Raw genomic sequence first — 57,671 nt, 5'->3', positions numbered from 1 at the left:
CTCCGGTTTTAGTCACAGCACAGAAGGTGGTTGCTGTTCCAAAGTCAATTATAATAAGTGCTCTCCTATACATTTCATGAGCAGCAACAGCGTTAACTATCCTGTCTGCACCTACTTCCTTAGGATTGTCATATTTGATATTAATACCAGTTTTTATTCCTGGTCCAACAATTATTGGCATTTTATTAAAATACTTTCTTATCATATGTTCTATAGTATACATTATATTTGGCACTACCGAAGATACTATTACTCCTTCTACCTCTTCTAAGCTTAATTTCTTAAGCATAAATAGCTGTGTGACCTGAATTCCATATTCGTCTGCAGTTCTATTATTATCTGTAGCCAATCTCCAGTCTGCTATTAAATTTTTGCCCTTATAGGCACCCAGGACTATATTGGTATTCCCAACATCCAGAACTAATATCACTATAAACACCACTCTCTTTTAAATTACGTTTTTATTCTATACTTTCAATTTAAATTGTCAAGTGAAACTTTTAGCAAATTCTCTAGATTATTATGTTTATATTATTAAACACCTTTATTGCAAGTATTTACTATTAATAGCTTGTCAAAAGTCAGTTGACTTCTTTACTTGATCATAGAAGAAAAGAGGCTCTTAATGCCTCTTTAATCATATTCTCACCAAGGTTAGAAAGTTATGTTTATATTTACTTTTATCATCCACTATGCCTTCCCTATTCTCTATTACTTCCCATTTAGTTTTATCATATTCAGGAAAGAAAGTGTCTCCCTCAAAATTCTCATGAATTTCAGTTATATACATTTTATTTGTATATGGGAAAAGTAGTTTAAAGATTTGTCCTCCCCCAATTACAAAATATTCTTCCTTAGCTTCAATATAGGGTTTAAGCTCATGGAGGTTAGTTACCACTTTTACATTTTCATCCATAACCTTATAATCCTTGTTATTGGTTAGTATTATATGTTTTCTTTCAGGAAGTACCTTAGGCAAGGATTCGAAGGTTTTTCTTCCCATAATCATAGTTTTACTTCCTGTCATAGTTATGTCCTTAAATTTTTTTAAATCATTAGGTAAATACCAAGCAAGACTTTTTTCTTTACCAATAACATTGTTATCTGCTATGGCAACAACAATACTGAGCATTATACAGCCACCTCCATTTTTATTGCAGGATGATATTTATAATCTATAAGCTTTACATCTTCAATTTTGAAATCGTAGAAGTTCTTTATATCAGGATTAATCCAAAGCTTAGGCGCCTCATAGGCCTCCTTTTCCCGGGATAGCTGAAGCTTCATACCTTCTACTTGATTTTCATAAATATGGGCGTTATTTATAACATGTGTAAATAGTCCAGGTTTTAAACCTGTTACCTGAGCTATAAGATGTACTAAAACTGCATATTGGCACATGTTAAATGGTGCACCAAGAGGCAAATCAGCAGACCTTTGAATTAGCATACAATTTAACCTGCCATCAGTTACATCCCACATTGTTAAGAAGGCACAAGGATGAAGTGCTCCCCCATCTAAATGAGGTATCTGCCAAAGACTCATTATATGTCTTCTGCCCTGAGGATCTTTCTTGAGTCCTTCTATAAGTTTATCTATTTGATTATACTCTTTAACAACCCATCCGTAGGCAGTACCTATAGTTCCATCTGACCTCATCCACTCATCCCAGATGTGAACATTTTCTTCCTGAAGCTTTTTTACATCATTTGATTGATCTCTATATATCCAAAAAAGCTCCTTTACGGCAGTTTTGAAGGCTACAAATTTAGTTGTAAGTATAGGAAACTCCCTTTGCAAATCAAATTGAAATATTTTATGAGGAAGTTTATAAGTTGGTATTCCGGTTCTATTTTCTGTTTCATAGAATCCATTATCTAAAATTTCTCTAACTAATTGCAAATATTGTTTATCAGCTAAACTCATAAATACTCTCCTTTTGTATCTTAATAAAAATATTATATCAAAATTAGGCTGAAGGGTTAATAATTTTAAGAAAATTATTAGGTGTAACTTTTGCTAGCAGATACATTATATTGTATAATAATAAATATAAATTCTATAACAAATAAGAGGTAATTAAAGTATGGAGAATCAAGCAATTAGTATTTCTGACTGGATTTTAATGATAGTCTTTTTTATTCTATTTATTGTATCTATTTATTTAATTATACGTGTTCTTTTAAATTCTAAAAAAGCTGGAAAATTCAAGCTAGGTATAAAAGACTTAAAGTACAAAAATCAAGTATTTATCCTTATAGGCATACTGCTTATTATTGTAATTAACTGTGTTCTATTTTTTAAAAAACCTGAAATGTCAACTCTGCTTGCTACGACTATGTTATTTATGATGTTTTCATCAAATTTGGTACTACAATACTTTGGTATAGGGATTTTTGAGAATGGTATAATGGTCGGAGGTACGCTGCATACTTGGGATAAGGTTAAAAACTTTAATTTTAAAGGCAATTTACTAATATTGAATATTGAATCTAAAAAAAATCCAAAGGTATTACATGAGTACAGTTTTTATGTTAATAATGATTCTAGAGCAGAGGAACAAAAATTTTTAAACTTGAAAATAAAAAGATAAGTCATTTTATACATTAATATTGTATTAGAGCATATTATTAATATATAACCTTATAATTCTTGTACAAGCATATCTTAATTATATATTATTTTCTATTAAAATAAGGATTATATCGAATTAATAAAAAATATAAAAGAGGGATTAGAATGAAAAAAGCAGTATGCTCTATTTTACTTATTTTCTCTATATCAATACTTATTGGTTGTGACAGTGTGAAAAACCTTATAAATGCAAATGATAATCCAAAGTCTAATACCACTAATGAAGTTCCTTCGGGCACTGATGGTACAAACGTTGCTAATACAAGCACCTATAAAATTAATGATTTTTATCCTTTTAAGGAAAATGAAAAGTATGAATATGTGGGCAAGGGAAATGAGTATGCAGCTTTTAGACTTTCCGTAGATTTCATAAAAAGCAATCGTATTCAGCTAAGAAAGAATAATGGTGGAACGGAAGTAGTAAATGTCTTAGAATATAAAGATGGAGAATTAAAATTGATTTTCTCAAAAGAAGAGTGCTACTACAGAGAGGATTTTACATCAAAGCCAAGCAATAAAGATGAAATACTTTTAAAAGAGCCATTAGTTAAAGGAACCTCTTGGACATTATCCGATGGAAGAAGACGGTATATCTCAAATGTAGATGTTCCTATAACTACTCTACTAGGAAGTTATAAGGCTTTGGAGATAACTACAGAAAAGGGAGCTGACAAAACCTTAGATTACTATGCATTAAATACAGGATTAGTACAAACTATTTACAATTCTAATGGTTCTGAAGTTAAATCTAGTTTAAATAGTATTACTCCAAATTCAGCCTTAGAGCAAGAGGTTAGCTTTTACTATCCTAATGTAAATAGTGAAAAGTTATATTTTGTAAAAAAGAAGCTTAATTTTAAAACCAATGATATGACTAAAATTACCTTTGAAAAGCTGTTTAAAGAAGCACCTTCAAAAGATTTAAATAAGCTTTTAGGTCCTGATGTTAAAATAAAAAGCCTATATCTAAATGGAAATACTGTCTATGTAGACTTTACAAAGGATTTTGTAAAGGAAATGAATGCTGGTGCAGGAGTAGAGTCACTTATTTTGCAGTGCATAACTAATACCTTAGGTGGATATTATAATGCATCAAAAGTTTATATTACCATTGAAAATGCTCCTTATAGTTCAGGACATATAGTAATGAAAAAGGGTGAAACCTTTACCGTCAGCACTAAAAATTCTATAGAAGTAAATAAATAGTATAAGGGGCTGTAAACAGCCCCTTTTATTTATTAAAGTTTCCAACTGGTATTACATTTTGAAATTTCTCTTTAGTTCCAGGACTTGCAAATTCTAAAAACTCATAGCTTTTAAGTTCCATTTTTCTACCGTTATATTTCCAAATTGTTTTTCCATAACCTAAAGTGTCTAAATTACTTATACCATATATAGTTTGTATGCACTTTAACTCGTATATTCCATTATTGTCTTCATCTATGGGGACTAAAGAGTTTATGCTTTTATATGAACCTTTATTTTTTTTAAGTAATCTGCCATCATCTAAATAGATGCCTAGATTTATATAGGTATTTTTTTTATTATTAACATCTAATAAATAAAAATCATTTAAATTTTTATTAGTTACTTTAACTTTAAAATTATTGATAAAGTCGATATTATAGGTCATACCTTTGAAAAATACACTTTCATCCATTAAATACTTGCATTTATTATTTTTAAACGAAAATAAGCTATAATAGGAACAATTTCCATTTCCTACAGCAACTAAAATATCATTAATCCTATCTCCATTAAAGTCACCTAAAAAAACTTTACCATTATGTCCTGAATTCAGTTTTCCAATAGAAATTGCATAATATTTTTTAGAGTAGGAATCTTGAATGATTACTTTTATGTCTCTAAATGCTGAGGGATTAATTTTGTCAGTTCTGTATCCAATAAGTATTATATTATCTTTTAAATTGTCTCCATTAATATCCTCATATTTATAATCTAAAATAATTGCATCCTTACCTATTTTTAGATACTTACACTTAAATTCACTATTATTTTTATATTCTTCATTACTTTGCTCAGCTTTCATATAATAATATGGTAACAATAAAAATAATGCTAAAGCTATGACTGGGATCAAAATCTTTTTCATATCTATCCCTCCCTATACAATAGCTTTAGCATTTTTCAAGGTATTTATGTTAAATTTATTAAATTAGCCGATGATAAAAATTTATGCTTATAATTAGAATAGTCCTACAATAGTACCATCTTCCAAAATGTCCATCTTTTCTGCTGCTGGAAGCTTTGGTAACCCTGGCATAACCATGATATCTCCTGTTAGAGCGACTATGAAACCAGCCCCATTAGATACTCTTACCTCTTTTACAGTTATACTAAATCCTCTTGGTCTGCCAAGTAAATTTTGATTGTCTGACAAGGAATATTGCGTTTTTGCTACACAAATAGGAAGCTTGTCTAAGCCTATTGCTTCAAGTTCCTTAACCTGTTTTTCGGCATCTTTCGTGAAATTTACTCCGTCAGCACCGTATATTTCCTGAGCAATAGCTCCTAATTTCTCCTTAATACTTAATTTTTCGTCATATAATACTTTAAAGTCAGCTTCATCTTTTTCTAAAACCTTTAGTACTTTTTCTGCTAAAGCTTCTCCTCCTTCTCCTCCTTTTGCCCAAACTTCAGTTAAAGCAACTTGTACACCAAGTTTATTGCAGTAATCTTCAATAAACTTAAGTTCTTCTTCACTGTCAGTAATGAATCTATTTATGGCTACTACAGGTTTTACACCAAATTTCATTACATTTTCAAGCTGCTTTTCAAGGTTTTCAATTCCCTTAGAAAGAGCATCCACATTTGGTATACTTAAAGAATCCTTCTTAACTCCACCGTGTAGTTTAAGAGCTCTTACTGTAGCTACTATTACTACGCAGCCAGGCTTTAGTCCTCCGTATCTGCATTTTATATCAAAGAATTTTTCTGCTCCTAAATCGGCTCCAAAGCCTGCCTCTGTTACTACATAATCTCCAAGCTTAAGTGCTGTTTTTGTAGCAAGTAATGAATTACATCCATGAGCAATATTTGCAAATGGTCCCCCATGAATAATTGCAGGAGTGTTTTCTAAGGTCTGTACTAAATTTGGCTTTATAGCATCCTTCATAAGAAGAGCCATAGCACCTTGAACCTTTAAGTCCTTACAAAATACTGGCTGACCATCTAAGTTATAGGCTATTAAAATCTTACCTATTCTTTCTTTAAGATCCATTAAGTCTTTTGAAAGGCATAGTATAGCCATAATTTCAGAAGCAACGGTAATCATAAACCCATCTTCTCTTAAGAAACCATTTGCTTTTCCACCCATACCAATCACTATACTTCTAAGGGATCTATCATTCATGTCCATAACTCTTTTAAAAATTATTCTTCTTGAATCAATTCTAAGTAAATTACCTTGATGTATATGATTGTCTATTGCAGCTGATAATAAGTTATTAGCTGCAGTTATAGCATGCATATCCCCTGTGAAGTGTAAGTTTATATCTTCCATTGGAACAACTTGAGCATAGCCGCCGCCAGCTGCTCCTCCTTTAACCCCAAATACTGGTCCAAGAGAAGGTTCTCTTAAGGCAATAACTGCATTTTTCCCTATTCTGCAAAGTGCTTGTCCGAGTCCTACTGTAACTGTAGATTTGCCTTCACCTGCAGCTGTAGGATTTATAGCAGTAACTAATATAAGCTTACCGTCTTTTTTGTTTTCCAATCTTTTAAGTACATCTAAGGAGATTTTGCACTTATACTTACCATATAAGTCCACATCCTCTTCTCCAAGACCTAATTTCCCTGCAATTTTTGTTATTGGCTGCATTTTAGCACTTTGTGCTATTTCGATATCGCTTTTCATTTCATTTCCTCCTTGTTTTTTGATTAGTAAATGACAAATAACAATTTATATATAACAATTAACAATCATAAATTAGAATTACTTGCTTAGTCTTTTCATGAAGTCCTCTGAATTAACTATATATCTTACATGAGTTCCTTCTCCGATTTTACCATTTTCGTCATAAGCTTCCACCTTAAAGTACAATCTCTTACCTTCAATTTTTTCAAGTAAAGCTTCAATTCTTACTTTTATTCCAATTCCCGTTGCCTTAATATGTTTTATACTAACTTCAATGCCTACTGTTGTATATCCATCTGGCAGTACTTTTTCTACACTTTCCTTTGCTGCACCTTCCATTAATGCTATCATAGCAGGTGTAGCGAATACCTCTAGGTTGCCAGAACCATAAAATCTAGCAGTATCATTAATATCTACAACTGCCTGTATTTCATGTTTCTGTCCAGCTTCAAATTTTAATTCCATTTATGTACCTCCATTATGTTGTATTTTGCGTATGATTCTATATTATTATAAAAAACTGAAAATTACAATTATTTATTGACACTATTATTCATAAAATACATTAAATATTTATTTAACAATTTTTTATAACAAAAAAGCACTGCCTAGGCAATGCTTTTTGTTAAATTATGCGTTTGCAAAAACTTCTTCAAATTCCTTTGCATCAATTTTTTCCTTATCAAGAAGAACTTGAGCTACAGCATGTAGTTTGTTAAGATTTCCAGATAAAAGCTTCTCTGCAGATCTATAAGCTTCATCAATGAGTCTTCTTATTTCACTATCTATTCTTGCAGCTACTTCTTCACTAAAGTTTCTGCTCTTTCCAAAATCTCTACCCATAAATACTTCATCATGGCCACTGCCAAAGGATATAGGACCTAATTCTTCACTCATACCGAATTCCATAACCATTTTACGAGCTATATTAGTAGTTCTATCTATATCATTTTTAGCACCTGTGCTTATGTCCCCAATGATTAGCTTTTCAGCAACTCTGCCTCCAAGAAGCATAACCATTTCATTTTCCAGCCAGGATTTTTGCATATGGGTTCTGTCTTCCTCAGGAAGATGCATTGTATAGCCACCAGCCATACCTCTTGGAATAATACTTACTTCATGAATAGGATCTGTGTTAGGTAGAAGTTTGCCTAATACAGCGTGACCAGCTTCATGATAAGCTGTAATTCTTCTATCCTTCTCGATAATAATCTTGCTCTTTTTTTCTGGTCCCATTATTACTCTATTCACTGCTTCCTTAAGCTCATCCATTCCAATAACTTTTTTATCATGTCTTACTGCTAAGAGGGCTGATTCATTCATAAGATTTTCAAGGTCAGCTCCAGTAAATCCTGGAGTGCTCTTAGCTAGTACATCTAATTTTACTTCTGTATCTAAAGGTTTGTTTCTTGAATGTACCTTTAGGATTTCTTCTCTTCCCTTTACATCTGGAGCCCCTACCACTATCTGCCTGTCAAATCTTCCTGGTCTTAGAAGTGCAGGATCTAGTATATCCGGTCTGTTAGTTGCAGCTATCATTATGATTCCTTCATTAACTCCAAAACCATCCATTTCAACAAGCAGTTGATTTAGAGTCTGCTCTCTTTCATCATGACCGCCGCCTAGACCAGCGCCTCTTTGCCTGCCTACAGCATCAATTTCATCTATAAATACTATGCAAGGTGAATTTTTCTTGGCGTTTTCAAAAAGGTCCCTAACTCTAGAGGCACCTACACCAACAAACATTTCCACGAAGTCTGAACCTGAAATACTGAAAAATGGTACTCCAGCTTCTCCAGCTATTGCCTTTGCAAGAAGTGTTTTACCTGTTCCAGGAGGACCTACTAAAAGGACTCCCTTAGGTATTCTAGCACCTAACTCTATATATCTCTTTGGTTGTTTTAAGAAGTCTACTATTTCCGCTAGTTCAGCCTTTTCTTCCTCTGCTCCAGCTACATCATTAAAGGTAACCTTCTTTTTATCGGGAGTAGCCATTTTTGCTCTACTCTTACCGAAATTCATAACTCCTCTGTTACCACCACCACCTTGAGATTGCTGCATGAACATAAACCAAAATGCTACCATAAGCAAAACAATTAAAATAGTTGGCATATAAGTAAGCCATAATGGAACAGTTGCAGGCTTTGCATAAACTTCCGTTACATCGCCTGTTTTAGGATATTGACTAATGAACTGAAATAATCTTTCAGATGGTACAACCGTTTCATAAGCTGTGCCGTCCTTGTAATTACCAGTTACCGTCATCTTATCATCATCAACTTTAAAGCTTGCTATATTATTATCTATCCATTTTTTCTGAAAATCATTAAAATTAATAGGTGTAGCGCTTTTACCGGTTTGAACTAAGGTTAAAGCTGCAAATATTACTAAAATCAGAACTATAAACCAGGCCGTGATACTTGAATACTTCTTCATACTGGCCCCCCTCTCTTTCTGTTTGTCTTTATATTGTAAAATTGTATCATAAGGTTATTTTCTTTACAACTAATCATTATTATTTATTTATAGATTTCCTCCTTTAAAACACCTATAAAAGGAAGATTTCTATATTTTTCTGCATAATCTAAGCCAAATCCAATTAAGAATTTATCAGGGACATTGAATCCTATGTATTTAACATCCATCTCTACTTTTCTTCTTTCAGGTTTATTTAGTAGGCATGCGATTTCTAGAGAGTTTGCTTTTCTTGCCCTTAGGTATTCCATTAAGTATTTAAGAGTTATGCCGCTGTCTATTATATCCTCTATAACAAGAACATCTTTACCTTCAATTTCAAAATCTAAGTCCTTTAAAATTCTTACTATGCCAGAACTGCTTGTTGAATTTCCATAGCTAGAAACGGCCATAAAATCCATAGAACAAGGTATAGTAATTTCTTTCATTAAATCAGACATAAACATAACAGAACCTTTTAAAACACCTACAAGCACTAGGTCTTTTCCTGCATAATCACTGCTTATAAGACTGCCTAATTCCTTAATCTTCTTATCCAAAGCTTCTTCATCTAATAGTATTTCCTTAATATCTTCTCTCATTGGTTATTCCCCCGTTTTTTAATTTTTATTTCAAGAATATTTTTGGTTTCTTTATGAATTTTAAAACTTTCGCTTATTCTGTAGTGAGCTATCCAGGCAATAGTCTCACCAAAGCAAATAAGTGGAATTTTATCTCTTTCTTCCTGAGGTATCTTTAAATCAATAAAAAAATCCTTTAACTTTTTACTGCCTTTCATCCCAAAAGGTGTAAATTTATCTCCGTCTTTTCTAGCTCTAATAATAATATTCCCTTTTATCTTATCATAATCAAAATATTTTATATATGAATTTTCTTTAAAGTTTATTTTTTCATCATTATCAATAAGCCTAGTTGAAACTTCAATACCAAAGGCAGGTAAATCCACGGTTTCGTTTATCTTGATAAGATAATTATTATTAACTATATCAGCATTATCTTTTATTTTGCCGAAATAAAGTTCTATATTGTCATAATTATTAAATCCTATAATTCCATTAGGAAGATTTAATTTTTTACCTGTTCCACTCTTTTGCAAATTGATTATATCATAAATGTGTTTCTTTTCAACGTTATATAAATTACCCTTAACTCGGTTTATGGCCAGCCTCAAAACCCTCGTAATAATTGCTTCCTTTTCTAGAAAGGCCTCACTATTTATTATAACCTTGAGAGCTTTTTCATCACAATAGCCTTTATACTTTTCAAGTGCAATTTCTTCTAAATACTCATTATCCTTGCTAATTGTATCAGCTAATCTATTAATTGCAGAAATAACATCACTATTAAAGTTATCCATAATATACGGAATTAATTCAAGTCTCACCTTATTTCTTGCATAAATATTTTCTAAATTTGTTTTATCTATTCTTGGCTCTAAAAAATTTTCTTTGCAGTAGTTCTCAATACTTTCTCTTCTAATATTTATTAGTGGTCTTACAAATATATTCCCTCTAATTGGTCTTATTCCAATTAATCCTTCCATTCCTGAGCCTCTTAATATTCTCATCAAAACAGTTTCTGCCTGATCATTTGCATTATGGGCTAGTGCTATTTTATCAGCTCCTAATTTATCAAAAAGCTCATTAAAAAAGTCATACCTTGCCTCTCTTCCAGCACTCTCAGAAGACAAGCCTTTTTCCCTAGCAAGCTTATTTACATCTACCCTTTTAGAAAAGCATGCTATACCTATCTTTTTACAAAAAGCTTTAACATATTCCTCATCCTTATCTGCTTCCTCTCCTCTAAGACAGTGATTTACATGAGCAGCATATAGGGTTAAGTTATATTTGACTTTAATCCTATTTAATATGTGCAGAAGACAAATAGAATCCGGCCCCCCAGATACAGCAACAATAACTTTATCGTTAGGGACTAACATATTATTTTCTTTTATTGTAGTTATAACTTTATCTATCAAAATTAAACCACCCTCGCAGATTTATTAGTTTTCTCCTATTATACCACAATTAAAAGAGTACAATCAGGGGACATAAAAAAACTGTTAACAAAGTATAAATGTCAACAGTTTAGGCTAATGTACCAGGAGAAACTCCCCATGGCACATTAGTAAAGTTCATAAACCTTAGAAACTACAACTGTAATATCATCCTTTACCTTGTTGCCGCTTAGCTCCAAAGTTTTTTCAATTATTTTATCTACCAGCTCTTTTGGATTATTACAGCTTGTGTTTTCCAAGAACTCAACAAGCCAATCTACCTTTCCAGCAGATTCCTTATTATAATCTAGAGCACCATCAGTTAGCATTACAACAATATCACCATTTTTAACCTTTTTCTTTATGATGTCAATATCCACCTTATCTAAGACTCCCATTGGAAGGGTCTTTGATTTTATTACTTCAACTTTGCTTCCAGACTTTATAAAACTAGCTACAGCTCCAACTTTCATAAATTCTGCTTCTCCAGTATATAAATCAATGCTGCTTAAATCCACTGTAGAAAATTTCTCATCAGCAGAAAATTTTAAGGTCATAATTGAGTTTACGGTATTAATAGCAGTTATTTTGTTAAAACCAGTATGAGCAAATTTTTCGATTAGCTCCACTGCTGCGTTGCTTTCTTGCTCCGCCTGAGGTCCAGATCCCATGCCGTCACTTAAAATAGTCATATAAGTTCCATCACAAAGCTTACTGAAGGAAAAGCTATCACCGCTGTATTTTTCCTCATCCTTGCAAAGTCTTCTTGCATAAGAGCCGATATGGTACTTAGGTGCTTCTTCATAGGTAACTGCGCAGCTATTATCTTTAATATCAATATTACAGCCTTCATCAGCGATACACATATTTTTATGTAGAGCTTCATTAATATACGGCAGCAGGTTTTTTACGCAGTTTTGTCTACCTCCGCAGGCAGGCATTTTAAGTTTAACAAGAGCTCTCCCATTTTTATTAATCAGGCAGAATACATCATTGTATTCTATATTTCTTTTATCTAAAATCCTTCTAATATTATTTTCAGCATCAATATCCACTTTTATATTGGCATTAAAGTCTTCAATTATTTCTGAAACTGAAATTGACATGTTATTAAATTGATTAGCTAAAAGCTCTCTGCCCTCACTTAATCTTTTTCTATACATTTCATTAATCATAAAATTCCTTACTAATTCCTCTGTACTCTTAAAAAGAGCTGTTCTTTTTACACATTTTCTTTCTATTTCGTATGGAATCTTGTTATTATTCTCTTGAAAATTTTGAATAAGTTCTCCAAAGGCATTATAGGTAATAAAATTCTCTCTTCTCCAGCACATTGCATTCATATTGCAGTTACTGCAGACTCTATCAGCTAAGTTTTCTATAAGTGCAGAACTTTTATTTTTCATAACAAGTTTGTCATTTTCTGCTAAATTTTCAAGTATGGTGGACATATTAACAAGTACATCAGAAAAACTATCTAATCTATTAACTAATATATCCTTCATCTTAGCCACATAATTCTCACTTATATTTCCATGTTTCTTTTCAAAATCCAATTCTAATTCCAGCCTTGTATAAAGCTTTTGAGGAATTATTAAGAAAATAGCTGCAGCTATTAAAACTTCAAGAAACTTAAATTGTCCGTTTATGTTTGAATATATAATTAATAATGAATATGTAATGATATAAGATAGGCCTACAGCGATTTTTCCTGTATCTTTAAATACACCAGCTGTAAGGCCGCAAAATCCATATACGCTAATAGATACAGGTAAGTTATTAGTAGAAATGCCAACTACCACTCCCATTGCCACTCCAGTTGATGCACCTACTGTACTTCCCTTAATGAAGCTTATACAAAGCACAAAGCATAATGCCAGGACATTTCTTAATGCAATGCCCATAATACTTATGCCCCAAGTGCCTGAAATTGCAAGTGCTGCAGTAAGGGCCATACTTATTATCTCTTCATTAGAAAATAAATGCTTGGTCTTTAGATCTTTTATACAAACAATTGAATAATTTAAAATAAAATACAAGGAAAATATACAAGCAGTTTCTAGAATTGAATTCATAGCGGCAACACTTAGATTTAATTTTACAATTAGCAATTTATAAGCAGCAAATTCTATAAAAATCATCGAAAATAATACTATTAATTTCTTATTTCTTTTTAGAGGAGAAATTATATATTGAGAAAGAACAATAAGTCCTACAAGCATTATATAAGAAGGTGTTTCATTTAGACTATTTATTAAAGTTACATAGCCAAATAAAGCCCCGCAACCTGCGGTCAGAGTGGTCTTCTCTTCTCCAAATATTGCAACGGCTATTAAGAATCCAATTCCAAAAGGCGCCATATAATTTATTAACAGGACTCTGCTTATAAGAAGAGTACTAATAAAATAAAACAGTAATTTCAAAATCAGCCTGCCATCTAGGGCCTTTTTTTCTTCTTTCTTTTTAGTTTTGAGTGTTCTTTCATAAGTGGATAGGTCAACTCCAAACTGCATATAATCATCTCCCATACTAAATCTAGCTAAATTATAGCAAAGCCTAGTGGAAATAATTGTCATTTATTGATATTCTAATTTTATTTTCGTAGGACATTTATGTGTAATATTTTCAAATATCTACCATATAATTATAAGTTATACGCTTTACTTAAAATAAAATTCAAATTACTTAAAAGCTTATGGTTACAAGCTGTTTATATTATAAACTACAAACATTTAAAATTATTATTTTATGCTGCATAACCCAAAAATATGTCGTTAAAAAATGGAATAATAGAGTTTGTAAAATCATATATTTCTTTGTATGGAGGGGATGCAGATGTTAAAGAATAAATATACAAAAGGAAATATATGTGCTTCATTTGCTTTGTCACTGTTTTTAATTTTATCTATGCCTATTGACTCAAAGGCTACAACTGGTGAAGAGAATATTCAAAGCAGCAATCCACTTTATATAAACATATTAAATTTCACTATGCCATTAGTAAAATCTCTTGTAAGCAGCACTGACGAAAATGCTCAGCTTAACTATTCTCTAAAGGAAATGCTTCTTGAAAAAGCAGGCCTGGATATTAATAGTCCCTTATCAGTAGTCGCAAGAGAGTTTTCTTTAATAAAGGTTGTAGATAATACAGTTGCAGTTCAAGAAAGCAATAATTCCATAATTATTAATCCCTTTAAATTAAATGAAAACAATATTATCAAAATAAGCCAAAACGATAGTAAAGATAGCTCAGAAAATAATTTAAATCCTGGAGCTACAGCTGTTTCAGAGATTTATAACCCTAACTTAAAAACACCACTAGATTCATCTAAACCAGAAGTATTCATATATCATACTCACACCACTGAAAGTTTTAAGCCCAGCAGTCAAGATAATTTGGACCCAACTAAAAGTGTAGTGGCAGTAGGCGATATAATTCAAAATGAGCTTCAAAATAATTACGGTATTGCAACCATTCATGACAAAACCATACATAATGTGGCTGTTTATAATGAAGCCTATGCTAGATCAGGCGAAACAGTAAATAAGTATTTAAGCAAGTATAAGGATTTTAAATTAATAATAGATCTACATAGAGATGCTTCTATAGTAAGTAATCCAAAACCTGTATCAGTTACACTAAATAATAAAAGCTTGGCCAAGATAGAATTTGTAGTTGGCACTGCTAATAAAAATTATCAGCAAAATCTTTCTATGACTAGAAAACTTATAAATATATCACAAGGTCTGTTTCCAGGACTTGTTCGAATGGGGAGCCCAAATGACAATGGTGTCTACTACATTCATGCCTATTTCAATCAAAATAAAAGTGCCAATGCAACCTTACTTGAAGTTGGTAATGAAATTAATACATTAGATGAAGCCAAAACCACAGGTTATTATATCGCAAGAATTATTGCCGAATATATAAATGGAAAACATTAAAATAATAACAACAAATCCCTGCAAGATAACTTGCAGGGATTCTTTTGGTAGCGGAAATAGGACTTGAACCTACGACACTTCGGGTATGAACCGAATGCTCTAGCCAACTGAGCTATTCCGCCATATTATTATATTTTTGGTTGCGGAGGCAGGACTTGAACCTGCGACCTTCGGGTTATGAGCCCGACGAGCTGCCAACTGCTCCACCCCGCGTTATTTGGTGCTGAAGACCGGAATCGAACCGGTACGGTGTTTAACCACCGCAGGATTTTAAGTCCTGTGCGTCTGCCAGTTCCGCCACTCCAGCATAAATATGGTAGCGGAAATAGGACTTGAACCTACGACACTTCGGGTATGAACCGAATGCTCTAGCCAGCTGAGCTATTCCGCCTTATTATTAAATTATTGGTTGCGGAGGCAGGACTTGAACCTGCGACCTTCGGGTTATGAGCCCGACGAGCTGCCAACTGCTCCACCCCGCGTTATTTGGTGCTGAAGACCGGAATCGAACCGGTACGGTGTTTAACCACCGCAGGATTTTAAGTCCTGTGCGTCTGCCAGTTCCGCCACTCCAGCAACTTTATCTTGGCGACATAGACTATTCTACACGATATAGTTTAATCCGTCAATACCTAATTTTATTTTTTCCTATTTTCTTATTATTGATTTATAAAAAGCTAATGTTGTTATCACTGCTTCAGCATATTCAAGTAAGAACCTTTTATTGCTTACCAATATAAAAGAGACTGAAAATACAGTCCCTAACTATTTTAATAATTTGAACTTCTTTTATAACCACGATTTCTAGAATCTTGATGCTTTTTAAGTTCTTGTACCTTTTCTTCACTTTCCTTTAAAAACTTTGAAAGTCTATCTTCGAAGGATGCAGTATTTACCTTTCCCTTTTCCTGATTCCAATCAATGTCTGCAGGCCTTACTGATTTTTTTGGAGGGGTTGCCTGTTTTATTGATAAGCTGATCTTACCATTGTCATCTACTGAAATTACCTTTACCTTTACTTTATCCTTTTCTTTTAAATAATCTCTAATATTTTTTACAAAGGTATCTGACACTTCAGATATATGCACTAATCCTGTTTTCCCATCCACTTCTACAAATGCTCCAAAATTGGTAATGTTAACCACTGTACCTTCTAGAATACTTCCTGTTTGTAAGGTCATATTAATAAGACTCCTCCTTAAAAATAAAAAATATATATGTTAAATATTATTGTAACCACTTTATTTTTTTTCAGTTACAGGAGCCTCGCCTTGCTTAACTAGCCCTAGTCTTTCTCTAGCCAGCTTCTCATAATATGCATCGGTTTTTGTCATATTAACCTCATCCTGTAATTTCTGATTTTTTTCTTTAACTGTTTCAAGCTCCTGCTGTTTAACATTTATTTCTGCCTTAATTTTATTCATTGATATTTGAGTACTTATCACAATGTATCCAACATATATTATAGCTATAAATATTACTACTTTCTTAAAGCTAAATTTATTTTTCTTCCTCATGTGTTTTTCCCCTTTTAAACAGCATTTGAGGCAATACTCTTATCCTCTCAAATCTATTTTAAAGTGTAATGTGATTTTGTTCAAGATTTTTTATAAGTATTTTTTATTTATTTTTTCTTTTAAGTTTATAAATGAGTAAATTAAAGGGGTATAGCAATAAAATAAAACTTATCCTAATGATTTTTGTAATTCTATTAACAACTCTATATAGAAGCTTAATGAAATATTTACTTATAAAGCTCATATAAATAATTATTCCAACTGCGATAGAGATATAAACATAGCCCCTCATATATGCGTAGCTCATATAGAGTAAAAATATAAAAATAATAATGCTTACAAATATCCAAAAAAGAGTATCTTCAATAAACGTAATAATCTTATTTGGATCATTTATTCCCCTCATGACCCTATAAAGATCAAATAAAATTCCAGTTATTACACCTGCAAGCAAACTAAAAATTAATAAATTAAATTGAGATGAAACAGAAAATAGCATATATACCTCTATTTAAAAAGCTTTCTTATTATACTTTCATTATCTTTTTTGATTTCATTACCTAAATACATACAGGAATGAATAGTACCAATTATAATAGCATCTCCATTTTGAACATCAAGCTTATTCATCTTAAGTCCTTCTCCCTTAATTGTCATTGCCCCTAAACAAGTGTTCAACATAATTACATTCTCGTTAAAACTTATTACTTCTATGATTCCTGTAAGTGAGAGCCTTTTTCTATTTTCCAAAATTAAATTGCTCTTTTTCTCTTCTATTTTTATTTCCTTTTTAGCCTCCATCTTATCCCTCCAGGCATAAAATATTCCTTTCCTTTCGTATATATTGTATGCCCTGTGGGTAAGATATATTACTCTTCTTCCTCTTTATCTTCTTCACCTGCTAATATTTCATACATTGCTTTAGCATCTTCTTTTCTAACGTGTTCAGAAATGCTAGTAATTTTAGCCTTTAAGGACTTTGTTGCATATTGTATTTCAATAATATCATTTTCCTTAACTTCTGTGCTTGGTTTAGCTGTCTTATTATTTATAAAAACTCTCCCATTTTCACAAGCCTCTTTAGCAACTGTTCGTCTCTTAATTATCCTTGAAACCTTTAGGTATTTATCCAATCTCATAAAGATTTTCCTCCTTTTACTCGGAACACTGAGTATTTGTTTTATTTAAAGCAAAGAGCCTGAATAAAATTCAGGCTCTTTTGAAAAGTTATTTTCTTTCTACTTTTTCTTTGAATTCTTTTCCAGCCTTAAATACTGGAACTACTGATGCTGGTATAGTTATTTCTTCTTTAGTTCTTGGATTTCTTCCAACTCTAGCAGCTCTTTCTCTTGATTCAAATGTTCCAAATCCAACTAATTGAACCTTTTCTCCCTTTGCTAGTGTTTCTTGAACACTTTCTATAAATGACTTTAATGCTGCTTCTGCATCTTTTTTTGTTAAGCTGCTTTTTTCAGCCATGCTTGCGATTAATTCTGCTTTGTTCACTTTTGTTCCCCGGTTTCTAAATCTATTGATTTTATCTTACAGGGCCTATAAGACAGGTTATTAAATAACCATAAACCAGGTTTTTCACCTCCTAGTAAAATTAATTTATTTTTTGCCCATTTTCATTTTAGTATATATAAATATAACTAAATCGAATTAAGAAAGCTTTTGTATTATATGAGACTTACTAAATCCACAAATACGCTTTTATACTATATTCTTCATAAATATTAAAATTCCTTCTTTTTAGACAAACTTTTCTTAGCTTCATTCCAAAGCTCATCCATTTCTTCAAGCTTCATATCCGTAAGATTTTTGCCTTTAGAAATTGCCGAAGCTTCAATGTATTGAAAGCGTTTGATAAATTTGTCTATAGTATAATTTAATGCATTTTCAGGGTTAATGTCAAGGAATCTGCATACATTTACGGAAGAAAATATTAAATCACCCATTTCTTCTAGTATTCTTGCCTTGTTTTCACCTTTATATACATGTTTTACCTCTTCAAACTCTTCTAAAACCTTATTTAATGCGTCTTCTACTTTGTCCCAGTCAAAGCCCACTTTTTTTGCCTTTGCCTGAACTTTTTCAGCTCTCATTAAGGCAGGTAAATTTTTAGGAATATGCTTTAATTCCTCCGTATATGTTTTAAAGCCCTTTTCTTCTCTTTTTATTTCATCCCAATTAGTCAGAACTTCAAGGGCAGTATCAGCCTTCATATTTCCAAATATATGCGGATGTCTATTAATCATTTTATCACATATACCTTTTATAACATCACTAATATTAAAATAGCCATCTTCCTTCCCTAGCTGTGCATGAAATACAACCTGCAGAAGCACATCCCCTAATTCCTCAACAATCATTGTATCATCTTTCTCATCAATGGCCTCTAAAACCTCATAACATTCTTCTAATAAATATTTTTTTAAGGATTCATGAGTCTGCTCCTTATCCCAAGGACAACCATTTTCACCCCTTAAAGTGTCCATAATATTGAGTAAATCATTGAAATCAACAGCACTATCTAAAGCCTTTGGAATATAAATAGAAGTTAAATGATCAATATCCTCTTGTCTATCAAGCTCATAAATTGGTATTTTTCTTATACTCTCAAGCTCCTCTACACCAGCTGCCCTGATAAAATAAATATCAGTCTCATCATGGTAATATTCTAGCAAAGAAAGCTTGACTTCCGAGGCAATAAACTTATTATAGACCTGTGTAATTACTGTGCCTACCCTTTTATCAAACACTTGATTCTTAATGTCAAAGGCATCTATGACTTTAATTCCTCCAACTGGGTCTATTAAAAGTCTTTCCATAATTACATCTATGAAGCTTACAGCAGGATAAATTTTATATTCTACATTTACTTCTTTACAAAGCTTAATCAAATTACCTACAGATTTTTCTGCCACTAAAGGATGACCAGGCACTGCATAGACAATGTTCTTAAACTTATTATGCTTAAGCATAAGGTCTTCAGCAATGCTTTTGTATACGTCATCAAAGGTATCTAAAGTGTCATATTTCTCATCATAGGTTTCAAACTGTACCCCTAATTTTATTAAGTCTTCAACATTTGGATGCTTATGGGTTCTTAAAAAAACTTTATCTCCACCTTTAAGCACCTCTAATGTACCTAGGGTTATGGCATCCCTTGCGCCAGGACCAAGTCCAACAATTTTTATCATATGTGAAATTCTCCTTACAAACTTTTTAGATTATGTACTAATACACCTATATTCTTAGCTTTTTTAATACATATAATTAGTTTTAAGATTTTTTATTTAAACAGTCTTTTCTTAATGTAGCTATATTTAAATACTCCAAAAATCAATATTAAAAATATATAAATTATCGCTCCTGCCGCCACAGCTATAACTGTGGTAATGCTGTTTCTTACTGTATAATTATAGACATTCATATAAATAAATACAACAAAAATTATCATTATAATAGATGCCGCAGCAGGTTTTATCAGAATATCATAATAATTTATTTTAATATTTAGCACCTTTTTAAGTAAATTAAAATTTAGTATAGCAGCTGTTGCATAGCCTGCTATACTGCCTATGGCAGCTCCATATATATTTATTTCTGGTTTTGATACCAACATATAGGATATTATAACCTTTACCAAGCAGCCTAAACCTAGATTTATTACTGGCTGAATATATTTACCTATCCCTTGCAGCACAGAGGTACAGGATTGAGATAAAACTATAAATGGTATAGTGACAGACAGAAGCTTAAGAATCTTATATCCATCAGAATGTCCAGGAAAAATTAGTCCTAGTATTGGTCCAGACATAAAATATAGGCCTAAAAGACTAGGTATAGCAATTACTGCAGAAATTCTTAGAGCCATGTCCATTTTTTGAAGTACCTCATGAGTCCTACCTAAAAGATGAGCCTCTGCAATAACTGGTACTAATGAAGTACATAGTGCCATAGATAATGTAAGGGGGACGCTTACAAGTACCATAGCCTTACCAGTAAGCTGTCCATATAATGCAGCTGCAGCAGCATAGTCAAAACCAGCTTGTAAAAGCTTTTGAGGTACTAAAAAAGAATCAATAAGACCCATTATTGAACTAGCCGCTGCACCAAGAGAAATTGGTACTGCAATATATAAAAGCATACCTAAAATTTCTTTGTTTCTTTTTATCTTCTTCAGCCCAAATTCTTTTCTCACTTTTGTAAATTTAATAAACAAATAAAATAAAGCTAATATACCTCCTGCAGCTGCGCCAAAGGCAGCCCCACCTGCAGATATATGAATACCCTTTGGAAGTAGTATATAGGCAAGTCCAATTCCCACACATACTCTTCCTAGACTCTCTAAAACCTGGGAAATAGCTGTAGGATACATGTTTTGCATTCCTTGAAAAAAGCCTCTAAAGCAACTCATAATAGAAATGATAAAAGGTGCAAAGGCAATTCCAAGCAAGGAATAATAAGCTTTGTAATCCCACTTAAAAAAAATGATTAAATTTTTTGAAAAAATAAGCAGAAAGGCAGTAAAGCCTCCACCTAGTATAAACATTAAATATAGTGCATTTCGAAGTACCTGAAAAGAGCCTATTTTATCTGAAGCAGCATTTCTTTCTGCAACTAGTTTAGATATTGCTATTGGTATTCCGGAAGCCATAGCAATAAAGAAGGTGTATAGTGGATATGACATTTGATAGTAGCCTATTCCTTCATCCCCAATAAGCATAATGAGAGGCCATCTAAAAAACACTCCCATAAATTTTGCTAAGATGCCAGCTATGGCCAAAATTATAGTTCCCCTTAAAAGAGATTGTTTCCTCATAAAATAACTCTCCTTAGATACTTGTTCTATTATTAATATTTATAATTTAAATATTTTATTACTTTTAGGGGAAACATTGTATATTTCTAAAGTGACCTGTCAATAATTTGAGTTGAAGCAAAAAAACAAATGGCAGACATGCTGCCATTAGTATGATGTCATTATTGTTCCATTTGCTTTCCTAAAAAGGCTGATGCGGTTTCGGCTAGTTTTATTTCTAGATCTCCAAGCTTTTCTCCTGGCTGCTTTGCTAGAATTACAACTGCCCCAATTGCATCACCTTCTGCTATTATAGGAGAAATTATCTCAGAGGTATATTTTCCTTCTGCTTCTTCATCATTGTAAAGTGGTATAACCTTTCCTGCTCCATCTCCTAGAAGAATGGTTTTTCTATCTTCCATAGCTTTTTCTAATTCATTGCTTATTTTCTTTTCAGCGAAATCCTTTTTGGGAGCGCCGCTGGAGGATATAATAGCATCTTTATCTGCTATAAGCACTATATTTCCGATGGATTGCTGCAGAGATTCAGCATACTCCTTAGCGAAATCACTAAGTTCTCCAATTGGAGAGTATTTTTTAAGTATAACTCCTCCTTCTCTATCAGTAAATATTTCAAGTGGGTCTCCTTCTCTTATCCTTAATGTTCTTCTTATTTCCTTTGGGATAACAACTCTTCCTAGGTCGTCGATTCTTCTTACTATACCAGTGGCCTTCATATATGTACCTCCTTATGTTAAATAATAGATTTATAAAATCTTTCTGTGCTATTATTATCTTTCCAATTGTCCAAATTTATACATATATAATTTCTATTAATATTTATTATTGGAAAATTTACTATTTAATTTATTGAATTAAAAAAGACGGCATCTAAGCCGTCTTTTACTATTATAGATTATTATCGTAATACGTTATTTTTGCATCAGTTTTCCATTGAGTTATTGTATCAGAATATTTTTTGCTTTGAGCATCTGCTAAAAGCTGCTTTTTAATGTCGTCCTTAACTGCATCAAGTTTCTTAACAGGATAAGTTTCATTTTTTATACATTTTATTATATGATAACCAAACTGTGTTTTTACAGGTCCTGATATAGCTCCATCTTTAAGAGCTGTAGCAGCTGTCATAAAATCAGTGTCTAAGCCTGAATTAAGATAAGGTACTGTTCCTAAATCTCCGCCATTATCTTTTGAACCTGTGTCAGTTGAAACCTCCTTTGCCACTTTAGCAAAGTCCTCTCCCTTGTCTAGTCTGTCTTTCACTTTCTTAGCTGCGTCTTCTGTTGCTACAAGTATATGTGCCACATGTATTTGGTCAGGCTTTTCAGTAAATTGTAATGGATTTGCAGCATAGTAGTCGCTTACGGCTTTATCATCTACAGTAACATCCTTTGTTATTGCAGCATAAACTTTATCCATTATAGCTATGTCCCCTGCATAGGATATTAATTTCGGATCAGTATATCCAGTAAAGCCTGATTGTTTAATTTGATCTTCGGTATAGTTCTTTTTAAGTTCCGCCATCTTATTATCTGTAAGAGTTTTCTTTTCTGCATCGTCCTTAGGAGCCACTTTAAGATCATTAGCCTTCTGCAAAAGAATCTTTTCAATTATCATGTTGTCTAGCATTGTTTTCTCCTGCTGAACATATTGATCCTTATAAGTAGAATTTGATAAAAAGTTGTCTCCGTACTGTGATTTAAATTGAGCAAGGACGGAAACCATTCTTTCATCTAAATCTCCCTTTGTAATTGTCACATTATTGAACTTTGCAACCGGACTCTTTTTTATTCCAGATTCTGTTTTAGTAACCATATTACAGCCTACTGATGCTACTGCTATAACACCAATAAGAGCTGCTGCTACTGCTTTTCTAATGTTTTTCACTCTAATTCCCCCGCTCTTTTTATTAATAGATTCTGATACACATAGATTAATTTTAACACAATATTACTTTATTGCAACACTAGCTTTAATATTTTCCATAATTTGTATCAATTTTTGTATTACTTCTTCCTTCTTTACCTCCTTTAATTTATAAACTAAAATTGGCTTCTTATCTTTTTTAAAGGAAACATTCTTTTTATGATTATCCATAATTACTTTAATAAGATTATCTGTTATATAATCCTCACTATCAAATTGAAATAAAAATTCTTCATTTCTTTCTTTAATCTCTTCTATTCCAAGCTGTTTACCTATACTTCTTATATAAGCTATATTAATTAGGTTTATTACTGAGTCTGGAATATCAGAAAATCTGTCTATAAGCTCCTCTTCAATTTCTAGCCTATCATCTTGAGAATTTATTGCTGCTATCTTTTTATATACCTCAATCTTTTGCATCTCGTCACTTATATAAGTACTTGGTATATAGGCGTCAACCTTAAGTTCCACTGTTGTTTCAATAGGTTCCTTTTCAATTTCTCCCTTAATAAGCTTAACCATATCCTCAAGCATTCTACAATAAAGATCATAACCTATTGCAGCCATGTGTCCATGCTGAGCAGAACCCATCATGTTTCCAGCTCCTCTAATTTCTAGGTCTTTCATGGCTATTTTAAAGCCAGAACCAAGCTCTGTAAATTCCTTAATTGCCTTAAGCCTCTTTTCAGCTACCTCAGTTAGTATTTTATCCTTTTTATATGTTAAATAAGCATAAGCTATTCTATTGGAACGCCCAACTCTTCCCCTTAACTGATATAACTGAGACAGCCCCATTTTATCAGCATCATTAATAATAATAGTATTTACATTAGGAATGTCCATTCCTGTTTCAATTATTGTAGTTGAAACTAAAATATCATACTCATTTTTTACAAAACCTATTATTACATTCTCAAGCTCTCTTTCACTCATCTGGCCATGACCAACTGCAACCCTGGCTTCAGGTACAAGCTTTTGAATATAAGAAGCCATATCTCTAATAGTTTCTACCCTATTATAAACAAAATATACCTGCCCACCTCTGTTAATTTCCCTCATTATAGCATCTCTTATTAATTGGTCATTAAATTCTACAACGTAGGTCTGTATAGGGTATCTTTCCTCTGGAGGTGTTTCAATAACACTTATATCTCGTACTCCAACCAAGGACATGTGAAGGGTTCTTGGAATTGGAGTTGCTGATAAGGTTAAAACATCTATATTCTTTTTAAATTCTTTAAGTTTTTCTTTATGAGTAACTCCAAATCTTTGTTCCTCATCTACTATTAAAAGCCCTAAATCTTTAAATTGTATATCCTTTTGCAATAGCTTATGAGTACCTATCAGTATGTCTATGCCGCCATCTTTAACTGCCTTAAGCGTAAGCTTTTGCTTTGCAGGTGTTCTAAATCTGCTTATCATATCTACTTTAACAGGAAAATCAGAAAGTCTTTGTACTAAATTATTATAGTGTTGCTCTGCAAGTATGGTTGTAGGTACTAAAAATGCTACTTGTTTCCCATCCATAACTGCCTTGAAGGCTGCACGAACAGCTACTTCTGTTTTTCCATAACCTACGTCTCCGCAAAGAAGCCTATCCATAGGCTTATCATCTTCCATGTCCTTTTTTATGTCTTCAATGGTGGTTAATTGATCCGGTGTCTCATCGTAGGGAAACTCATCTTCAAATTGTTTTTGCCAGACAGTATCCTTCGAGAAACTGTGACCTTTTAAAGTTGCACGCATTGCATAGAGCTTAACTAAATCTTCTGCAATCTCTTCAATTGATCTTTTAACCTTAGTTTTAGCTTTTGCCCATTCACTTCCGCCCAATTTATTTATTTTAGGAGCCTTACCTTCTTGGCCTATGTATTTTTGTACAAGGTCTAACTGATCTACAGGTACATAAAGCATGTCTCCTGATTCATAGCTAAGCTGCAGATAATCCTTCTTGTGTCCATCCAGTTCCAGCTGTTTTATTCCCCTGTATACTCCAATACCATGGTTTGTGTGAACAACATAATCTCCTATTTTTAGTTCTGTGAAGCTCTTAATTTTGCCTACACCTTTTTTTAATTTTGATGTTTGCTTCCTTTTAGCCTCTCCAAATACTTCCTTATCTGAGATGACGCAAATCTTCAAATCCGGATATTCAAATCCTCTAAGTTGATTTCCGAAGGTTATTGCCACTTGTCCATAACTAATTTCATTTAATACATCACTATAGCTACTTTCTATTCCTCTATCTCTTAAAGTTGCTACAAGTCTTTCTCCCCTTGGTCTTGTACCTGATAATATTAAGGTTTTAAAACCTCTTGCCTTTTTATCCTTTATATCCTCAATTAATAGATCTAACTGTCCATGGTAATTATGCAGCGTAATTTGTGTAAAGCTTACAATAGCTCTAGGAGCAAGCATAGTAGTAGACTTTGGAATAGAACTTAAGGTAATTACATTACTGACCTTAAGTTTTTCTAAAAGCTCACCTTTTTCTATTAGTAAATTAGCTTGACCAGGAAGAATACTGCCAAGGGATAAAAAATTTTTATAGTTTTCTTCAAACTCGAAATACACACTATCCAATTTTCCTTTACATCTTTGTGTATCATCAATAAAGATAAATCCATCCTTAATAAAATCCAAAAGTGTAGAGTTGCTGCTATAAAAATAAGGTAAAAAGCTGTCTATAGTTTCAAAATTCCACTTCTCCTTTAAAGCTTCAAGATTATTTTTAATGGTAGAGCTTAATTTTTCTACAGCTTCCTTATTCTTTTTTTGCTTTAGGGAGCTTAACATAGTATTTAAGTCATGTTCTATAGAGCTAACTGCAGCTTTAATGTTATCCCTTTCCAATATAAGTTCTTTTGCAGGAAAAATCTCTATTTCCTTTACTTTTTCAATGCTTCTTTGTGACTCAGTGTTAAAACTTCTTATAGAATCTATTTCATCCCCAAATAATTCTATTCTAAAGGGAATACTAGAGAGTGGAGAGAAGATATCCATTATACCTCCTCTTAGTGAAAACTGTCCCTTGGCTTCCACTACATCCATTCTTTCATAGCCGCATTGTATAAGTTTTTCATTTAGCTCTTCTAAATTAATGGTATCTCCTACTTTAAACTTAAAAGTATATTCTTTATATAAATTATAGGGTATATATTTTTGTGCCAAGGATTCTATGGAGGCAACAATAATTTTCTTACCCTTTTTACTCATTTCTCTTAAAACTTTTAGCCTTTCCCATCTTAAGTCACCAGAAATAGCATCAATATTATAAAACACTACCTCCTTAGTTGGAAAATAAAAGACATTAGGAAGATAAAGGTTTAAATCTTCATATATATTCTTAGCTTCCACATCATTATGAGTTAATATAAGCAGTGGTTTATCTAATTCTTCATATACTCCATTTATTAAATAACTTCGTGCAGACTCAGAAAGCCCAAATACACCAATTGGGTACCTGTGCTTTTCTATTGCATTTATTATTTCTTTAAATTCCCTACTGTCCTTTAAAGGCTGCATTAAGCCCTTTAAACGCATTGTAACACCTCGATATGAATTATGAATTCCTATGGGAAAACCACATTATATGGAATTAGTAATGTCAATTCCATTGTATTTGTTCATTGCCTCAGTTATCCCGTCACTTATAATTGATACTGCAGCTAGAGCCGCATTTTGAAAGACCTTACTTAAAATTTCTCTTTCTTCCTTGGAGAAATTGCCCAAAACATGTCTAACCAAATCTCCCTTAGGCTGCCCTACTCCAACTTTTACTCGAGGAAATACCTCAGAAGATAAATGCTGGATAATATTCTTTATTCCATTATGTCCACCTGCACTGCCCTCTGGTCTTACTCGAAGCCTTCCTACCTCAAGACTTATATCATCATATAAAACTACTATATTTTCCTTTGGAATTTTATAAAAATTAGAAGCTTCTATGACACTTTCACCACTTAAGTTCATAAAAGTGGAGGGCTTTAAGAGGATTACTTTTTCTCCTGCAATGCATCCTTCACCAATGCTTCCTTTAAATTTTATCCTATTAATCTTTATATTATACTTCTCAGCTAATAAATCTATAACATCAAAGCCCACGTTATGCCTTGTATGACTATATTCTATACCAGGATTTCCTAGACCAACTATTAAGTACATCTAAATACACCTCATTTATTTTGTGACATAGTATTATTTTACTCGAAAGCATAAAAATAATAAAGAGGCTATTACAGCCCCTTATTTATTCTCTGAAAGTGTAACTTTAAATTGAAGAGTTTTCCCATTTCTCCAAACACTACAGTTAATTATATCTCCTGGTTTATGATTCTTTAAAACCTTCATATAATCATCTCCTGTAGTTATTTTGACCTTATCTATTTCTGTTATAATATCTGAAGGTCTAATACCTGCCTTTCCAGCCCCTAAATCAGGATCAATATCTTCAACATAAGCACCTTTAATACCATTTTTTTGCTCAGGAACTGCATTACTTACCGAAATACCCATTTTCACGGGAGTCTTACTCGTATCGCTTGTATTAACTTTAGGCTCATTATTAGAGGTAACTTTATATTCAGCTTTCATAATCTTGTCGACTACAGTTTTAACCTCATTAATTGTTATAGCAAAACCCATTCCTTCTACATTGGAACTTGCACCAAGTTTTAAGCTGTTTATGCCTATTATTTCACCAGCTTCATTACATAAGGCTCCACCGCTGTTTCCTGGATTTATAGCTGCATCTGTCTGAAATACTGTATAGTTGGTGGTTCTGCCAGTACTTTGATCCTGGACCTGAATTTTTCTGTTTACTGCACTTATTATCCCAGCCGTTACACTACCTGCAAATTCATCTCCCAGGGGATTTCCAATAGCTACTGAAACATCACCCACCTTTACCTTTGAGGAATCTCCAAACTTTGCTACAGGGAGTCCTTTAGCGTCTATTTTTATAACTGCTATATCTCTATTTATATCTCCGCCAATATATTTTGCATCAAAGGTCTTGTTTGAGCTTACTAGCTTAACCGTAACCTTTTCCGCACCTTCTATAACATGATAATTAGTAACTATATAACCATTAGGATCAAATATTATTCCAGAACCGCTTCCACTAGTCCTCTCTCCAAAAAAGGTTTCGTTTTTATTACTTATACCAACTACAGTTGGTCCAACTGATTCTGCGACCTTGGTTATTGAATTCTTTGGAATGTCTGCTGTAGCAGTATTAGTTTGCTCCATCAGGGAAGGATTGTTGATTCCATAGCTCATGGGATAAGTTGAATACTTATAATTAATTAAATAAGCCGCTGTTACACCACCAGAAACTGATGCAACAAGTATAAAAGCTACACCTTTTAAAAAGCATTTTACCCTGCCGGTTTTGTTACTTCTAAACTTTATTTCAGCTCTTTCATAATGATGCCCTTCATGACTAACCTGCTCCCAAGATGCGGTCTTATAGTCCTTAGGCTCGTTGTTTTCCATCTAAGTCCCTCCGAATTCACTTTCTCAATTATTATCCCTTATTTAATTATATAAGTATATCTTTACAAAGCTATGAACAATTTGTAATTAATTATTTAATCCTTTTTAGTGTAAAGGTAAAAGTTACGCCTTCTCCTTCTTTATTCTCAACCCAAATATCTTCTCCATGCTGGGTTAATATATTTCTCACAATTGGGAGTCCAAGGCCTGTGCTTACCTTTGAAGTTCTTGATTTGTCCGCCTTATAGAATCTATCCCATATATGAGATACATCTTCCTTTGGTATTGTTGGTCCATCATTAAATACTGAAATAAGTACTTTTTCACCTTTAATCTTTGTATATATGGATATATTGCCGCCATCATTTACATACTTTATTGCATTGTCTAGAAGGTTAGTCATAACTTGAATTAACCTGTCTCTGTCTCCAGCTACATATTGATGTTCCTGATTAAAACATACATCAACCTTTAATTTCTTTTCTTTTATCCTAGTTTCAAATTTTATAACAGTAAGCCTTATTATTTCATTTATATCAAGTTCATCAACCCTCAGTTTAAATTGTCCAGCTTCTATGGCTGATAGGTCCAGTAAATCATTTACAAGCCTAGTAAGCCTTTGAATTTCCTCATAGGCAATGGATAAATAGTAATTTTCCTTATCTCTTGGTATTACTCCATCTAAAATCCCGCTAATAAAACCTTTAATAGAAGTTATTGGTGATCTAATTTCATGAGATACATTTGAAATAAAATCCCGCCTTGCTTTTTCTACCTTCTCAAGGTTGTCTGCCATGTAATTAAAGGATTCAGAAAGTTCACCAATTTCATCATTGGAATTTATTTTTACTCTCTTTTCCACATCGCCTTTAGATATTTTTTTTGCCACAGAATTTATTTCTGCTAAAGGCTTAATTATTATTCTTTCAGAAAAGTAGTAAATAATAAAAGATGAAATTATTATGGCAAAAACTGCAGTAACCCAAATAATTATATAAACATCCTTTAATGGTCCATTTATCTCACTAAGGGGCGTTATCATAACAATGGCCCCGCAAAAGGCGTTATTCTCGTCCAGAACAGGTATGGCATAAATATGAGATTGATTTGATATTATATTTTCAAAGGTACCTTGTCTTTCATAGACCTTTCCCGCTCTTAATTCATCAAGACCGCTGGAAAGAACCTGTGTCCCTATTAAACTATCAAATTTATCATCAGATACAGAATAAACAGATCCAATACCATCAACAAGCCATATATCGGCACTAGAATAACTGCTTAAAAATTTTAAAGCTTGCTTTCTTTCATCTACCGAATATATATTTGTATATTTCATATGGTCAATTGCAATATCTTTTATTAATAAGGATTCCTTTTGAAGCTGATGTCTTCTTTGAGAAAAATAATAATTTTGAAACCATACTGATAAAAAGGTAGCTATTATAATGAAGCTAATTGCTACAATCAAAAAATATGTAGCTATCATTTTAGAAAATAAACCTTTTCTTAACTTAAGCCTCATCTATTTCACCTCAAATTTATATCCTACTCCCCAGACAGTTTCTATCTGCCAATTAGTTCCTCCAGGTATTTTTTCTCTTAATCTTTTAACATGTACATCTACAGTTCTTGAATCACCAGGATAATCATAGCCCCAAACCTCGCATAGAAGCTGTTCCCTAGTAAATACTCTATTTTTATTATTGGAAAGATAATATAAAAGTTCAAATTCCTTTGGAGGCATTTTGATTTCCTGCCCATTATATATTACCGTATAGGAATTTATATCGATAACTAAATCATCAAAACTTATGACCTCTTTGTTCACACTTTCCACATTATATCTTCTAAGTACTGCCTTCACTCTAGCAAGGAGTTCCTTTGGTTCAAAGGGCTTTACTATATAATCATCAGCACCAAGTTCAAGTCCTAATACCTTGTCAAAGGTTTCTCCTTTAGCTGTAAGCATTACTACTGGCGTTTCATTTTCTTTTCTAATCCACTTTAAAACATCTATTCCATCAATATGTGGAAGCATAATATCTAAAAGCACTAAATCTGGTCTATATTCTGAAAACGCCTCTAAAGCATCCTTTCCATCATGACAAAGTCTTGTAGAATATCCTGCACTTTCTAAGTACATCTTAATTACTTCACATATGTTTTCATCATCATCAACTATTAAAACTTTACCAATTGTTCCTTCCATAATACCCTCCTGTTATTCCTCTGGGGTACGTAATGATTATTAATCATTACGCCTCCTGTTATTCTCTGTAGTACGTAATGATTTTAACCATTACGTCTCCTATACTCTTTTAATGTGCCTCTTATTTTCTTAAATATATATTATTATGTCTCACTAGTTTCTCATTAATCATACATATAATTTATCACAAATCAGATAACAATTTATAGTATATTTTAAAAAGTTACAAATAATTTACTAATAAGAAATAAATAAGAAGTAAAAAAATAAAGAATGATAAATTATTGATGCCTTTCACAGAGAGATCAGCATTTATGAAATTACTTCTACTATCAGAATAATTCCATTATAATTCATCATTCTTCATTTATTAATCATTATAAATAATTTGTAATTAAATAAGTTAAACTATTCAAGCTGCAGCTTATTCTTCGAAAAGCTTGCTTACTGGCATATCTTCATAAATTCTTTTTATTGCTTCAGCAAAGACTGGACCAACTGAAAGTATATTAAACTTTGATAACATTCTGTGTTGAGGTAAATCATTAGTATTAAGCATTGTAAGTTCTTTTATTGCAGAAGCTTCTATTCTCTCTATTGCAGGACCTGACAGAACTGAATGTGTACAGCAGGCATAAACTTCCTTAGCTCCCATATCCTTTAGTGCATTTGCAGCATTACAAATTGTTCCAGCAGTATCAATAACATCGTCTATAAGGATAACATTTTTATCCTGTATATCTCCAATTACATTCATAATTTCGGAAACATTAGCCTTCGGCCTTCTCTTGTCAATTATAGCTATTGGAGCATGAAGTTTATCTGCAAAATTTCTAGCTCTTGTTACACTGCCTAAATCTGGAGATACAACAACAACATCGTCTCTATCAGCAAAGCCTTTACTAATAAAATATTTTGCAAGTATTGGTGCTCCTAAAAGATGGTCTACCGGGATATTAAAATAGCCTTGAATTTGAGGCGCATGTAAATCCATAGTCAGTATTCTATTTGCACCTGCTGCGGTTAATAAATCAGCTACTAGCTTTGCAGTAATTGGATCTCTTGCCTTAGCTTTTCTATCCTGTCTAGCATAACCATAGTATGGAATAACAGCGGTAATTCTTCCTGCAGATGCTCTTTTAAATGCATCTATCATAATTAATAATTCCATTAAATTATCATTTACTGGAGCGTTTGTTGATTGAATAACAAAAATATCAGCACCTCTTACAGTTTCGTTAATATCAACAGAAATTTCTCCATCACTAAAAGTACCAACCTTTGATGCTCCTACAGGTGCACCCAATAAATCAGCTATTTCTTTTGCTAGCTTTGGATGAGAATTACCTGTAAAAATTTTTATACCTTTTCCATGGGTTATCATAAGTATCCTCCTCGTATTCCTTATTCTGCACACAAAGTTTTCTTGTACATACTCATCTATTTTTTTAGGCCCTTCTTTTCTACCCAGCCTTCTTTATTAACCTGCTTAGCTCTAGCTATAGCTAGTGCTCCTTCAGGAACCTCTGATGTAATTGTTGAACCGGCGGCAGTGTAGGCGTTATCCTTTACTACCACAGGCGAAACTAAGTTTGTATTGCAACCAATAAAAACATTATCTCCAATTATAGTCTTATATTTTTTCTTGCCATCATAGTTTACTACAACGGTTCCGCAGCCAAAATTACAGCCGCTTCCAACCTCTGCATCTCCAATATATGTAAGGTGTGATACCTTTGTATTATCGCCTATTGAAGACTTCTTAATTTCCACAAAATCACCAATTCTTGCATGCTTTCCTATAACGCTTTCAGGTCTAATGTATGCAAAAGGCCCAACTGTTGTTCCTTCCCCAATTTGACTTTCTATTATTACAGAGCTTTGAATAGTTACCCCTGCTTCAATTATACTATCAGAAATTCTTGAATTAGGATAAAGTATGCATTCTTCTTTAATAACTGTATTTCCTTCAAGTACGTTTCCTGGATATATAATAGTATCTCTTCCTATTTCAACTTCGCTGCCTATATAGGTAGTATTAGGATCTATTATAGTAACTCCATTTTCCATATGTTTTTTATTAATTCTATTTCTTAAAATAACTTCTGCTTCTGCTAGCTCTATCCTGGAATTGATTCCTATGGTTTCTTCATAATCAATTACCATAGCTCCAACCTTGAGGCCTTCTGATTGTAAAATTTGAACTATATCTGTCAAATAGTATTCCCCTTGTGCAGTATTATTAGTAAGTTTATCTAAACTATTTAAAAGTGCCTCTATATCAAAGCAGTACATTCCTGCATTTATCTCTTTAACTTTGTATTCCTCTTCACTGCAGTCCTTTGCCTCAACTATTTTAAGTACATCCCCTTTAGAATCCCTTATTACTCTTCCATAATGAGCTGGGTTTTCAATAATAGAGGTTAATATAGCTCCTTTATAATTTCCCTCTTCATAAAATTTAAGTAAATTTCTAACTGTTTCTTCAGTTATAAGTGGAGCATCGCCAGTAAAAATTGCAACAACCCCAGTTTTGTTAGCTAAAAAATCCTTAGCACACATAACAGCGTGACCAGTACCAAGTTGCTCAGCTTGTAGTGAATAACTTACATTTCTATCTTCGGTACCTTTCTTAACCTTATCTGCACCTTTTCCAACGATTACATTTACTGATTCAATTTCAGATTTTCTCATGATGTCAATAACATGATTAACCATTTCCTTGCCGCACACCTTGTGCAACACCTTAGGTATATCTGATTTCATTCTCTTTCCTTCACCAGCAGCTAATATGGCAGCACATTTAAACATAATACCCTCCTGCAGTTCTCTGTGGCACACAAGGATTATTAACCCTTGTGCCTCCGACCTTTTTTTAAAAAACGCCCCTTATATTATATTTTATACGTTATTAATTTGCAACCTTGCAAATTAATTAGTCGAAAATAAAAAAGAGCCCTAAAAGCTCCTTTTTAATTTATTGCTCTTCAGCAACTGTGATTTCATCATTTTTAACCTTTTCATACTCTGCAAGAATTGACTCTTGAATCTTTTCTCTAGTCTGAGTATTAATTGGGTGTGCTATATCCTTAAATTCTCCATCTGGAGTTTTTCTACTAGGCATAGCAATAAAAAGACCATTTTGTCCTTCAATAACCTTAATATCATGAACAACAAATTCATTATCAAAGGTTACAGAGACAATTGCCTTCATTTTACCCTCAGTTGCTACTTTTCTCACTCTTACATCTGTAATTTGCATATAAAACCACCTCCACGATGCTTATACATTTATATTCAACACATTTTCGTTTTTTCCTTCTAATTTTTCAAAATATTTAATATTTTTTTAAATATTTACCTATTGAAAATACTTTGATGGGAAAACTACAGCGGTATCTTCATCATTTATTCCAGCAAATTCCACTATTGAAATATAGTCTTCAACAAGCTTCTCTGAGATTTCAATATCTTCAATAAGTACTCCGATACCAATTACTTTACTATCGAACTCTTTGAGTAAATTAATGATGCCCCGTGCTGTTCCTCCAGCTTTCATAAAATCATCAATAAAGATACACTGGCTGCCATTTCTAAGAGCTTTTCTAGATAATGACATAGTCTGAATCCTTTTACTAGAACCAGTAACATAATTTATACTTACAGTAGTTCCTTCAGTAACCTTATTATCTCTTCTAACAATTACAAGCTGAACTCCTAAAAGCTTTGCTACTTCATATGCAAGTGGTATACCCTTGGTTTCAACTGTAACTACATAATCCACTTCTTTATCAATAAAGGCAGAAGCAAGCAAAATCCCAGCTCTTTTAATTATTTCAGGATTATACATAATATCGGTCATATAAATATAATTACCTGGAATTATCCTGTGTTCTTCGCTTAAAACCTGGCAAAGGAAATTTACAAACTCTTCTCTTTCCCTCTGAGACATGCCGCAGATATATCTTACTCCTCCTGCTGCACCAAGGGTTGTTTCAACCCTACCCATACCAAGCTTAATAAAGGTATCCTTAATTACTAAAATATCTTCACTTATAGTTGATTTTGCAGCATTAAATTTTTCAGTAAAAGTATTTAAATTTATAACTTTGTTTGGATTTTCTATAAGCTGCTTCATGATGCCAGTAATTCTTTGATTTCTGCTGTATTTTTCCATATCATCACCCATTAATTAGATTTCCGAACTATTCTTTTAAAAATTTTCTTTTTATTCATATTTTATTCTTTTTATTAATTAATATCAAGAAGAATCAAATCTTAATGATAGAAGGGTGTTTCTTTTTAATTTTTTTGTATATAATTATATATGATTGTTATTAAAACGAGGAGATGGTACTTTGTCTTTCGATTTTTTAAGAGATAAACATAAAAAAATACATTTTATAGGTATTGGCGGAATTAGTATGAGCGGTCTAGCAGAAATTTTACTAGAAAATAATTATAAGGTATCCGGCTCAGATATGAAAGCTTCTTCTATTACAGATAAGCTTGTAAAACAAGGTGCAGAATTTTACCTTGGTCATAATGGCAAAAATATTAATGATGCTGATTTAGTAGTTTACACTGCTGCAGTTTCAGAAAGTAATCCAGAGCTTCAAAAGGCAAGGGCTTTAAAGCTGCCTGTAATGGATAGAGCAGAATTTCTAGGGGAAATTATGAAAGGTCATAGGTATAATATAGCAATATCAGGTACTCATGGTAAAACTACAACTACCTCCATGGTTTCACATATATTTTTGCATGCAAATTTAGATCCAACAATTTTAGTTGGCGGGGAATTAGATATTATTGATGGGAATGTTAAGGCAGGAAAAAGTGAGTATTTTATAACTGAAGCCTGTGAATATAAAGCCTCCTTTTTAAAATTCTTCCCCTATGTTGGAGTTATATTAAATGTTGATGCGGATCATTTGGATTTTTACAGAGATATAAATCATATACAAGAAACTTTTATGGAATTTTCTAAACTTATTCCTAAGAATGGCTATTTAGTAGCATATGCAGAAGATGAAAAACTGAAACCAATTATTGAAGCCTCTACAAGTAACGTTCTTACTTATGGAATAAACTCAGGCGACATTACTGCAAAAAATATTATCTATAATGATAGAGGCTGTGCCTCCTTTGATGTTTTTAAAGATGGCGAAAAACTATTTTCTGCATGTTTAAATGTTCCGGGAAAACACAATGTTTTAAACAGCTTGGCTAGTATATGTACAGCACTAAGTCTTAATGTACCTTATGAACATATAATAGAAGGCCTAGCAGGTTATTTTGGAACTCATAGACGATTTGAGCTAAAGGGAATTAGAGATGGGGTTACTGTAATAGATGATTATGCACATCACCCTACGGAAATAAAAGCAGTTTTAGAAGCCTCAAAAAACTATCCCCATAAAAGGATACTATGTGTTTTTCAGCCCCATACCTATTCAAGGACACTTACACTATTTGACGACTTTGTAAACTGTTTTTCTAATGCTGATGAAGTTATTTTGGCGGATATTTATGCAGCAAGGGAACAGTTTACAAATACAGTAAGTTCCGATATGCTTGGAGACAAAATTCGTGAACTCGGACAAAGCTGTAGGAATTTACACAGCTTTGAAGAAATAGTTAGCTATCTATTCTCCGCAGCCAAAGAAGGAGATTTAATCCTTACTGTAGGAGCTGGAGATGTTTATAGAATCGGAGAAATGTACTTAAATTATCTTCCATAACTTTTCTATGAATAAATAGAATATACCTTACATTGAAAGGCGATGAACTCTATGATTAATACTATACTATTTGACTTAGACGGCACACTGCTGCCAATGGATGTAAAAAGCTTTGAAAAAATATATTTCGAATCAATGGCAGGCTATTTAGGAGAATTAATAAGTCCTAAAGAACTAATCACCAATGTCTGGGCATCAACAAATGAGATGATAAATAATCTTGATTATAAAACTAATGAAACAGTTTTTATGGAGGACTTTAAAAATAGAATTAATGGGGACCTAGATGTATATAAAGATCGTTTTGATAAATTTTATGATTCTGAATTTTTAAAAGCAAAAACCGCAGTACATGAAAATGAGTTTATTAAGAAAAGTGTTAAATTATTAAAGGAAAAGGGTTATAAAACCGTTATTGCTACTAACCCTCTTTTCCCACTAAAGGCTATACATCACAGGATTCGTTGGGCTGGCTTCGAGCCTTCCGACTTTGAGTATATATCTCATTATGAAAAAAATCATTATTGCAAGCCTCAAACCAAGTATTATGAAGAAATCCTTAAGGATTTAGATAAAGAGCCCGAGGAGTGCATGATGGTTGGTAATGACGTAGAGGAGGATTTGATTTCCGGAAAACTTGGATTAAAGACCTATTTAATAAAGGATCATATCCTTCATAGAAGCGAGGAAGAAATTATAACTGATTATGAAGGCTATTACGAGGACTTTTATGCCTTTGTTAAAGACCTTCCTAGGGTTATTTAATTGAAAATCAGTAAGAAGGGGCTATCTCAAAGTGTAAATTAAAATTTACTTTGAGATAGCCCCTTCTTTATAATTATTTATCAAGTACGAAAGGCACTGTAACAACAGCTATATGTCTGTCCTTTAATAACTGATGCCTTAAAATTGTACCAGTCTGATTATGAAAAATATTTTCCCACCAATGTCTCACTATGAATTTTGATATTACAATGGTTATTATATCTCCAGGTTTACTTTCATGCTCTTGTGATTCCACATATTTAATAAGAGTGTTTACTATGTCACGATAGGGTGAATATTTTATAACTAATTTTATTGAAATTCCACAGGCTTTCCATTTCTCCTGTAATTTTCTTGCTTCTTCCATATCAGTAGTAACATGAAGTGCAACAATTCTTTTTTCGTCACATAAATGCTTTGCATAATTTAAAGATTTCAAAGAGGCTCTATTTAAGGATTCTATTGGAACTATTACAAAATCTTTAACCTCAAAGACTTTATTCTCAATTTCAATTCGTTCTTTGTTTAATGTAAGCTCGTGGGCTATGTTTTTGTAATGCTTCCTTACTAATTTCATAAGTATTACGAAGGAAGGTATTAAAATTATGATAATCCAAGCTCCGTGTATGAATTTCGTTGCGCCTATGCTAATAACAGTAACGAATGTAACTATGGCACCTATTCCATTTATAGCAGCCTTATGTTTCCAGCCGCTGTGTTTTAGTCTTATCCATCTTACAAACATACCAGTCTGAGATAATGTGAAGGAAATAAAAACTCCAACTGCATAAAGTGGCAATAATGAATGAGTGTCACCCTTAAAGATTATTATTAATAATATTGCTAATGTCCCAAGCAGCACTATACCATTTGTAAAGGATAGTCTTGAACCTCTCTTAGTAAATTGCCTTGGAAGATATTTATCCCTTGATATTATGGATAATAACAGCGGTAAATCACTAAAAGCTGTATTGGCAGCCATTACCAATATTAACATTGTAGTTACTTGAACCGCATAATACATAAAGGTCTTTCCAAAAACCTGCTCTGCTATTTGTGCTATAACAGTAACATCTTTGGTTGGCACTGCATGATAAGCTGTAGCAAGTAAAGACGTACCTCCAAATATAAATAATACTATTGTTGCAAGTAAAATTAATGTCATCTTTGCATTTTTCTGAGCAGGCTCTCTAAAATTTGGAATACCATTGCTTACTGCTTCAACACCAGTTAGTGCAGTACAACCACTGGAAAATGCTCTTAATAATAAGAGTAAGGTTATACTTTCAGTACCCGCAGGTATTTGAACAGATGTAGTGGGCGTTATTTTTAGAATATAAACCTTAAAAAAGCCATATATAATCATACTTATCATTGAAATAATAAATAAATAGGTTGGAAATCCAAATATTCTTGAAGACTCTTTCAGTCCTCTTAAGTTTCCTATGGTCATAAAAATAACAATTGCTACACTTATTAATACACTATAAGGAATTAAGCTAGGAATTGCTGAGGTTATTGCAGCAGTTCCTGCTGTAATACTAACAGCAACAGTTAGTATATAGTCAATTAATAGTGAGGCTCCTGCTGTTAATCCGAAATTATCTCCTAAATTATCCTTGGCAACTATATATGAACCCCCACCATTTGGGTAGGAATCAATAGTTTGCCTATAGGAAAAAACTAAAATAACCAGTAATCCAACTATACATAATGCTATATAGAACATTTGCTTAAAAGCTAATAAACCAATTGCTGGAACTAAAACCCAAAGTATTTCTTCTCCTGCATAAGCAACTGATGAAATTGCGTCACTTGATAATATGGGAAGTCCCCAAAGTACATTGAACTTTTCACCAGTAAGCTCCTCATTCTTAAGCGGCTTTCCTATTAAAAGTTTTTTTAACTTTCCAAACAAAATATTTACCCCCTTGAAACTGCGTAATCTTCTTTAAAAATATTTAAATCATAAATTATCTTGTGTTTTAAATGTTTAAAATGTAATATTATTTTAACCACTAAGCAATTATACTATGATTTATAATTAAAGCTAAGTCTTCCAAAATTCAGTAATAAAATTTATCCTATTTACTATAGGCAATTATAAGAAACTATCTTTAAATAGCTTATCCACATTTATTATTTTAAGGTTTTACTATAAGAATTAAATTAATAAAACCATTTTATTAAAGAGGAATATTATGATTAAGACATTAAAATCTAAATTTACAATAATCTATATAATTTTAGTAATAATTATTGGTGCAATTGGTTGTTTTTCTACGTTTAACAACTATATTTTAGGCAAACAAATAAATGGTCTAATGGTTAGAAATTATAAAAGCATAAAAGCCATTAATAATATGTATCAAACTCTTGAAGAACAAAATAATGCTGTTCTTACTTATATGGATGGTAATCATGAGGAAGGTATTAAAGCTTTTCATTTAAATGAAATAAAATTTTATGAATATTACAATGTTGAAGCTAATAATATAACTGAACCGGGTGAAAAAGAACTGGTTAATGAGCTTTCTCTTAACTATGAAAAGTACTTAACATATTTTTCAAAGCTGCAGGAAATTGATACTCAAAAGGGCTTAAATTCAGCAGTTATTTACAACAAATTAAACATTAATCCAACCTTTGAGACAATAAAAGAGATACTATCTAAGATTTCAATGCTTAATGAAGAAGATATGTTTAGCAGCAAAGATAAAGTTACAAGCTATTCTATAAAGTCCATGTATATATTCCTAATAATATCAACTATTTCTGTAATTATTGGTTTTTTACTTTCAATGATATCAATAAAAAAAATTTTGAAACCTCTATATTCCTTAAGGGATACTATGAAAGCAGTTAGAGCTGGAGATTTATACAAACAGGCTCCTATTATTTCTAGCGACGAAGTAGGGGAATTAACTATAGAATTTAACAATATGACAAAAAGACTTCTTTTATTTGAGCAGAGTACCTTAGGCCAGCTTTTATCTGAAAAAAACAAGTCTATAACTATAGTAAAAAGTATAGCTGATCCATTAATTGTTCTTGATACGGATTATAGAATTATTCTTTTAAATAACGCCTGTGAAAGTGTTTTTAACATTAAGGAAACAGAGGTTATAAACGAATACTTTTTTGAAGTTATAAATAACGTGGATTTATATGAATGTATTAAAAGCATCCATGATTCCATGGATAAAGATATAGAAAAAAAGATAATATATTTTAATATTGACAGTAAAGATTACTACTATAACATAATTGTAAGTAAACTAATAGATCCCTCAGGTAAAACTACTGGTCTAGTAGTTTTGCTTCAGAATGTTACCCAACTAAAGGAAATTGAAAAAATAAAATCTGACTTTATAGCAACTATTTCTCATGAATTTAAAACGCCACTTACTTCAATAACCATTGGTACAAATTTATTAACTAATGAACTAATTGGAGAGTTAAATACAAAGCAAAAGGAAATTATATCTACAATTACTGAAGATAGCGAGAGATTACTTTCTCTAGTAAACAATTTGCTAAATTTATCTAAAATAGAATCAAGTAGAGCCATCTATGATATTAAGTCCTATTCAGTACTAGAAGTTATAGAAAATAGCGTTAAGTTGTTTGTAGATCAGGCAAAAAATCAGGAAGTTTTTCTTCACTATGACATAGAATCTAAACTGCCAAAAGTAAATGTAGACTTAGAAAAGGCAACTTGGGTATTGAATAATTTAATATCAAATGCATTAAGATACACTTCTTTAGGTGACGAAATCGAAATATATGCTTTTGTAAGTCAAGATAAAATGTGTATTTCAGTTTCAGATACAGGACCTGGAATTCCTAAGGATTATCAAGAAAAAATATTTGATAAATTTGTACAGGTGCCGGGTCAGGATTCTGAAACTAAGGGATCAGGTCTTGGACTTTCAATATCTAAAGAAATTGTTGAGTCTTTAGGTGGTGAAATTTGGTGTGAAAGCACCCTTGGACTTGGAAGTATCTTTACTTTTACTATTCCAATTGCTGATTTCAATGATAAGAAGGTTAAAGTACTAAATGGTCTTTAACGGGTAGTTTGCCATAAGGAGGTAAAAGCCCTAAATGGGCTTTTACGGGTAATTTATGAGTGAAACGAACACGGTTTAATTACCCCGTGTTTCCGACTGAAAGGAGGAAAAAATAAATGAAAAAAATACTCATAGTTGATGATACAAAAAATATACGGATACTACTAACTACCTGTTTGGAGTTATATGGTTATGCTCCGGTAGTTGCCAAAAATGGCTCTGAGGCACTTGAAATTTTTAGGACCGAAAATATAGACATGGCCTTTATTGATATAAAAATGCCAGAGATTAGCGGTACAGAGGTCTTGAGACAAATTAGATCATTGAATATAAATATTCCTATAGTAATCATGACTGCTTTTGCTACCGTTAAAAATGCAGTAGAATGTACAAAGCTCGGTGCAGTAGCCTATCTTCAAAAGCCCTTTACAGCAGATAAAGTAAAGACTCTGCTTGATGAAATAGAATTAACCACATTCCCAATGCAAGATAATATTTCACAGCTTATTAAACTAGCTGAAAAATCAATAAGCAATTCTCAATTAGATGAGGCACTAACACTCCTAAAGAAAGCCTTAGCTATAGATATTGAATGCAGTGATATATACAGCCTCATTGCAAGAGTTTATGAATTAAAAGGGGATATTAAGGAGGCGGAATTATTTTATAATATGGCTAAGCAATTCATGTAATTATACCTTATAAAATAACATTTTCTACAAATTTCCATGTTCAAGCTTTACAAAAGTATGTTATAGTTTTATAGTATAGATGTAAAACAAAAAATAATGTTTTTTTGCACGTAATGTGCATCATACAAAATCATATCCATCTAATGGATTGTTATAACATAATTTAAATACATAGCTGGAGGAATAGTATGAATAAACTTATGAAGTATGTTTCGCTTTTTACGACTGTAACTGTAATCTCAATTAGTACTACTGTACTAGCTGATCCTTTATCAACTCAATTACAGAATCAGAAAAGTCAACTACAGCAAGATCAGCAAGCACTAAAAAATGCACAATCTAATTCACAGGATTTAGAAACCAAAATTGAAAAATTAGATAATCAAATTGAAGGTGTTATGTCACAAATAAGTGATAATAAAAAGCAGATTACCATTACACAGCAAAATATTGAATTAGCACAAAAGGACCTTCAAAAGGCTGAAGATGATACAAAGGCTGAAAAAGATTTATTTGGCCAAAGAATGAGAGCCATGTATATTAATGGTTCTGATGGATATCTTGATATTATCTTATCCTCTAAGGGCTTTAGTGACCTATTATCTAATGTAGAAGCAATAACCAAAATCGTTGAATATGATAACAAAATAATTGCCGATTTAAAAGCAAAACAAGAAGAAATAAATAAGAAGAAAGATGCTTTAGATGCTCAAAACACCAAACTTTTGGCTTTAAAAGCAGATAACGAAAAAAAACTTGCTCAGTTTAATTCTGATAAAGCTGACCAAAGCAAATTAATTGTACAAGCCAAAGCTCAGGAAAAGCTGTATTCTTCTAAAGTATCAGCTTCTCAATCTGCATTAAATGAAACCATGAAGCAAATTGAAGCTATAAGAAGTTCGGTACCTAAATATACTCCTTCAAGAGGTGCTGTTCCAATTTCAAGCAATGCTGTTATTGCATATGCCTCTAATTTTTTAGGCACACCTTATTTGTGGGGCGGAACAACTCCATCAGGTTTTGATTGTTCTGGTTTTACTCAATATGTGTACAGGCATTTTGGAGTAACAATTGGTAGGACAACCTATGATCAAATAAACAATGGCTATGCTGTATCAAGAGATGCTCTTGAACCAGGAGACCTAATATTCTTCGGCAGCAGTGGCAATCCAACTCATGTTGGTATATATGTTGGAAATGGTGTTTACATTAATGCACCACATACTGGGGATGTTGTTAAAATAGCTTCTATAAATAGATCCGATTACTTAACTGCAAGAAGAGTAATGTAAGTTTATAAAAAAGTTAAAATTACACTAAAATATAAAAAGATATGCTTTGTAAGTATATCTTTTTATATTTTCTCTTAATAACCCTTAATATTAAATTATTAAATTTTAATAAAAATAATCATTTATGAACAAAATTTTGTTTTCGGAATAAAATAATAAATGAAAGAAAGCCTTTGGAGTCCACAAGTGTTATATAAATTTGTAATTCTATTATTAGTCATAATATCCCTTGTAACTAGAAATAAAAACCTAGGAGCAGCATCTTTAATTATTTTTGTTATATCTCTTACAAATAGCCAAAAGGCAATTGATTTCATCGAAAAATATTTTATGGACTTAGGAATGATTTTTTTAATGATGTGGATGCTGATACCACTTATTAAAAAGTCTTATTTAGGTTTGTCCACTTTTAAAAGCCTTTTAACTATTAACGGAGCTGTATCATTTATTATGGGTGCTTTAGTAGTGGTTTTAGCTTTTAGAGGAGTAAGTTTTACACAAGGTAATGCAGATGTGTTAACAGGAGTTGTTCTTGGTTCTATTGTTGGGGTGTCCTTCTTAGGTGGAGTTCCAGTAGGACCTTTAATTGCCTCTGGAATTGCCTATGAAGTAGTAAGAATTATTAACCATATCCTAGGTAACAAATAAATCTAATTATTTTATATGAGATATATCCCCTTCCACAATAATTTTGGCTATCCCATTTTCTATTTCTACTATTGTCAAGCTAGTATCATAAATAAAGGGAGGATCCCAAAGTCTATCCAAAGTTAGGTCCTTAAAATAAGCATGAATTGTTTTTAATACAACTCCATGAGTTACAATCATAACATTTCCCTCTGGATTCTCTCTTATAATTCTTTGTAAAGCATTTATGACTCTATCTTTAACATCATAAAAGCCTTCTCCTGAAATCGGTACATATTCTTGAGGATTCTTCCAAAAATGGCTTTGAAATTCAGGATAAATATTTTTTATTTCTTCTTGATTTAGCCCTTCAAGCTCCCCTAAATTAATTTCCTTTAAGTTATCATCATAAACAACTTCTATATTGCGTCCTTTAAAAATTAATTCTGTAGTTTCCTTCGTCCTATCAAGCGGACTGCAGTATACCTTTTTAAACTCTATATCTTTAAGGGACTGCCCTAAAGCTATGGCATTCATCCTTCCTCTTTCAGTTAAGTTAGAATTTTTCCATCCCTGCATACGTCCTTCAATATTCCATTCTGTTTCCCCATGTCTAGTTATATACAATCTTAACATAATTTGATTCCTTTCAGTTTTCTCATATTCTACTATTATAAAAATCAGCTAACTCTTTGTACTGTCCTAGAGCGTTTTTACCAGAATCATTTATTTCATAAATCCCTTTTTTCACTTTTTTAAACCAGCCATAATGATTTTCTAATAGTATTGAGTTAGTTTTTTTATTATCTGTACCAAAATTTTTTAGTTCCTTAGGTGATAAGGCTCCATATTTATTTAGTAAGCATGCTATGAAGATGGCACTTTCCATATAGGCAGTTACAAGTTTTCTTCTTGTGCTTCCACCTACATTTAAATCACAGTATCTTCCATTTATCTCTTTAATGATATTTTCTCTTTTTTTTCTATTAATTGCCTTGCTTTTCTCCCTATTAAAATAAACAGGCTCTATAGGAACTTCAACGAAGGACTCCATACCTTTAAAGGAAACTAATATGAGTCCAAGCTCTAGTCTTCTTAATAAATGACATATTCCCTTCCATTTAGAATTTCCTATCATTCTTTTTGGTTTTGGAACTGCTATATATACTAAATCAGCAGCTTTTTGTCTTTTAACTGCCTGGACTAGCAGGTCTACACTTAAATTTCGTTTTAGTTCAACTACTATAAGTTCATTATCCTTTAGGGCGGTGATATCACAATATTTTACTTCACTTCGAACCGTATATCCATTATTAGTTAAAAATCTTGATACAGGTCCGCATAAATCTTCTTCTAGAATCTTTTGCTTCTCATCTATGTTCATAGCATCACTCCCAGCTAAATTCTACCTTAAGCTTTGAAAAACAAGCATTTCATAAGAAGCCTTTAACTAAAGCTTTACCATAAAATTATACCACAAAAATCTTATGAAATATGAATTTCTTTTTATGTATAAATTATAGGAAACTGTTTAAAACATATAGTGAGATTTATAAATAAGGAGATGGATTTTTATGGGCAACAAAGGAAAACTTGCAGCAGCTTCATTTATAGCAGGTGCTGCAGCTGCTCTATATGCTACAAAACAAATGAAAAATAACACTTCACCACCTTCAGCAGCTGAAAACCATAAGGCTCAGGCACAAGGTTCTAACCCTACAAATGCTGAATCAAATAATTTTTTTATCAAAGCTCCAAGCATAGGTGCTGATAATAATATTGGCACAGCATCAAAGACTCAGGCTTATAATAATTTATATTTTGAAAACATCCCAAATTCAGAGTCTATTTACAATACTTTTACAAGTAAAAGTGAGAATAGTACTGCTACCTTGAATACTACATTAAAAATTGATTCATGGTAGACTTCAAAAATAAAGTCCCTTTAGCATATTCATGCAAAGGGACTTTCGTTTTATCTAAAATTTTTATTTAATCTAAAATTATATTAATTATATAAATTGTATGAATAAGCATAAGCTGTTATAATGTGAAATGGACATGGAATTAAGCCCAATATGCTCCAGTATATGAATAGTCACAAAGGCTTAAAATATTTATATCAAACAATAGAGTGTTACTAATGACAAACTCAGAGTTTAAACGAAGGAAAGCAAGGAAGGTGACATAATGAAAGAATTTCAAGTTCTTATTAAGGAGACTTTAGAAATACAGGATTTAGAAGAATTAGAGTCTGCAGCAGATCTATTCCAATTTGGTATTGAAAAAGGTCATTATAATAAAAGACAGGCTGACGAGTTTAATAATGCATATTGGAGAGTAAAAAATAAAGTTCTTTCAAATGAGATATTTGATGAAACAAAAGCTAATTTGCTTGATATTATGAGTATAGTTTCAAGCGCTCCAGCAGATATAAAAGATGACAAAAGAGAACTTGTTAATTATGTAAACGGAAGATTAAAGGCCCTTAAAGGAAAGGTAAAAGGAATAAAATCTTTTGATTAAAGCACTAAGGCGGTTTACAATTTTTCACAAGTTGTTTACCGTCAAATTTTTATAGGAAAAGCTTTATTTAAATTATATAAATGTTATAAGGGGGGCATAAAATGAATATGTTTGATAGTCATGTACATACTTCATTTTCAACAGATTCAAGAATGAAAATTGAAGATGCTATAAAAAAATCAGAAGAATTAAACTTAGGTTTAGTTATAACTGAACATATGGACATAAATTATCCTATTGAAAGTAAATTTAAATTTAATCAAGATGATTATTTTAAGCAATATGAAAGATACAAAGGTTCAAATCTACTTCTTGGTATTGAACTAGGTATGAGAGATGATTGTATAGATGAAAATAGGAGTTTAATAGGAAAATACCCCTTTGACTATGTTATTGGTTCTATTCACCTTGTGGATAATGTGGATCTATATACAAAAACTTTTTATGAAAATAAAAGTAAAACCGAAGCTTATGCAGAATATTTTAAGTGTATGCTTAATTGTATTAATACCCATAACTTTATAAATGCTCTTGGACATATAGACTACATATCCAGATATGCAGCATATTCGGATTCAGAAATATATTATGAAGACTTTTCTGATTATATTGATGAGATTCTAAAGGCAGCTGTTCTTAATAATACAGTTTTAGAAATAAATACAAGAAGATTAGATGGGCTGCAGGTAATAGATAACTTTAAAAAAATTTTTAAAAGATATTATGAGCTTGGAGGCAGACTGGTAACTATAGGTTCAGATTCTCATAGAGTTCAAGACTTAGGCAATCATTTTCATCATGCAGAAAATATAGCAGATTATTGTAATTTAAAACCTGTTTACTTTAAGGAAAGAAAACCTGAATATATTAAATAAGAATAATGGTGCTGTAACAAAATATAAATTATTTTGTTACAGCACCCTAATATTATTGAAGAAAAACTTTATTTTAATTATTTATCAGGAATTCCTAACTTTATTAATAATTTCAACCACAGTCAGCTTGAATTGTTCTCCCTTTACCATATCTTTAAGTGTTAGAACTCCGCTATTTATTTCATCTTCGCCTATTATAATTACATATGGAATTCCAAGCTTATTAGCATAATTAAGTTTCTTTGCAAACTTCCCGCCTTCAAAATAGACCTCTGAAATTATATCAGCCTTTTTAAGTTCATTTGAAACTCCAATGGAATAACTCATATTTTCATCCATAGGTACAATGAGTATCTTAGTTAAGGTTGAAGAGGTACTTTCTTTAAAAAACCCTGCTTCTTTAAGCTGGAAGAATAATCTACTTAAGCCTATGGAAATACCAACTCCAGGAAGTTTCTGCGTAGTATAATACTCAGCTAAGTTATCATATCTTCCTCCAGAACATACTGAGCCTATACCTGGATAATCATTTAGTATAGTTTCATAAACTGTTCCGGTATAATAATCTAGTCCCCTAGCTATTTTTAAATCAATAGCAAAATTTTTATCTGGAACTCCAAACTGCCTTATATAATAAACTACCTGGGAAAGCTCCTCTAATCCTAATACAAATTCTTCATTTTCTATGTTTAATGCTTTTAGTCCTTCTATAATCTCATCGTTGCTTCCAATGATATTAATAAATTCCTCTATTTTAGTGCTTGCCTCATCACTTAAGCCAATTTCCTTAAGCTCGCCTTTTACAGCTTCCATACCAATCTTGTCTAACTTATCCACGATTCTAAGAGTTTCCATTTTATTATTTATCCCCAGGGAATCAAAAAAGCCGTTTAAAACTTTTCTATTATTAATATGAATTGTAAAAGAATCAAAGCCTAAATCAGTAAAGGTAGAATAAATTATACTTGGAATTTCAGCATCATTTATTATATTTAATTTCCCATTTCCAATAATGTCTATATCACATTGATAAAATTCTCTAAATCTACCCTTTTGATTTCTTTCTCCTCTATAAACCTTTCCTATTTGGTATCTTCTAAATGGAAAGCTTAACTCACCTAAATGCTGAGATACGAATCTTGCTAGTGGTACGGTTAAATCAAATCTTAAAGATAGATCAGTATCGCCCTTAGTAAATCTATAAATTTGTTTTTCTGTATCTCCGCCTCCTTTAGCTAAAAGTACCTCAGATTTCTCAATCACAGGAGTATCCACTGGAATAAATCCATATCTTTCATAATTTTTTCTTATAGTATCCATCATTTTATTAAACGCAATTTGATCTGCAGGAAGCCACTCTAAAAAGCCTGGTAATGTGGAAGGTTTAACAATTTGTCTGTCCATATAATTCATCTCCTAACTTGTAGAACATCAGCTTTAGTATGAAAACCGATGGCCTTCTATTATTTATCTTATAAATACCACATATAATTTAACACTTTATCATAATAAAATAAAGAGTATTTCTATGATTATTCTTCATATTACAATATTATAGACTAACTTATAACTTATTTTCACTATTTTTATAAAATTTTATTAAATTCTTCTTCTTTTGTAAAGTATAAATGATTGGTTTCGGCCAAGCTTTATTAAATATTTTTCTTAGCCTTAGTTTTACACATAAAAAATCCAGGCAAAATTTGGCCTAGATTATCATTTAAATTTGAAATTTTAAACAACTATACTTTCATTAGGAAACCTTAAATCCCCATCTAATTACTTTGTTTTTTCCTGTAGACTTAGCTATTATAATAGATTTTTCAGCCTTACTTAAAACCTCATCTATGGAATTTCCATCCTTAGGAAAGGAAGCAACCCCTATAGATACAGTTATTGGATATGTCCAATTAACTGTTCGTTCCTCTACAGTTCTTCTAACTCTTTCAGCTAACTTTTCTTCGTCCTCACAATCTACGTCCTCAAGAATAACTAGAAACTCGTCTCCTGTAAGCCATCTGAAAATCCTGTCATTTTTCCTAAGAGACTCTGCAATAACTGCTGATAGGGATTTTATCATTTCATTTCCTGCAGAATAACTGATTTGATTATATCTTTTAAGATTATCACCATCAATAAACAGTATGCTGAATTTCCTCCTTGATTTGCTGCATTCTAAAAATAAGTTTTTTAAGTATATTTTAGCAGCCCTTTGATTTGGCAATTCGGATATATCATCAGTTAAGGCTAAACTATAAGCATCATTTAATAAGGATAGAGTTTCTTTAATTCTATTACTAAAGTTACCTACAATATTCCCCACTATTTTTCTTTCATAATATTTAATGTTCGATTCTTCTATCTCTTTAAAAGATTTAAAAAACATCATTTGATAAAATTCATTAATAGAGTTTATATTATTGGAGTATTTTAAAACTAATATATGTACATCGGCCTCCTGGAAATTTAAGTCCCTCATAGTATTACTATATTGTTCCCTTATAATTTGAGCCAGCTCCTCAGCTTCATTTTCAGTGAAGTTAGGTAGAATTACTGTAAACTCATCCCCATGAGTTCTAAATTTAAGAGCACCTTCAAAACCAATAAGCATATTTCGTAGGATTTTAGAAAAATTTATTAAAAATAAATCTCCAATATCTCTCCCATATTGAGAGTTAACCTTTTCAAAACTCACCATATCAAATATTATAACTGAGCCATTACCTGAAAACATTATGTTAGCATCAGTTTCAATGAATCTAAAAAAATTGGAAAGCCCAGTTAGAGGGTCTTCATATATATTTTTCCCCATAGTTCCAATCACAATAATTCCCCCATTATTGTCAATTTATATAATTCAGCTATTAAATAACATACATAAATAAACATCTAATAATAATATTACCATAATATAGAATATTTTTCCACAAAATTCAGTTTATTTAAAATTTTTTTATATTTTAGACCTAAAAGTGATTAAATCACCATAGATTAATAAAATATACCATTAAAATCCTTTTTATTATTACGATAATAATTACATAGAAATAAATTTATGAAAGGATAGGGTTATATGCGGAAAGAAGTGAAGCCTGCAGAAAGATCTTCAGCCATCCCCCAAAAGACAAAAAAAAGAAATGGCAGCAGTAAAAAAAGAAAAAAACAAACTGTAAAACCAGAAACTTCACAACTTAAGGATATAGACTATGTTGAAGAGCTTAAAACTCAGCTAACCTATGGAGATACAGGTCACGGTGTTATTTTAGATAAAAAGGTTTAAATTAAAGAGGATATCTTAGATATCCTCTTTAATTCATTAATCACAATATGCGATAGCTTCGATTTCTACTAGTGCATCCTTTGGCAATCTAGCTACCTGAACTGCACTTCTAGAAGGTGCATCTTCTTTAAAGTACTCTTTATATACATCATTCATTTTAACAAAATTATTCATATCACTTAAAAACACTGTAGTCTTAACTACATTGCATAAGCTTAAACCTTCTGCTTCAATTACTGCCTTCACATTCTCAAGTGACTGCTTAGTTTGTTCTTCTATTGATTCTGGCATTACTCCTGTTACTGGATTTAATGGAAGCTGACCAGATGTAAAAATTAAACTTCCTGCTTTAATACCTTGTGAATATGGTCCTATTGCTGCTGGAGCCTTTTCTGTACTAATAATCTTTTTATTCATATAAAAACACCCTTCCTTAGTTTAATTCACTTAGTAATTATAACTCTATTATCTATAGTAGTATAGTCCTAATATTCTAATTAGTTGTATTTTATAGAAAATACTGTCCTTTCATTTCTACATTATATACTTTTAATTTCCTTTTAAAATTTGTTTAATTTCCATTTAATATGAGCAGCAATATCTAAATAATTTCTAATACCAAATTATTTAGATATTGTATTCATTTCCCTAATAATATTATAAATTGTAATTTTGATTAGAGACTGAAATTTATATTGCATTTTAAATGAAAAATGCTATAATAAATGTCATGATTTTGGATTGATTTATTTAATTATATTGCAATATTTTTAAAAATCGGAACAATGAAATTAGTGCTAATATCGAAAAACATAAAAAAATAGATTTTTTTGTTGCAATATTCAAATTTAACGTATATAATAAAAATCGAGCTAGACGCTCAAGAAATTATTATAATTAATTGGAGGGGGAAGAATATTATGTCTTCTAATGTAAACGCTACCAAAAAATTAACATTAGTATCACTAGTACTGATGATATTTACATCAGTTTACGGCTTTAACAATATCCCTAGATCCTTCTATAAAATGGGATACGCTGCAATTCCATGGTATATTATATCAGGAATTACATTCTTCGTTCCATTTGCATTAATGATGGCTGAATTCGGTGCAGCTTTCAAAAATGAAAAAGGTGGAATTTACTCTTGGATGGAAAAATCCGTTGGACCAAAATTCGCTTTCATAGGAACATTCATGTGGTTTGCTTCTTATGTAATTTGGATGGTTAACGTTTCATCTGGTATTTGGGTTCCAATATCAAATGCTATATTTGGTATGGACACAACTAAAGACTGGGCTTTCCTTGGAATTCAAGGATTAACTGGACCTAAAACATTAGGTATCATGGGAATTTTATGGTTCATTCTTGTTACTTTTGTATCAACTAAAGGTGTTGATAAAATTAAGAAGGTAACTTCAGTAGGTGGTACAGCAGTTGTTTTAATTAACATTGTTGTTTTACTTGGTGCTATAGTAGTATTTATAGCAGGCGGTGGCCATCTTGCTCAACCAATTGAAGGATTAAAATCCTTTACTACAACACCAAATCCTAAATATGCTGGAAGTGCAATATCATCATTAGCCTTCGTAGTTTATGCATTATTTGCATACGGCGGAATTGAAGCAGTTGGAGGACTTGTTGACCAAACAGAAAATCCAGAAAAGACATTCCCTAAAGGTGTTATGATTTCAGCTGCTGTTATTGCTGTTGGATACTCATTATTAATATTAATGGTTGGTGTATTTACTAACTGGTCAGCAGTAATGTCTGTTAAAGGTGTTACACTTGGTAACGCAAGTTATATAGTAATGTCTAACTTAGGATATTCTCTAGGTCATGTATTTGGTGCTAGCGAAGCTACTAGTATAGCTTTATCACATGGAGTTGCTAGATATATCGGACTTTCAATGTTCTTAGCATTATCAGGAGCCTTCTTTACATTAACTTATTCTCCACTTAAGCAAATGATTGATGGTACTCCAGATGAATTATGGCCTGGAAAAATAGGTCATACTAGAAAAGAAGATGGAATGCCTGTAAACGCTATGTGGGTTCAATGCATAATCGTTGTTGCAATGATATTACTTGTTTCCTTCGGTGGAAACTCAATGTCTAAGTTCTGGGATATATTAGTTAGCATGACTAATGTAGCTATGACTATTCCTTATATGTTCTTATCAATTGCATTTATATTCTTCAAGAAGAAGCAAGATATTGAAAAGCCATTTGAAGTATATAAGAGCTATAACTCAGCCTTAATATGGGGAGTAATAGTTACATTAACAGTTGGTTTTGCTAACTTCTTCTCAATAATTCAACCTGCTATACAAGATCATGATATGGCAACAACAATCTGGCAAATAGCTGGACCAATATTCTTTGGACTTGTTGCAGTATTAATGCATAACAGTTATAGTAGAAAATTTAGTTCTAAGAAAAACGATAAAGTAGCTTAATATATAGCATAAAAAAGAAGCAGGAGTTTCCTGCTTCTTTTATTTTAAGTGGCAGCCATATGACTTATTTCTTATTTACGAATAAGTAACAAGTCATATGGCTGCCACTGTGATATCTTCATCTTTCTTAAATTTACTTTTTTAAAGTCTTTATATTATCTTTGCTTCTTATTCTAAAGGCAGACCAATCATTATCAATTGATACAAGGGTTACACCTTGAAAGTTGTATTCTTCAGTAACTATCTGAGTAGTATCTCTATTAAGATCTGATTTGTATTTTTTTGAAGTCCCCTTAGGATAACAAATCCATAGATACCCATCACCATCCAAGGCTCCTATACAATCCTCTATATGTTCTTTTGCCTCTACTATACTTTTTGCAAACAATTGAATAAACTTATATTTGCCTTTAATCTCTGTATGAACCTCAGAACTCGTATCCTTTATTATATTCATATACTCATCAGGGGCATTTAATATTAAAATTGGACTTTGTGTTGTTAGCTTTAGTTTCTTTAAAATTTCATTCATTTACAAAACTCTCCTTTTACTATAATGAACTTAGAAATATTATAACCCTTTCTTAATTAAATAACAATTTAATCCAATATAATATAAAATAAAAAGTACCCTGCAAGAAACCAATCTTATATCAGTCTCACAAGGTACCTTTTAAATTTCTACTATAAGGAACCCTTTATTCTATTTTAAATTTCTTAACCATTTCATCAAGCTTTTCAGAAAGTAAATTTAATTGTTCTGCTGATACTACAACTTCATGAAGCCCTGCAGATTGTTCTTCTGAAGATGCACTCACCTCTTCAGCAGTAGCTGCTGTTTCCTCTGCTACAGCTGCCACCTCTGTAATAGACTGAAATACTTCATCTGTATTGCTGCTTATTCCTTCTAAGGTTTGATCTACTACATTAATATTTTGTTCAAGTTCTAACACCGCTTCTTCAATTTTAATAAAGCTAGAACTTGTAACTATCACCTTTTCTTCTGATTTTTCATTTAAGGTAATTGTCTGTTCAATTCTTTCAAGTACTACAGCTACACTATTCCTAATTTCAGAAATAACATTGTTAATTTCTAGCGCTGAATTTGCCGACTGATCAGCAAGCTTTCTTACCTCATCTGCAACCACAGCAAAACCTCTGCCTGCCTCTCCGGCCCTTGCAGCTTCTATACTAGCATTTAATGATAGAAGGCTTGTTTGCTCTGTTATTGATGTTATAGTGTCTGTTATTGCTCCTATTCTATTAGATTTATTTGCTAGGTCTTCAATTTTAACTTGGAGCTCTTTATTTGCCTTAGAAGCTTCCTCAAAAGTCTCCTTTAGGTTTTCAATATTAAGAGTTCCTTCCTTTGTTGCTTCTTTTACATTTGTGGATGCATTCATCATATTTGTGCTGCTGCTTCTAGCATTTATCACCTTTTCACCAAGATCGCTAACAACGCCAGAGCTTTTGTCAAGGCTTTCTGCCTGCTCTGAGGCTCCACCTGCAATCTGCTGAACTGCTCTAGATACCTCTTCACCTACTGAATTTGACTCTTCTGTTACTGCTACCAAAGCCTCTGAGGATTCTTTAATATTCTTAGAGGTCTTTATAATATTTTTAAGCATTTCTACCATATCTTTAATTACAAGGTCTACAGAATCAGTTATTTCACCTACTTCATGGCTTACATTTTTATGTTTTCCAATCTCTACAGTATAATCACCATCTTTTATTCTTTTGAGCACCTCTACCAGCTTTATTATTGATTTTGAAATGGAATTAGATACTATTATTCCGGCAATTAGAGCTAGTACGAGGAAAATAATAGAAATCCCCGCAGATATATATCTTTGGCTGTTTACCTGAGAAGTTATTTCGTTTTTAGGTATGAACCCCATTATTCTCCATCCAGTTTGTTCATCCATAGTATTATATGTTATTAACCTTTGTCCATTAATATCATATTCTCCGCTAGCTTGTTTTGAAGATATTATTTCATTAACCCACTTTTCATCCTTTGCAGTCTTTCCCAGCATTTTAGGATCATTATGCGATATAATGGTACCAGTCTTATCTACTATTGCTATATACCCATTTTGTCCGATTTTATATTTTGAAATCGTACTAGATAAGGTTTGAAGTTTAATATCCACTGCAACTACACCATTTATTTCCCCTGATTTAGGATCCTTAACTGCCTCTGCATAGGTAATTACGAACATACCCTTTTGGGAAGCATCTTCATAGGGATCAGTGATTATAACCTGTCCAACATTGCTTAATGCCTTAGTATACCACTCCCTGTTTCTTGGGTCGTAATCCTTGGGTAGAGCTTCCTGTGGTTTTAAAAGCATTCTACCATCTTTCAGACCATAGTATACACTTTGTATATCCTTATGAGTTACAAGAAAGGAGTCTAAAGTAGATAAAAGCCATTTCTCTGAATCTGCACTATTATATATGTTCTGCACGTTAGGGTCCTGAGATAGCATGTTAGTTAATTCAATATTTGACTTGTTATTTGATTTTATTACCTCATCAGTCCAATTAACATTATCTATTAATGTATCTTTAAATTGAGTATTCAAGCTTTTTTCCGAACTATAAGAATTAATAATTGATATTATTGCAACCGGAAACAATATTGTAAGTAACATCAATGTAATAAGTTGTGTTTTTAAAGTCCTTTTTCTTTTCATTTTTGCCCCCCTGTTTTTACTATTATTTTACGTCTTGTATTATATTTCGAGCAAAATCTACATATCTTAATAAAATTCTAAAAAATAAAAAAGCTACAATATATAAAAATTTTATATATTGTAGCTTACTTTCAATTCATTTCAACTATTTTGAAACAGTTCATTTAGCTATGCGCCTAAAGTTGCAACCATAACAGCCTTAATTGTATGCATTCTATTTTCTGCTTCATCAAATACTACTGAATGTTTGCTTTCAAATACTTCATCTGTAACTTCCATTGAAGTTAATCCAAACTTTTCATAGATATCTTTACCAACTTTAGTCTTTAAGTCATGGAAGGCTGGAAGACAGTGCTCAAATAAAACCTTCTCATTACCAGTAAGTTTTAACATTTCCATGTTTACTTGGTAAGGCCTTAAAAGCTTTATTCTGCTTTCCCAAACTTCATCTGGCTCTCCCATGGAAACCCAAACATCTGTATAAATAACATCTGCATCCTTAACACCTTCTGCTACGTTATCAGTACAAGTTATTTTTGCTCCTGTTTCTTTAGCAACTTCTCTACATTTTTGGAGTAACTCTTCGGTAGGGAATAATTCTTTTGGAGAAACCATTCTAAAATCCATTCCCATCTTTATTGCACCAATCATAAGTGCATTTGCAACATTGTTTCTGCCATCTCCTGAATATACAAATTTTATTTTATTAAGTGGCTTATCAAGATGTTCTTGAATTGTCAAGAAATCTGCTAGAACTTGAGTTGGATGATCAGCATCTGTTAATCCATTCCAAACAGGTACCCCTGAATATTTTGCAAGATCTTCCACAGTAGATTGAGCAAAGCCTCTATATTCAATACCATCATACATTCTTCCAAGAACTCTAGCAGTATCAGGAATGGATTCCTTCTTTCCCATTTGACTTCCTGTTGGTCCTAGGTAAGTAACATGTGCTCCTTGATCTAATGCTGCAACTTCAAATGCACATCTTGTTCTAGTAGAATCTTTTTCAAATAATAAAACTATATTTTTTCCCTTCAGCTTTGGCTGCTCAGTTCCTGCATATTTAGCTCTTTTTAAATCTCTTGCTAAATACAGCATATAATTTATTTCCTTTGGTGAAAAGTCCATTAGTGTTAAAAAGCTTCTGTTTCTTAAATTAAACATATTGTTCTCTCCTTTATTTAATCATTGTTAATTTTTAATATTATATATTCATAAAAGCTTTATTAAATTTTTTCTCTATGGAAAGGCATAGACATACATCTAGGGCCGCCTCTTCCTCTGCTGAGTTCTCCTGAAGGAATAGATATAACATTTACATTATATTTATCCAATATTTCATTAGTAATATAATTTCTTTCATAGGTTATAACAGTCCCAGGTGATATAGCAAGAGTATTTGACCCATCATTCCACTGCTCTCTTCTTGAAATGACCCTATCTCCACCACCGCAGCGTATAAGTGTAATATCCTTTTTTAAATGCTTAGATAGTATTCTTTCAAGACTGTCCTCTTCTTCTTCCATTATAAGTTCTTTATTTTTATAATTATAACTAATAGCAGTAACCTTTAAGTTTCCTTCTATACCTTCATGAACAGTGAACTTATCATAGTCTATCATAGTAAACACAGTATCCAAGTGCATGAATGCCCTAGATTTTGGAATGTTGAACATCAACACTGTTTTAAAGCTTTCATTCTCTTCAAATAGTCTTTTAGCAACCTGAATTAT

At 32.0% G+C, this 57,671-nt stretch carries 53 protein-coding genes and 6 tRNA genes (2 of these 59 only partly in view); 14 read left to right on the top strand and 45 right to left on the bottom strand.

Translation table 11 applies throughout. The features are described 5' to 3' along the window. From ACJDUH_RS15955 to ACJDUH_RS15945, 3 genes are all read right to left on the bottom strand, one after another. A protein-coding gene (locus ACJDUH_RS15955; RefSeq protein ID WP_406766190.1) for a type III pantothenate kinase crosses the window boundary here: on the bottom strand, positions 1–430 show its 5' portion. It extends 359 nt beyond the left edge of the window; the window shows 430 of its 789 coding nt (coding positions 1–430); its start codon is at positions 428–430; its stop codon lies beyond the left edge, outside the window. A gap of 207 nt (positions 431–637) precedes the next feature. Continuing rightward, on the bottom strand, positions 638–1,132 hold the full coding sequence (locus tag ACJDUH_RS15950) for a dihydrofolate reductase (RefSeq protein WP_406766189.1): 495 nt from the start codon (positions 1,130–1,132) through the stop codon (positions 638–640). Further along, positions 1,132–1,926 (bottom strand): thymidylate synthase, encoded by a 795-nt coding sequence (locus tag ACJDUH_RS15945; RefSeq protein ID WP_406766188.1) that lies wholly within the window; start codon positions 1,924–1,926, stop codon positions 1,132–1,134. Before ACJDUH_RS15945 ends, ACJDUH_RS15950 begins: the two co-directional genes overlap by 1 nt. 160 nt (positions 1,927–2,086) lie before the next feature. Between ACJDUH_RS15945 and ACJDUH_RS15940 the strand changes: the two genes are divergently transcribed. Next, positions 2,087–2,593, top strand: coding sequence for a DUF5673 domain-containing protein (locus ACJDUH_RS15940; protein WP_406766187.1), 507 nt, complete (start codon positions 2,087–2,089; stop codon positions 2,591–2,593). Positions 2,594–2,739: 146 nt separating this feature from the next. Next, complete coding sequence (locus ACJDUH_RS15935) at positions 2,740–3,840, top strand: GerMN domain-containing protein (protein ID WP_406766186.1); 1,101 nt, start codon at positions 2,740–2,742, stop codon at positions 3,838–3,840. A gap of 25 nt (positions 3,841–3,865) precedes the next feature. On the opposite strand, the gene ACJDUH_RS15930 is transcribed toward ACJDUH_RS15935, so the two are convergent. The 7 genes from ACJDUH_RS15930 to spoIIE all read right to left on the bottom strand — a co-directional run bounded on the left by ACJDUH_RS15930 (position 3,866) and on the right by spoIIE (position 13,495). Further along, a complete protein-coding gene (locus ACJDUH_RS15930) occupies positions 3,866–4,747 on the bottom strand; it encodes a hypothetical protein (protein WP_406766185.1) in 882 nt (293 codons plus the stop codon). A gap of 93 nt (positions 4,748–4,840) precedes the next feature. Then, positions 4,841–6,511: a formate--tetrahydrofolate ligase gene (locus tag ACJDUH_RS15925; RefSeq protein ID WP_406766184.1), complete on the bottom strand. Its 1,671-nt coding sequence runs from the start codon at positions 6,509–6,511 to the stop codon at positions 4,841–4,843. Between the two features lie 78 nt (positions 6,512–6,589). After that, a complete protein-coding gene (locus tag ACJDUH_RS15920) occupies positions 6,590–6,976 on the bottom strand; it encodes a thioesterase family protein (protein WP_406766183.1) in 387 nt (128 codons plus the stop codon). A gap of 165 nt (positions 6,977–7,141) precedes the next feature. Continuing rightward, entirely contained in the window at positions 7,142–8,947 is a 1,806-nt protein-coding gene (gene ftsH / locus ACJDUH_RS15915) for an ATP-dependent zinc metalloprotease FtsH (RefSeq protein ID WP_406766182.1), read from the bottom strand. Between the two features lie 83 nt (positions 8,948–9,030). Then, a complete protein-coding gene (gene hpt / locus ACJDUH_RS15910; protein WP_406766181.1) occupies positions 9,031–9,567 on the bottom strand; it encodes a hypoxanthine phosphoribosyltransferase in 537 nt (178 codons plus the stop codon). Beyond that, positions 9,564–10,964 carry a tRNA lysidine(34) synthetase TilS gene (gene tilS / locus ACJDUH_RS15905; protein ID WP_406766180.1) on the bottom strand — a complete coding sequence of 467 codons (1,401 nt, stop codon included), beginning with the start codon at positions 10,962–10,964 and terminating at the stop codon, positions 9,564–9,566. The genes hpt and tilS overlap by 4 nt, the downstream gene beginning before the upstream one ends. Positions 10,965–11,110: 146 nt before the next feature. Further along, on the bottom strand, positions 11,111–13,495 hold the full coding sequence (gene spoIIE, locus ACJDUH_RS15900) for a stage II sporulation protein E (protein ID WP_406766212.1): 2,385 nt from the start codon (positions 13,493–13,495) through the stop codon (positions 11,111–11,113). A 322-nt stretch (positions 13,496–13,817) separates the two neighbouring features. Here spoIIE and ACJDUH_RS15895 point away from each other — a divergent pair, with 322 nt between their 5' ends. Beyond that, on the top strand, positions 13,818–14,927 hold the full coding sequence (locus ACJDUH_RS15895) for a stage II sporulation protein P (RefSeq protein ID WP_406766179.1): 1,110 nt from the start codon (positions 13,818–13,820) through the stop codon (positions 14,925–14,927). A gap of 45 nt (positions 14,928–14,972) precedes the next feature. Here ACJDUH_RS15895 and ACJDUH_RS15890 read toward each other — a convergent pair. The 25 genes from ACJDUH_RS15890 to purR form a co-directional block, all read right to left on the bottom strand. After that, positions 14,973–15,049 (bottom strand) — tRNA-Met (locus ACJDUH_RS15890). A 15-nt stretch (positions 15,050–15,064) separates the two neighbouring features. Further along, positions 15,065–15,140 (bottom strand) — tRNA-Met (locus tag ACJDUH_RS15885). 5 nt (positions 15,141–15,145) lie between these two features. Further along, positions 15,146–15,234 (bottom strand) — tRNA-Leu (locus tag ACJDUH_RS15880). 7 nt (positions 15,235–15,241) lie between these two features. Further along, positions 15,242–15,318, bottom strand: a tRNA-Met gene (locus ACJDUH_RS15875). A 15-nt stretch (positions 15,319–15,333) separates the two neighbouring features. Further along, positions 15,334–15,409, bottom strand: a tRNA-Met gene (locus ACJDUH_RS15870). 5 nt (positions 15,410–15,414) lie between these two features. After that, positions 15,415–15,503 (bottom strand) — tRNA-Leu (locus tag ACJDUH_RS15865). A 194-nt stretch (positions 15,504–15,697) separates the two neighbouring features. Next, positions 15,698–16,108: a S1 domain-containing RNA-binding protein gene (locus ACJDUH_RS15860; RefSeq protein ID WP_406766178.1), complete on the bottom strand. Its 411-nt coding sequence runs from the start codon at positions 16,106–16,108 to the stop codon at positions 15,698–15,700. Between the two features lie 60 nt (positions 16,109–16,168). Continuing rightward, positions 16,169–16,444, bottom strand: a complete 276-nt coding sequence (locus ACJDUH_RS15855; RefSeq protein WP_406766177.1) for an FtsB family cell division protein — start codon at positions 16,442–16,444, stop codon at positions 16,169–16,171. Between the two features lie 103 nt (positions 16,445–16,547). Next, positions 16,548–16,943: a spore cortex biosynthesis protein YabQ gene (gene yabQ, locus ACJDUH_RS15850; protein ID WP_406766176.1), complete on the bottom strand. Its 396-nt coding sequence runs from the start codon at positions 16,941–16,943 to the stop codon at positions 16,548–16,550. 8 nt (positions 16,944–16,951) lie between these two features. Continuing rightward, positions 16,952–17,245: a sporulation protein YabP gene (gene yabP / locus ACJDUH_RS15845; RefSeq protein WP_406766175.1), complete on the bottom strand. Its 294-nt coding sequence runs from the start codon at positions 17,243–17,245 to the stop codon at positions 16,952–16,954. 68 nt (positions 17,246–17,313) lie between these two features. Further along, on the bottom strand, positions 17,314–17,583 hold the full coding sequence (locus ACJDUH_RS15840) for an RNA-binding S4 domain-containing protein (RefSeq protein WP_406766174.1): 270 nt from the start codon (positions 17,581–17,583) through the stop codon (positions 17,314–17,316). Positions 17,584–17,671: 88 nt separating this feature from the next. Continuing rightward, complete coding sequence (locus ACJDUH_RS15835; RefSeq protein ID WP_406766173.1) at positions 17,672–17,950, bottom strand: HU family DNA-binding protein; 279 nt, start codon at positions 17,948–17,950, stop codon at positions 17,672–17,674. A 230-nt stretch (positions 17,951–18,180) separates the two neighbouring features. Next, positions 18,181–19,647, bottom strand: a complete 1,467-nt coding sequence (gene yabN / locus ACJDUH_RS15830; RefSeq protein ID WP_406766172.1) for a bifunctional methyltransferase/pyrophosphohydrolase YabN — start codon at positions 19,645–19,647, stop codon at positions 18,181–18,183. A gap of 92 nt (positions 19,648–19,739) precedes the next feature. Continuing rightward, the gene (locus tag ACJDUH_RS15825) at positions 19,740–21,272 is read right to left on the bottom strand and encodes a putative polysaccharide biosynthesis protein (RefSeq protein ID WP_406766171.1); all 1,533 of its coding nucleotides are present in this window, start codon (positions 21,270–21,272) and stop codon (positions 19,740–19,742) included. Positions 21,273–21,433: 161 nt separating this feature from the next. Then, positions 21,434–21,988 (bottom strand): stage V sporulation protein T, encoded by a 555-nt coding sequence (gene spoVT / locus ACJDUH_RS15820; protein ID WP_406766170.1) that lies wholly within the window; start codon positions 21,986–21,988, stop codon positions 21,434–21,436. Between the two features lie 172 nt (positions 21,989–22,160). After that, on the bottom strand, positions 22,161–23,156 hold the full coding sequence (locus ACJDUH_RS15815; RefSeq protein ID WP_406766169.1) for a peptidylprolyl isomerase: 996 nt from the start codon (positions 23,154–23,156) through the stop codon (positions 22,161–22,163). A 63-nt stretch (positions 23,157–23,219) separates the two neighbouring features. Beyond that, positions 23,220–26,738, bottom strand: coding sequence for a transcription-repair coupling factor (gene mfd / locus ACJDUH_RS15810; RefSeq protein WP_406766168.1), 3,519 nt, complete (start codon positions 26,736–26,738; stop codon positions 23,220–23,222). A gap of 45 nt (positions 26,739–26,783) precedes the next feature. Beyond that, complete coding sequence (gene pth / locus ACJDUH_RS15805) at positions 26,784–27,359, bottom strand: aminoacyl-tRNA hydrolase (protein WP_406766167.1); 576 nt, start codon at positions 27,357–27,359, stop codon at positions 26,784–26,786. A gap of 81 nt (positions 27,360–27,440) precedes the next feature. Next, positions 27,441–28,691 carry a S1C family serine protease gene (locus tag ACJDUH_RS15800; protein WP_406766166.1) on the bottom strand — a complete coding sequence of 417 codons (1,251 nt, stop codon included), beginning with the start codon at positions 28,689–28,691 and terminating at the stop codon, positions 27,441–27,443. A gap of 91 nt (positions 28,692–28,782) precedes the next feature. Continuing rightward, entirely contained in the window at positions 28,783–30,216 is a 1,434-nt protein-coding gene (locus tag ACJDUH_RS15795; protein WP_406766165.1) for an ATP-binding protein, read from the bottom strand. Continuing rightward, entirely contained in the window at positions 30,217–30,903 is a 687-nt protein-coding gene (locus ACJDUH_RS15790) for a response regulator (RefSeq protein WP_406766164.1), read from the bottom strand. A 424-nt stretch (positions 30,904–31,327) separates the two neighbouring features. Further along, positions 31,328–32,287 (bottom strand): ribose-phosphate pyrophosphokinase, encoded by a 960-nt coding sequence (locus ACJDUH_RS15785; RefSeq protein ID WP_406766163.1) that lies wholly within the window; start codon positions 32,285–32,287, stop codon positions 31,328–31,330. Positions 32,288–32,343: 56 nt separating this feature from the next. Next, positions 32,344–33,714 (bottom strand): bifunctional UDP-N-acetylglucosamine diphosphorylase/glucosamine-1-phosphate N-acetyltransferase GlmU, encoded by a 1,371-nt coding sequence (gene glmU / locus ACJDUH_RS15780; RefSeq protein ID WP_406766162.1) that lies wholly within the window; start codon positions 33,712–33,714, stop codon positions 32,344–32,346. A gap of 166 nt (positions 33,715–33,880) precedes the next feature. Continuing rightward, positions 33,881–34,165: a septation regulator SpoVG gene (gene spoVG / locus ACJDUH_RS15775; RefSeq protein ID WP_406766161.1), complete on the bottom strand. Its 285-nt coding sequence runs from the start codon at positions 34,163–34,165 to the stop codon at positions 33,881–33,883. A 99-nt stretch (positions 34,166–34,264) separates the two neighbouring features. Then, positions 34,265–35,080, bottom strand: coding sequence for a pur operon repressor (gene purR, locus ACJDUH_RS15770; protein ID WP_406766211.1), 816 nt, complete (start codon positions 35,078–35,080; stop codon positions 34,265–34,267). A 181-nt stretch (positions 35,081–35,261) separates the two neighbouring features. Between purR and murC the strand changes: the two genes are divergently transcribed. Further along, positions 35,262–36,644, top strand: a complete 1,383-nt coding sequence (gene murC / locus ACJDUH_RS15765; protein ID WP_406766160.1) for a UDP-N-acetylmuramate--L-alanine ligase — start codon at positions 35,262–35,264, stop codon at positions 36,642–36,644. Between the two features lie 51 nt (positions 36,645–36,695). Then, entirely contained in the window at positions 36,696–37,409 is a 714-nt protein-coding gene (locus ACJDUH_RS15760; RefSeq protein ID WP_406766159.1) for an HAD family hydrolase, read from the top strand. A 73-nt stretch (positions 37,410–37,482) separates the two neighbouring features. On the opposite strand, the gene ACJDUH_RS15755 is transcribed toward ACJDUH_RS15760, so the two are convergent. Further along, positions 37,483–39,327, bottom strand: coding sequence for an APC family permease (locus ACJDUH_RS15755; RefSeq protein ID WP_406766158.1), 1,845 nt, complete (start codon positions 39,325–39,327; stop codon positions 37,483–37,485). A 283-nt stretch (positions 39,328–39,610) separates the two neighbouring features. On the opposite strand from ACJDUH_RS15755, the gene ACJDUH_RS15750 reads away from it, so the two are divergent. The 4 genes from ACJDUH_RS15750 to ACJDUH_RS15735 all read left to right on the top strand — a co-directional run bounded on the left by ACJDUH_RS15750 (position 39,611) and on the right by ACJDUH_RS15735 (position 44,114). Then, positions 39,611–41,482, top strand: coding sequence for a sensor histidine kinase (locus tag ACJDUH_RS15750; RefSeq protein WP_406766157.1), 1,872 nt, complete (start codon positions 39,611–39,613; stop codon positions 41,480–41,482). A gap of 116 nt (positions 41,483–41,598) precedes the next feature. Continuing rightward, positions 41,599–42,174, top strand: a complete 576-nt coding sequence (locus ACJDUH_RS15745; protein WP_406766156.1) for a response regulator — start codon at positions 41,599–41,601, stop codon at positions 42,172–42,174. A 188-nt stretch (positions 42,175–42,362) separates the two neighbouring features. Then, entirely contained in the window at positions 42,363–43,466 is a 1,104-nt protein-coding gene (locus tag ACJDUH_RS15740) for a C40 family peptidase (protein ID WP_406766155.1), read from the top strand. 186 nt (positions 43,467–43,652) lie between these two features. Continuing rightward, complete coding sequence (locus ACJDUH_RS15735; RefSeq protein WP_406766154.1) at positions 43,653–44,114, top strand: DUF441 domain-containing protein; 462 nt, start codon at positions 43,653–43,655, stop codon at positions 44,112–44,114. Between the two features lie 6 nt (positions 44,115–44,120). Here ACJDUH_RS15735 and ACJDUH_RS15730 read toward each other — a convergent pair whose 3' ends face one another. Both ACJDUH_RS15730 and ACJDUH_RS15725 read right to left on the bottom strand, forming a co-directional pair. Then, positions 44,121–44,729 carry a histidine phosphatase family protein gene (locus tag ACJDUH_RS15730; protein ID WP_406766153.1) on the bottom strand — a complete coding sequence of 203 codons (609 nt, stop codon included), beginning with the start codon at positions 44,727–44,729 and terminating at the stop codon, positions 44,121–44,123. 22 nt (positions 44,730–44,751) lie between these two features. Further along, the gene (locus tag ACJDUH_RS15725; protein WP_406766152.1) at positions 44,752–45,477 is read right to left on the bottom strand and encodes a DUF2161 family putative PD-(D/E)XK-type phosphodiesterase; all 726 of its coding nucleotides are present in this window, start codon (positions 45,475–45,477) and stop codon (positions 44,752–44,754) included. Between the two features lie 190 nt (positions 45,478–45,667). Here ACJDUH_RS15725 and ACJDUH_RS15720 point away from each other — a divergent pair, with 190 nt between their 5' ends. The 3 genes from ACJDUH_RS15720 (at position 45,668) to ACJDUH_RS15710 (ending at position 47,494) form a co-directional block, all read left to right on the top strand. Continuing rightward, a complete protein-coding gene (locus tag ACJDUH_RS15720; RefSeq protein WP_406766151.1) occupies positions 45,668–46,018 on the top strand; it encodes a hypothetical protein in 351 nt (116 codons plus the stop codon). Positions 46,019–46,283: 265 nt separating this feature from the next. Beyond that, a complete protein-coding gene (locus ACJDUH_RS15715; RefSeq protein WP_406766150.1) occupies positions 46,284–46,619 on the top strand; it encodes a hypothetical protein in 336 nt (111 codons plus the stop codon). Positions 46,620–46,726: 107 nt separating this feature from the next. Then, positions 46,727–47,494: a histidinol phosphate phosphatase gene (locus ACJDUH_RS15710; protein ID WP_406766210.1), complete on the top strand. Its 768-nt coding sequence runs from the start codon at positions 46,727–46,729 to the stop codon at positions 47,492–47,494. An 84-nt stretch (positions 47,495–47,578) separates the two neighbouring features. On the opposite strand, the gene hisS is transcribed toward ACJDUH_RS15710, so the two are convergent. Then, positions 47,579–48,898 (bottom strand): histidine--tRNA ligase, encoded by a 1,320-nt coding sequence (hisS, locus tag ACJDUH_RS15705; RefSeq protein ID WP_406766149.1) that lies wholly within the window; start codon positions 48,896–48,898, stop codon positions 47,579–47,581. A gap of 349 nt (positions 48,899–49,247) precedes the next feature. Then, on the bottom strand, positions 49,248–50,318 hold the full coding sequence (locus ACJDUH_RS15700) for a diguanylate cyclase domain-containing protein (RefSeq protein ID WP_406766148.1): 1,071 nt from the start codon (positions 50,316–50,318) through the stop codon (positions 49,248–49,250). Positions 50,319–50,567: 249 nt separating this feature from the next. On the opposite strand from ACJDUH_RS15700, the gene ACJDUH_RS15695 reads away from it, so the two are divergent. Continuing rightward, entirely contained in the window at positions 50,568–50,774 is a 207-nt protein-coding gene (locus ACJDUH_RS15695) for a hypothetical protein (RefSeq protein WP_406766147.1), read from the top strand. Positions 50,775–50,810: 36 nt separating this feature from the next. On the opposite strand, the gene ACJDUH_RS15690 is transcribed toward ACJDUH_RS15695, so the two are convergent. After that, positions 50,811–51,191 (bottom strand): RidA family protein, encoded by a 381-nt coding sequence (locus tag ACJDUH_RS15690; protein WP_406766146.1) that lies wholly within the window; start codon positions 51,189–51,191, stop codon positions 50,811–50,813. 503 nt (positions 51,192–51,694) lie between these two features. Between ACJDUH_RS15690 and yjeM the strand changes: the two genes are divergently transcribed. Continuing rightward, positions 51,695–53,233 carry a glutamate/gamma-aminobutyrate family transporter YjeM gene (gene yjeM, locus ACJDUH_RS15685; protein WP_406766145.1) on the top strand — a complete coding sequence of 513 codons (1,539 nt, stop codon included), beginning with the start codon at positions 51,695–51,697 and terminating at the stop codon, positions 53,231–53,233. A gap of 133 nt (positions 53,234–53,366) precedes the next feature. Here yjeM and ACJDUH_RS15680 read toward each other — a convergent pair whose 3' ends face one another. The 4 genes from ACJDUH_RS15680 to arcA all read right to left on the bottom strand — a co-directional run. Then, positions 53,367–53,765: a hypothetical protein gene (locus ACJDUH_RS15680; protein ID WP_406766144.1), complete on the bottom strand. Its 399-nt coding sequence runs from the start codon at positions 53,763–53,765 to the stop codon at positions 53,367–53,369. Positions 53,766–53,931: 166 nt separating this feature from the next. Then, the gene (locus ACJDUH_RS15675) at positions 53,932–55,935 is read right to left on the bottom strand and encodes a methyl-accepting chemotaxis protein (protein WP_406766143.1); all 2,004 of its coding nucleotides are present in this window, start codon (positions 55,933–55,935) and stop codon (positions 53,932–53,934) included. Between the two features lie 168 nt (positions 55,936–56,103). Beyond that, positions 56,104–57,102 carry an ornithine carbamoyltransferase gene (argF, locus tag ACJDUH_RS15670; RefSeq protein ID WP_406766142.1) on the bottom strand — a complete coding sequence of 333 codons (999 nt, stop codon included), beginning with the start codon at positions 57,100–57,102 and terminating at the stop codon, positions 56,104–56,106. A 62-nt stretch (positions 57,103–57,164) separates the two neighbouring features. Next, positions 57,165–57,671, bottom strand: partial view of an arginine deiminase gene (gene arcA / locus ACJDUH_RS15665; RefSeq protein ID WP_406766209.1) — the 3' end only. The gene runs 702 nt beyond the window's last position; only the last 507 of its 1,209 coding nucleotides appear in the window; the start codon falls outside the window, past its right edge; its stop codon occupies positions 57,165–57,167.

Source organism: Candidatus Clostridium radicumherbarum (assembly GCF_045310525.1).
Taxonomy (GTDB): Bacteria; Bacillota; Clostridia; order Clostridiales; family Clostridiaceae; genus Clostridium_AT; species Clostridium_AT radicumherbarum.
Note: the sequence above shows the minus strand (reverse complement) of the source record. Positions and strands in the feature narration are given on the sequence as shown.

Coding starts and splice junctions, on each gene's coding strand:
- ACJDUH_RS15950 (WP_406766189.1), bottom strand. CDS start 1,132: ATGCTCAGTATTGTTGTTGCCATAGCAGATAACAATGTTATTGGTAAA.
- ACJDUH_RS15945 (WP_406766188.1), bottom strand. CDS start 1,926: ATGAGTTTAGCTGATAAACAATATTTGCAATTAGTTAGAGAAATTTTA.
- ACJDUH_RS15940 (WP_406766187.1), top strand. CDS start 2,087: ATGGAGAATCAAGCAATTAGTATTTCTGACTGGATTTTAATGATAGTC.
- ACJDUH_RS15935 (WP_406766186.1), top strand. CDS start 2,740: ATGAAAAAAGCAGTATGCTCTATTTTACTTATTTTCTCTATATCAATA.
- ACJDUH_RS15930 (WP_406766185.1), bottom strand. CDS start 4,747: ATGAAAAAGATTTTGATCCCAGTCATAGCTTTAGCATTATTTTTATTG.
- ACJDUH_RS15925 (WP_406766184.1), bottom strand. CDS start 6,511: ATGAAAAGCGATATCGAAATAGCACAAAGTGCTAAAATGCAGCCAATA.
- ACJDUH_RS15920 (WP_406766183.1), bottom strand. CDS start 6,976: ATGGAATTAAAATTTGAAGCTGGACAGAAACATGAAATACAGGCAGTT.
- ftsH (WP_406766182.1), bottom strand. CDS start 8,947: ATGAAGAAGTATTCAAGTATCACGGCCTGGTTTATAGTTCTGATTTTA.
- hpt (WP_406766181.1), bottom strand. CDS start 9,567: ATGAGAGAAGATATTAAGGAAATACTATTAGATGAAGAAGCTTTGGAT.
- spoIIE (WP_406766212.1), bottom strand. CDS start 13,495: ATGCAGTTTGGAGTTGACCTATCCACTTATGAAAGAACACTCAAAACT.
- ACJDUH_RS15895 (WP_406766179.1), top strand. CDS start 13,818: ATGTTAAAGAATAAATATACAAAAGGAAATATATGTGCTTCATTTGCT.
- ACJDUH_RS15860 (WP_406766178.1), bottom strand. CDS start 16,108: ATGACCTTACAAACAGGAAGTATTCTAGAAGGTACAGTGGTTAACATT.
- ACJDUH_RS15855 (WP_406766177.1), bottom strand. CDS start 16,444: ATGAGGAAGAAAAATAAATTTAGCTTTAAGAAAGTAGTAATATTTATA.
- yabQ (WP_406766176.1), bottom strand. CDS start 16,943: ATGCTATTTTCTGTTTCATCTCAATTTAATTTATTAATTTTTAGTTTG.
- yabP (WP_406766175.1), bottom strand. CDS start 17,245: ATGGAGGCTAAAAAGGAAATAAAAATAGAAGAGAAAAAGAGCAATTTA.
- ACJDUH_RS15840 (WP_406766174.1), bottom strand. CDS start 17,583: ATGAGATTGGATAAATACCTAAAGGTTTCAAGGATAATTAAGAGACGA.
- yabN (WP_406766172.1), bottom strand. CDS start 19,647: ATGATAAAAATTGTTGGACTTGGTCCTGGCGCAAGGGATGCCATAACC.
- ACJDUH_RS15825 (WP_406766171.1), bottom strand. CDS start 21,272: ATGAGGAAACAATCTCTTTTAAGGGGAACTATAATTTTGGCCATAGCT.
- spoVT (WP_406766170.1), bottom strand. CDS start 21,988: ATGAAGGCCACTGGTATAGTAAGAAGAATCGACGACCTAGGAAGAGTT.
- mfd (WP_406766168.1), bottom strand. CDS start 26,738: ATGCGTTTAAAGGGCTTAATGCAGCCTTTAAAGGACAGTAGGGAATTT.
- pth (WP_406766167.1), bottom strand. CDS start 27,359: ATGTACTTAATAGTTGGTCTAGGAAATCCTGGTATAGAATATAGTCAT.
- ACJDUH_RS15800 (WP_406766166.1), bottom strand. CDS start 28,691: ATGGAAAACAACGAGCCTAAGGACTATAAGACCGCATCTTGGGAGCAG.
- ACJDUH_RS15795 (WP_406766165.1), bottom strand. CDS start 30,216: ATGAGGCTTAAGTTAAGAAAAGGTTTATTTTCTAAAATGATAGCTACA.
- ACJDUH_RS15790 (WP_406766164.1), bottom strand. CDS start 30,903: ATGGAAGGAACAATTGGTAAAGTTTTAATAGTTGATGATGATGAAAAC.
- ACJDUH_RS15785 (WP_406766163.1), bottom strand. CDS start 32,287: ATGATAACCCATGGAAAAGGTATAAAAATTTTTACAGGTAATTCTCAT.
- glmU (WP_406766162.1), bottom strand. CDS start 33,714: ATGTTTAAATGTGCTGCCATATTAGCTGCTGGTGAAGGAAAGAGAATG.
- spoVG (WP_406766161.1), bottom strand. CDS start 34,165: ATGCAAATTACAGATGTAAGAGTGAGAAAAGTAGCAACTGAGGGTAAA.
- purR (WP_406766211.1), bottom strand. CDS start 35,080: ATGGAAAAATACAGCAGAAATCAAAGAATTACTGGCATCATGAAGCAG.
- ACJDUH_RS15760 (WP_406766159.1), top strand. CDS start 36,696: ATGATTAATACTATACTATTTGACTTAGACGGCACACTGCTGCCAATG.
- ACJDUH_RS15750 (WP_406766157.1), top strand. CDS start 39,611: ATGATTAAGACATTAAAATCTAAATTTACAATAATCTATATAATTTTA.
- ACJDUH_RS15745 (WP_406766156.1), top strand. CDS start 41,599: ATGAAAAAAATACTCATAGTTGATGATACAAAAAATATACGGATACTA.
- ACJDUH_RS15740 (WP_406766155.1), top strand. CDS start 42,363: ATGAATAAACTTATGAAGTATGTTTCGCTTTTTACGACTGTAACTGTA.
- ACJDUH_RS15730 (WP_406766153.1), bottom strand. CDS start 44,729: ATGTTAAGATTGTATATAACTAGACATGGGGAAACAGAATGGAATATT.
- ACJDUH_RS15725 (WP_406766152.1), bottom strand. CDS start 45,477: ATGAACATAGATGAGAAGCAAAAGATTCTAGAAGAAGATTTATGCGGA.
- ACJDUH_RS15720 (WP_406766151.1), top strand. CDS start 45,668: ATGGGCAACAAAGGAAAACTTGCAGCAGCTTCATTTATAGCAGGTGCT.
- ACJDUH_RS15715 (WP_406766150.1), top strand. CDS start 46,284: ATGAAAGAATTTCAAGTTCTTATTAAGGAGACTTTAGAAATACAGGAT.
- ACJDUH_RS15710 (WP_406766210.1), top strand. CDS start 46,727: ATGTTTGATAGTCATGTACATACTTCATTTTCAACAGATTCAAGAATG.
- hisS (WP_406766149.1), bottom strand. CDS start 48,898: ATGGACAGACAAATTGTTAAACCTTCCACATTACCAGGCTTTTTAGAG.
- ACJDUH_RS15695 (WP_406766147.1), top strand. CDS start 50,568: ATGCGGAAAGAAGTGAAGCCTGCAGAAAGATCTTCAGCCATCCCCCAA.
- ACJDUH_RS15690 (WP_406766146.1), bottom strand. CDS start 51,191: ATGAATAAAAAGATTATTAGTACAGAAAAGGCTCCAGCAGCAATAGGA.
- yjeM (WP_406766145.1), top strand. CDS start 51,695: ATGTCTTCTAATGTAAACGCTACCAAAAAATTAACATTAGTATCACTA.
- ACJDUH_RS15680 (WP_406766144.1), bottom strand. CDS start 53,765: ATGAATGAAATTTTAAAGAAACTAAAGCTAACAACACAAAGTCCAATT.
- ACJDUH_RS15675 (WP_406766143.1), bottom strand. CDS start 55,935: ATGAAAAGAAAAAGGACTTTAAAAACACAACTTATTACATTGATGTTA.
- argF (WP_406766142.1), bottom strand. CDS start 57,102: ATGTTTAATTTAAGAAACAGAAGCTTTTTAACACTAATGGACTTTTCA.